Genomic DNA, 56,622 nt, shown 5'->3' with positions numbered 1-56,622 from the left:
CAGATCGGCCGCCATGGCCGGCGCCGCCGCCAGCAGGGCCGCAGCCGCGATGCCTGAGAAAAGAATGTTCTTCATCGTGATGGTCTCCGACAAACTGCAAGAACTGTCACACGCAGTTGAGGGTGAGATAGAAGGCACTCCGGGCACGTCTAGGGCCGGATTACGGCAGAACTTGAGAATTGGCGCTGGAATGCGCACTCACGAACCGGTGAAGACTGTCCACAAACGCTTGTGACGCCTGCCGTTGCAGCGGGCCGTGAGGCGAGAATTTCCTAACGGCACGCGCAACAATTTTGCCATTTTCTCCGCACGGTTTTTCGTGCGTGTTGCCTTTTTGGCACAAATCCGGTGCGGTCAGCCCGGTGGCTGCGATGGCAGCGGCGGGCAGGCCGCAGCGCCGGGGTCAGAAGCGGTAGTTCACGCCGGCGCGGAGCAGGTTTTCGTTCACGCCCACGTCGCGCAGGCCGTTCACGGTGAGGTAGTTTTCCTTGCCGAGGTCGAGATAGAGATACTCGGCCTTGGCGCTCCAGTTCGGCGTGAAGGCGTATTCGAGGCCCGCACCCAGCGCCCAGCCGATATGGGTCTGGTCGTCGGAAAGGCCGCTCTCGGTGTAGCTGCCGCCGCCATAGGCAAGACCGCCGGTGCCGTAGACCAGCATCTGGTTGATGGCATAGCCGGCCCGCAGCCGGGCGGTGCCGAAATAGTCGAGGCTGAAATTGCCCCCTTCCATGCCGGAGTACTGAATGTCGGTCTCGAAGCCGAGCACGATGGGGCTGTTGCCCTGCCAGTTGAAGCCGGCCTGGGCACCGATCAGGCCGCCATCGACGCTGGAGCCGGCGAAGTCCGCATCGCCCCAGCCATAGCCGGCATTGGCGCCGAGGTAGAAGCCGGACCAGGTGAAGGGGGCGTAGGCGGCGGGCGCGTAGCCGCCCTGCGGGGGGTAGGAAAGGTCCGCCGCTCCGGCGGGAGCGGCGGCGGCCAGCACGAAGGCCAGCCCGGCGATGAGTCGGCGGTTCATGGTCATCTCCTGAATGGGCGCGTGGCACTGCGCCGTCGCAGCCGGGAATGACGGATGAATGTGCCGAGGCTCCGGTAAGATACGGTCAACCACGACGAAACCGCGCGACATGCTTAAGGAAGGATTGACAGCGGTGGCCTGATCCCGCCGGGAGGTGGCAACGTACATCGCAGCACCCTGCCGGACGGCTCCCCGCCGCATCCTCATCGTTCCGAGGCCTTGATGACCACACCGTCCTACGCGCCGTCTCCCGCTGATTCCCGTCCTGTGGCGCTGGTGACCGGCGGGGCCGTGCGGATCGGCCGGGCGATCAGCCTCGCCCTCGCCGCGGGCGGCTATGACGTGGTGGTCCATGTCCGTAGGGAGGGCCGTGACGGCGACGCCATCCGCAACGAACTCGCCGCCACGGGCGCCCGCGCGGCGCTGGTCTGTGCCGATCTGGCGGACCGGGACGCGGTCGCCGGCCTCCTGCCGGCCGCCGAGGCCCTGCTCGGCACGGTCCACCTGCTCGTCAACAACGCTTCGGAATTCCATCGCGACGAGGTCGGCGCGCTGCCGCCCGCGCTGTGGGACCGGCATTTCGACGTCAATCTCAGAGCCCCCGTCATGCTGGCGGAAGCGATGGCGACGCGGTTGCCCGCCGGCAGGACCGGCGCCGTCGTCAACATACTCGACCAACGCGTCTTGAAGCCGACCCCACGCTTCTTCTCCTACAGCCTGGCCAAGGCCGGGCTCTGGCAGGCGACACGGATGCTGGCGCAGGCGCTGGCGCCACGGGTGCGCGTCAATGCGGTGGCGCCGGGCCCCACCCTGCGCAACAGCCGGCAGGATGCCGGCGCCTTCGCCCGTCAGAGCGGCGCGGTGCCGCTCGGCCGCGGCCCGACGCCGGAGGAGATCGCCGCGGCCGTGCTGTTCCTCGCCGGAGCGCCCAGCGTCACCGGCCAGACTCTGGCGGTGGATGGCGGCCAGCACCTCGCCTGGGAGACGCCGGACGCCACCGGGCCGGAATAGTCAGCGGCGCCGGTCGGCCAGAGTGAACCAGCCGATGCTGCCGATCACCAGCACGGCGCCCGCCAGCTCGGCCGGCGTCACCGTCTCGCCGAGCACCAGCATGGCGAGCGCCATGGTGGCCACCGGGCTGATCGTGCCGATGGTGGCGTTGGCCTGCGCCGAGATGCGCTGGAGCGCCGCGTTCATCAGGAAGGACGGCAGCACCGTCGCCCCGATCGCCAGCATGACGCCGATTAGAAAGACCTTCGGCTCCACGAGGAGCGACGCCACCGGGCGCAGCACCACGAACTGCGCCAGCGCGACGGCCGCCGCGCCGGTCATGGCGATGCAGGTGAACAGGCCCGAGCCCATCCGCGCGATGATGTCCCGGGCGCAGAGCTGGTAGAGCGCGAAGCTGATCGCCGCGAGGAACACGAAGCCCGCGCCCCGGGCCGTATCCGGGCCGGACATGGTGAGATTCTGCAGGAAGATCACCGCCAGCCCGGCATAGGACGCGGCAAAGGCCACCAATGCCCGCGGCCGGATCGGCTGGCGGAACAGCAGCGCCCCGAACAGCGCGACGAACATCGGGTAGGTGAACAGGATCAGCCGCTCGAACGAGGCCGAGATGTCGCGCAGACCGAGGAAATCCACATAGCTGGAGAACCAGTAGCCCAGCACGCCGACGCCCAGCGCCTTTGCCACCAGCCCCGGCGAGGGCAGCGCCACGCCGCGCGTGCGCGCCCCGGCCACGGCCATTGCCCCGATCACGAGGTAGAACGGCAGCGACAGCCCCATGCGGAGCGCCAGCAGAGTCTCCGCATCGATACCCCAGCCATAGGCGATCTTGATGATGACGCCCTTGGCGGCAAACAGGATCGCCCCCGCCGCGCCGAGGGCATAGCCCGCCAGCGGTCGCCGGGCCGCCGCCGGTCGTTCGTCGGTCGTCGTCGTCATGTCGGTCACCTCGATGTCGAGGCAGGCGGGACCGCGTGCGGGGAAAAGGAACCGGCAGCGCGCACCCCGCGTGCCGGTGGAAAGCGTGATCGCGCGATCAGCCGCCCGCCCGGACGCACGAGGCGCCGGTAAGCCAAAGGGCGAGGCCGAGGGAATAAGCGCTGTCGATCATGATGACTGCCCTCTAGCATGGCGGCCAGCGCCACGGCAATTCGTGCCGCAGGGTGAGACGGCAGCGCCGTGAGGCGGCCGGTCTCGGTGAGCCCTCGCGGCGACACCGGTGAGGTCGCCTCCCTGCCCCCTGTTGCGCCGGGCCGCGAATCCCTATCTTCGCGCGACATGAGCGCCCGCCCCAGTCCAGACCGCCCCGACATCGACCTCGACGCCGACGATCCCGAGCCCGTCGAGATCGAGGAATCCCTGCTGCCGCCAGAGGAAGACGGCGACGCCGACGTCTCCGCCGGCTCCCTCGCCAGCGGGCGCGAGGCGATCCTGCGCGCGGTGAAGCATGCGCCGAACGGCGCCGGCGTCTATCGCATGCTGGGAGCCGATGGCGCGGTGCTCTATGTCGGCAAGGCCAAGAGCATCAAGAAGCGCATCATCGCCTACACCCGCCCCACCGGGCTCACCAACCGCATCGCCCGGATGGTGGCGGCGACCTGCGCGATGGAATTCGTCTCCACCGGCACCGAGCGCGAGGCGCTGCTGCTGGAAGCCAACCTCATCAAGCAGCTCAAGCCGCGCTTCAACGTGCTGCTGCGCGACGACAAGTCGTTTCCCTACATCCTCATCACCCGCGATCACGCCGCCCCGCAAATCACCAAGCATCGCGGCGCGCGGTCGCGGCCCGGCGACTATTACGGTCCCTTCGCCTCGGTGTGGGCGGTGAACCGCACCATCAACGCCTTGCAGAAGGCGTTTCTGGTGCGCTCCTGCACGGACAGTTTCTATGAAGGCCGCACCCGGCCCTGCCTGCTGTTCCAGATCAAGCGCTGCGCCGGCCCGTGCACCGGCGAGGTAAACCACACCGACTATGCCGAACTGGTGCAGGAGGCGCGGGGCTTCCTGTCCGGAAAGAGCCGGGCGGTGAAGGAGCAGCTCGCCCGCGAGATGGAGCAGGCCTCCGAGGCGCTGGAGTTCGAGCGCGCCGCCGCCCTGCGGGACCGCCTTGCCGCGCTCTCCGCCGTGCAAGGCACCCAGGGCATCAATCCGCGCTCGGTGGAAGAGGCGGACGTCTTCGCCCTGCACCAGGAAGGCGGGGCAACCTGTGTGCAGGTGTTTTTCTTCCGCACGGGGCAGAACTGGGGCAACCACCCCTACTACCCCCGCGCCGACCGCTCGCTTGAGCCGGGCGAGGTGCTCGGCGCCTTCCTCGCCCAGTTCTACGAGGACAAGCCCTGCCCCCGGCTCATCCTGCTCAGCCACCCGGTCGACGATGCGGAACTGCTGGCGGAGGCTCTGTCGGAGCGCTCCGGCTACAGGGTCGAGATCGCCGCGCCGCAGCGCGGGGAAAAGCGCGAGCTGGTCGAGCACGCCCTGCAGAACGCCCGCGAGGCGCTCGGCCGCAAGCTGGCGGAGAGCGCGAGCCAGGCCCGCCTGCTCGACGAACTCGCCCGCAGCTTCGGCCTCGCCGGGCCGCCGCGGCGCATCGAGGTCTACGACAACAGCCACATCATGGGCACCAACGCCGTCGGCGGCATGATCGTCGCGGGGCCGGAAGGCTTCGCCAAGAGCCAATACCGCAAATTCAACATCCGCTCGGACGACCTGACACCCGGGGACGATTACGGGATGATGCGGGAAGTGCTGCGACGCCGCTTCGCCCGGCTTCTCAAGGAGGCTCCCCGCGCGGGCGTGCCTCCCGCCGGCACGGGCCCCTCCCCCACGCCGGACAACGTCCCGCCGGGCGATGACGGGGCGAACACGCCCGCCGCCGGCGCCGCTCCCGTGGCCCATCCCGGCCGCGACCCGGACGACCTGGCGGGCTGGCCGGACCTCGTCCTGATCGACGGCGGGCAGGGTCAGCTCAAGGCGGCGAGCGACATTCTCGACGAACTCGGCATCACCGACGTCCCGCTGGTCGGCGTCGCCAAGGGACCGGACCGCGACGCCGGCCGCGAGACCTTCTTCATGCCGGGCCGCGCGCCGTTCCGGCTGGAGCCGCGCGATCCCGTGCTGTATTTCGTGCAGCGCCTGCGCGACGAGGCGCACCGCTTCGCCATCGGCTCGCACCGGGCGCGGCGCAAGAAGGACATCACCCAGGCCGGCCTCAGCGAAATTCCCGGCGTCGGCCCGACCCGGAAGCGCGCGCTGCTGCATCACTTCGGGACGCTGAAGGCGATCGAGCGGGCTTCGCTGACCGATCTCGCCGCCGTGCCGGGCGTCAACGAGACGACAGCACGGGCGGTCTACGACTATTTCCACGGCAAGGGCGCCTGAATCGCATCCGCTGCCGCCACATACCACCAGGTCGGATGCCGGGGCCGTTTGCCGGCAAGAAGCGACTTGGCAAGAAGCGAGTTGGCATTGACGGGCGGGCCACGGGTGGTTACGTCCCTTTCACCGGAGCCGGACGATCCATGGTCGATGTCACCTCGCGCCAATCTGTGACGCCCGAAGCCCAGCCGATCAAGCGGGGCCACGCCTTCGCCCTGCCCAATCTCCTGACCTATGGCCGCTGCGTGGCGGTGCCGCTGCTGGCGGCCTGTCTGTTCTGGGCCGACATACTCGCGGGCGGCATCTGGCTGCGCTGGGTCGCCCTCGGCATCTATATCGCCGCCGCGATCACCGATTTCTTCGACGGCTATCTTGCGCGCGCCTGGGAACAGCAATCGGCCATAGGCCGCATGCTCGACCCCATTGCCGACAAGCTGCTGGTCTCCACCTCGCTGCTGATGATGGCCTCCGACGGCACCATCCGCGGCTGGTCGCTCTGGGCGGGGCTCGTCATCCTGTGCCGGGAGATTCTGGTCTCCGGCCTGCGGGAGTTCCTCGCGGAGGTGCGGGTGAGCGTGCCCGTCACCCGCCTCGCCAAGTGGAAGACCGCGGCCCAGCTCGTGGCGGTGGGTGTTCTGCTGGCGGGCCCGGCCGGCGACCTGGTGCTGCCGGGCATCACCCTCGCCGGCATCGTGCTGCTGTGGATCGCCGCCATCCTGACGCTCTACACCGGCTGGGACTATTTCCGGGCCGGCGCCCACCACCTCATCGACGAGTGAGGGCGCGGTGAAGATCCGCTATTTCGCCTGGGTGCGCGAGCGCATCGGACAGGAGGCCGAAGAGGTCGAGCCCCCGCTCGACGTCGCCACCGTCGCCGATCTCGCGGCGTGGCTGGCGCAGCGCGGCGAGGGCTATGCGCATGCCTTCGAAAATCCCCGCGTCGTGCGCGCCGCGATCGACCGGACCCATGCCCGGCCGGACGCGCCCATCGCCGGCGCTCGGGAGATCGCCTTCTTCCCGCCCATGACCGGCGGCTGACCCCCGGAGGGGCCATGTTCACCGTCCGCATCCAGCGTGAGGATTTCGACGCCGGCGCCGAGGCGGCGGCCCTGGCGCGGGGCCGCACCGATGTCGGGGCGGTCGTCAGCTTCGCCGGGCTATGCCGCGCCGATCCGGCAGAGGAAGGCGGACGGCTGCTGGCCCTCACCCTCGAACATTACCCCGGCATGGCCGAGGAAGAGATCGAGCGGCATCTCGCGCAGGCCCGCGCCCGCTGGCCGCTGGCCGGCGCCACCATCATCCATCGCCACGGGCGGATCACGCCGGGTGAGAACATCGTGCTGGTGGTCACCGCCTCGGCCCATCGCGCCGCCGCCTTCGCCGCTGCCGAATTCCTGATGGACTGGCTGAAGACCAGCGCCCCGTTCTGGAAGCGCGAGGAGCGCGAGGCCGGCCCGCACCGCTGGATCGAGGCCAAGGCCGCCGACGACGACGCAGCGGAGCGCTGGCAGTCCACCGGTTCGGACACCCCCTGACGCACCGGACCGGCCGCCCTCGCAGCGCAGCGCCCTAACGGAAACTACGCCCGAGACGGCTGGCCAAACGAAAAAGGCCGCCCGCAGGCGGCCTTTCCGTATCGTCTGGCGGTTCGGCGCCGAAGGCTCAGGCCGCCTTCTTCTTCGGCTGAACCTCGGCCATGTAGTCTTCCATCAAGGTCGCGGTGACCGGGCCGGGCTGGAAATGCAGCCCCGCGATCTCCGAAACCGGCGTCACCTCCGCCGCGGTGCCGGTGATGAAGCACTCGTCGAAGCTCGACAGCTCCTCCGGCTGGATCTGCCGCTCCAGCACCTGGTAGCCCCGGCGCTTGGCGAGGTCGATCACGGTCTGCCGGGTGATGCCGTTCAGGAAAGCGTCCGCCAGCGGAGTGTGGACCACGCCATCCTTCACGAAGAAGATGTTGGCGCCGGTACACTCCGCCACCAGACCGCGCCAGTCCAGCATCAGCGCGTCGGCATAGCCGTTGCGCTCGGCGGCGTGCTTGGAGATGGTGCAGATCATATAGAGACCCGCCGCCTTCGAGGTGGAGGGGGCGGTCTGCGGATCGGGGCGGCGGTACTTCGCCCGGTCGATGCGGATGCCCTTGAGGCGCTGCGCCGGATCGAAATAGCTCGGCCACTCCCAGGCGGCGATGGCGAGGTGAATCTTGTTGTTCTGGGCCGAAACACCCATCATGTCCGAACCACGCCAGGCGACGGGGCGGATATAGGCATCCGTCAGCTTCTGCCGCGCCAGAATTTCACGGCAGGCTGCGTTGATCTCGGCCTCGCTGTAGGGAATCTCGAAATCGAGCAGGCGGGCGCTTTCCTTCAGACGGGCGGTGTGTTCGTCGAGCTTGAAGATCTCGCCGCCATAGGCGCGCTCACCCTCGAACACGCAGCTCCCATAGTGAAGCCCGTGGGTGAGCACATGGACCTTGGCCTCGTTCCACGGCACGATCTCGCCATCGTACCACATCCAGCCGTCACGTTTGTCGAAGGGCTCCGCCGACATATCGGTCTCTCCAATCACGGCCGCCGGCCTTCAGCAGAGGTCGCGGCCCGCCCGTCTCCCGGGCGCTCACAGTTTCTTGGGCCCTGCCGGCTGCACGCGCAAGCGCGGATGTTTTGCCTCGCAGCCGAAGTCCCGTTATCGTTCGCCCCCCGGTTGGACGAAGGGCCGATCCGTCGACGACGAAAGCCGAGGGGCGGAAGGCCGAACGATCCTTTCGTCGAGCAGGACATCTGGGTAACGATCATAACGAAAAAAGTCAACATGACTGACGTAAATGTCTCGCCTCCCTCCCGCCTCGCCGAGGGGGATTCCGGCCAGCCGGCACGGTCGGCGGGGGCTGCGGCCTCGCCGCCGCTCGTCGACATCATCGAACTCTTCTTCTTCGCCTACCGGAATTTCGTCAGCGATCCCGACGAGATTCTGGCGCGGTTCGGTTTTGGGCGGGCGCATCACCGGGTGCTGCATTTCGTGAACCGTCATCCAGGGATGCGCGTCACCGACCTGCTCGACATCCTGCGCATCACCAAGCAGAGCCTCGGGCGGGTGCTGCGCGAGCTGGTGGATCAGGGCTTCATCGACAGCCGGGCCGGCTCGTCCGACCGCCGCCAGCGCCTGCTCTACGTCACGCCGAAGGGCGAGGCGCTCGCCCGCGACTTCGTCGCGCTGCAGTCCGCCCGCATCGAGCGGGCACTGGCGGAGTGCGGCGGGCCGGAAGCGCTGGGCAATGCCCGCCGCTTCCTCGTCTCGATGATCGACCCGGAAGATCGGGGGCCGATCGAGAAGTTCATCACCCGGGCCGACCGCGCCGCCGAGGAGCTTCGCCGCCTCGCGCCCGGCCCCCGCAGCGGAGGCTGAGGCCACATTCATGCTGAACCCCTCCCCCATGGGCCGACCGACGCCGGGCACGGCGCGCCTTCCCGACGACGCGCCGCACCTGCTGATCGTGGACGACGACACCCGCATCCGCGACCTCATCTCGCGCTTCCTCACCGACAAGGGCTACCGCGTCACCACGGCGGCCTCGGCAGCGGACGCCCGCGGCCGGCTCAGCGGCCTGTCCTTCGACCTGCTCATCCTCGACGTGATGATGCCGGGCGAATCCGGGCTCGACCTCGCCCGCTTCGTGCGGGAGGGCTCGGGCGTGCCGATCCTGATGCTCACCGCCCGCTCGGAACCGGCCGACCGCATCGCCGGCCTCGAGATCGGGGCGGACGATTATCTCGCCAAGCCGTTCGAGCCGCGCGAACTGCTGCTGCGCATTGGCAACATCCTCAAGCGTTCGGCGGCACCCCAGCCGCAGGCGATCGAGAGCGTGCGGTTCGGGGCCTTCCTGTTCCACATCGCCCGGGGCGAACTCTCCCGCGACGGCGAGCCGGTGCGCCTCACCGACCGTGAGCGCGACATGCTGCGGGTGCTGGCGGAAAAGCCCGGCGATACCGTGCCGCGGCAGGCGCTGGCCGCTCCCGGCGCGGGTGCGGGCGACCGCGCGGTGGACGTGCAGGTGAACCGGCTTCGCCGCAAGATCGAGCGCGACCCGGCCAATCCTGCCTTCGTGCAGACGGTGCGCGGCATCGGCTACCGGCTGGTCGTCGCCCCTTGAGCCTCATCGACGGCCATAGGCTCGACGGCGCCCGGGCCTGGCTGAAGCGGATCGCGGAGCGGCTGCGGCCGGACGCGGCGACGCAGGCGCGGGTGGACCGCGCCAACGAGACCGGCCGACGGCTGGCCGCGCGCATGCGCCAGCAGAACGACCGTTTCGGCTCCTGGTTCAACCGGGTGATGCCGAAGGGCCTCTATGCCCGCTCGCTCATCATCATCGTGACGCCGATGGTGCTGCTGCAGTCGGTGCTGGCCTTCGTGTTCATGGAGCGCCACTACAACGCGGTAACGCGGCGGCTCTCCGCCGCGGTGTCGCAGGACATCACCGCGATCACCGATCTCGCCTCGGCCTTCACCACGGACGATGACCTCGACCGCATCCGCCAGATCGCGCAGGAGCGCATGGGCCTGTCGATCGAGTTCCTGCCCGGCGAAAGACTGCCACCGCCGGGGCCCAAGCCGTTCTTCTCCATCCTCGATTCCAGCTTCACCGGCGAGTTGGGCAAGCGGATGCGCCGGCCGTTCTGGACCGACACGGTGGGCAACTCGAACCTGATCGAGGTGCGGGTCCAGCTCGACAATTCGGTGCTGCGCATCTTCGCCCGGCGCAGCCAGGCCTATCTCTCGAACTCCCATATCTTCCTGGTGTGGATGGTCGGCACCTCGCTGGTGCTGCTGGCGGTCGCCATCCTGTTCCTGCGCAACCAGATCAAGCCGATCGAGGCGCTGGCGGATGCGGCGGAAGCCTTCGGCAAGGGGCGCGACGTGGTCGGCTTCCGTCCCCGTGGCGCGCGGGAGGTCCGTGGCGCGGCCCGCGCCTTCATCGAGATGCGCCGACGCATCGAGCGCCAGATCGAGCAGCGGACCATCATGCTCGCCGGCGTCAGCCACGACATGCGCACCATTCTCACCCGCTTCAAGCTCGAACTCGCCTTCCTCGGCGACGGAGCCGAGGTGGAAATGCTGCGCAAGGATGTCGACGAGTTGCAGAGCATGCTCGAGGCCTATCTTGCCTTCGCCCGCGACGACACCGGCGAGCCGCCGGTGCAGGTCGACATCGCCCGCATGCTGGACGACATCCGCCTGAATGCCGAGCGCCAGGGCGCGGCTGCCACGGCGACATTCCGTGGCAATCCGGTGGTGACCATCCGGGCCGACGCCTACCGGCGCTGCATCACCAATCTGGTCGCCAACGCGCTGCGCCACGGCAAACGGGTGGAGATCACCGGCGCGCGGGACGCGCGTTGGCTGCTGGTGACGGTGGACGACGACGGTCCCGGCATTCCGCTCGACCGCCGGGACGACGTGTTCCGGCCGTTCCTGCGGCTCGACGCGGCCCGCAACCAGGACGCCGGCGGCTCCGGCCTCGGCCTCACCATCGCCCGGGATGCCGCGCGGGCCCATGGCGGGGACATCTCGCTCGGCGACAGCCCGCTCGGGGGGCTGCGGGCCAGCGTGCGGATCCCGGTCTGACCGGCCTTCGGCTCAGAACAGCCGGGCGCCGTTCGGCACCGGGCGCTCGGGTGCGACCAGCACCACCTCCCCCTCGGCGTCGGGGAAACCGAGCGTCAGCACTTCGGACATGAAATTGCCGATCTGGCGCGGCGGGAAATTCACCACCGCCGCGACCTGCCGGCCGACCAGATCCTCCGGCGCATAATGCGCCGTGATCTGGGCCGAGGACTTCTTCACCCCGACGCTGCTGCCGAAATCGATCAGCAGCTTGATCGCCGGCTTGCGCGCCTCCGGGAACGGGTCAGCCCGGATGATGGTGCCGACACGGACATCCACCTTCAGGAAATCGCCGAACTGAATGGTTTCCAGGGGAGCCAGGCTCACGTCGCATCCTCGTCACTTATGGAAAGGGCGCCCCGGCACGACGTCCCGCCGTCGCCGGGCGGCGGTTCAGATGGCTGCGGCAGGCGCCTCGTCCTCGCTGCGGCGCCGGCGCATTGAGGCGCCGCGACCGCCACAGCGGGCGAGGCGGCACACCCCGTCGAGAAGACCGAGCATCCGTTCGCCGCTGGCGAGTTCGCGGTCCAGCGCGGCCATAGTGCGGGCGAGGCTCGGATCGGTGTCATCCAGGAAGGTACGCAGGACCCGGGCGAAGGCCACCGCAAGCCCCTGCGCCCGTACCCCGCCCTTGAGGCCGGAGGTGCCGATGCCGGCGGCGGCCAGCATCCATTGCTGCGAGCGTACCGACAGCCGGTTGAGCGCCAGCGCGAACATCGGGTTCCGCGCGGCCGAGCGGGCCAGCGAGCGGATCGCCTCGCGGTGCGGCGCCAGCACATCGAGCCGGCGCATCAGCACCTCGAACAGCCGGTCGCGGTGGGTGGCAGCGAGGGAGAGTTCGCCCTCCTCCGCCGCGTCGGCGGCGGTCGCGTCCAGCACCCGCCGATCGACATCCTTCACGAAGCCGGACAGCATGTCGAAGGTCGAACCGAACGAGGCGCGCAGTTCGGCCAGCGAGACGCCGGCGCGCCCGGCCACGTCCGAAAGGCCGATAGCCTCGAACGGACGCTCCGCAAGCAGGGCAAGGAACGCGTCGAGAATGGCGGAACGCCCGGCTGGGGCAGACGAGGCGGCACTGGCGTCAGTCATCATAACCTCCCGAGTGGCTGCGATCTCTACGCTACACGTGGGGATGCGGATCGGAAGGTGAAGGCACGCCCGACATTTTCCACGTCAGCCGGCGAGTTCGCGCGAGCGGCGCGCGGCGGCGGCGACCGCCCCGGTCAGCAGCGGACCGAACCCGCTGACCTCGTCCATCAGCACCGCCAGCGCCGCCGCGGTGGTGCCGTTGGGTGAGGTGACGTTGCGGCGCAGCGTGGCGGGATCGATGCCGGAGCGGGCGATGAGCTCGCCGGCGCCCGCCACGGTCTGGCGCGCCAGCCGATCAGCGAGGTCGGGCGGCAGGCCGACAGCCGCTCCCGCCTGCGCCAGCGCCTCGGCGAGCAGGAACACATAGGCGGGGCCCGAGCCGGAGACAGCGGTGGCGAGGTCGATCAACGCCTCGTCCGCCACCCATTCCACCCCGCCGGTCGCCCGCAGCAGAGCGTCGGCCGTGTCGAGCTGGGCCGGTGTCACCGCGCCATTGGCCACCGCCACGCTCACGCCACGCCCGATCGCGGCCGGCGTGTTGGGGATCGAGCGCACCACGGCCGTTCCGGGGGCGAAAAAGGACTCCATGAAGGCCAGCGTCCGCCCGGCCATCACCGAGACGACCAGCGTCTCAGGCCCCGCCAGAGCGGCGACGCGGGGCAGGACCTCGGGAGCGACCTGCGGCTTCACCGCCAGCACCATGACGGCGGGCACGCCGCCGTTCAGCGGGTTGAACGCGACGTTCCGGCTCTCCAGCAGCGCTGCCACTTCCGGCGGCGGAGCGGGATCGATGACCGCCGCCTTGGCTGGCTCCAGACCGAGGCCGAGCCAGCCTTCCAGCATCGCACCGCCCATCTTGCCGGCGCCCACGAGCAGCACCCGGCCGGGAATGTCGGAAAGAACGGCCATGTCCAAATCTCCGAAAGCGCGAGACGCGGGCGGAGCCACCGGCCTCACGCCTCGCCGACGGTCTCGAACAGCACCGCGTCCATCGCTTCGCGGGCGGTCTTGCCCGCCCATACGACGAATTGGAAGGCGGGGAAATAGCGCTCCACCGCGGTGACCGCACATTCCATCAGCGCCTCGCACTGCCGGTCGGTCGCCTCCGCCCCGGCCAGCAGCAGGGCGTGCCGGAACATGATCACCCCCTCTTTCGACCAGAGGTCGAAATGGCCGATCCACATCTGCTCGTTTATGAGCGAGAGCAGGCGGAGCACCTCGGTCCGGCGCTTCTCCGGCACCTTCAGGTCGAAGGCGCAGGCGACATGGAGCGCCTCGATCTCGTCCATCCACTGGAAGGAGACGTGGCAGTCGGTCCAGCGGCCTTCGAGCGAGATGGTGATCTCGTCCTCGGTGGAACGCTCGAACGACCACTCGTTGAGCGCGGCCATGCGCTCGACCAGATCCAGCGGATTGAGGCGGGTCTCAGTCTCGAAGTCAGTATAGGTCATGCTCGACCTCGCGAGGTTTGGCGCGGGGAGGGTCGAACGCACGCAACGCGACGATCAGTCCAGCGAACCGCCTGAATCGGCAATCGAATCGCTTCGCCAACCACTATACCGCGCAGGATCGTTACCTCGCTACGACCGTTGGCCGTGGCCGCCGTGCAGGACGACCACGGATGGAAAGGTCCGGGATTCGGCGGCGGCGGGCAAGCACGACCAGCGCCGGAGCCCGCTGCATCCACAGGGCACCACCCCCGCCCGGCGGCAACCACCCGAGAAAGAGGGCAGACCCGTGAATTCTCAAACAGTCGTGCCCGCGGCCGCGGCCTCGAGCCGGGCCAGCCGGGCCTCCAGCTCGGCCACGCGCGCGGCCAGACGCTCGCTCTCCTCGCGGGCGGCGACGGCAACGTCGCGCACCGTGTCGAACTCCTCGCGGGTCACCACGTCCAGCTCGCGCAGCACGCGCTCGGCCTGAGAGCGCATCACGTTTTCCGCCTCGCGACGCACGCCGGTCGCAACGCCTGCCGCGTCATTCATCAAGCGGGCGAAGTCGTCGAAAATACGGCCGGTGGTCTGGGTCATGGTCATCTCCGGGGCGCCGAACGCACAACGCCTGTGGCGCGACAATGGGCATTCGCCTCGCGCTTCGCAAGGGCAGCAGGCCATCCACCCCGGATTTACGGAGGCGCAGGCACGCATCTGTCTTGATCCGGCCACGCGACGCAGGCATGAGCACACGGCCATGCCGCGTGCCCCGCGGCCCGTGCCCGCGCCGTGCGATCGAGAACGAAGGATGCCATGCCGCTGCTCGCGCTCCCCTTCCCGAACATCGATCCGGTGCTGATCGAGCTGGGGCCTTTCGCCATCCGCTGGTATGCGCTCGCCTATGTCGCCGGCCTCATGCTGGGCTGGTGGCTGGCGAAGCGGCTGTGCGAGCGCGAGGCGCTGTGGGGGGGACGCCCCGCCATCCCGCCGGAAGCGTTCGACGATGCGGTGGTGTGGGTGGCGTTCGGCGTCATCCTGGGCGGGCGCATCGGCTACGTACTGTTCTACAACTTCAGCTATTACGCCGCCCATCCCCTCGACGCGCTCACGGTCTGGCATGGCGGCATGTCGTTCCATGGCGGGTTCCTCGGCTCCATTCTCGCCATGGCGCTGTTCTGCCGGCGGCGCGGACTGCCGCTGCTCTCCATGCTGGACATCGCCGCAGCGGTGGTGCCGATCGGCCTGTTCCTCGGCCGCCTCGCCAATTTCATCAATGGCGAGCTGTGGGGCCGGATAACCGACGTGCCGTGGGCCTTCGTCTTTCCCCATGGCGGGCCGTTTCCCCGCCATCCCAGCCAGCTCTATGAAGCCGGGCTGGAGGGGCTGCTGATCTTCACCATGCTGATGCTGGCGGTGCGCCGCGGCGCGCTCGGCCGGCCCGGCACGGTCGCCGGCCTGTTCGTGTTCCTCTACGGCTGCGCCCGCATCACCGTGGAATTCGTGCGCGAGCCCGATCCGCAGCTCGGCTATCTCTATGGCGGCTGGCTCACCATGGGCATGCTGCTGTCCCTGCCCATGCTGGCGGTCGGGGCGACGCTCATCCTGAGGGCACGGCGCCGGCCTGTGCCCGACGCCCGGCCGACGCCCTGATGCCGACCCCGCTCGCCCGCCGCATCGCCACGCTCATTGAGGCCGGCGGCGCCCCGCTCAGCGTCGAGGACTACATGCGGACCTGCCTGCTCGACCCCGAGCATGGCTACTATACCAATGCCGAGCCCTTCGGCCGCGCGGGCGACTTCGTCACCGCACCGGAGATCAGCCAGATGTTCGGCGAACTGCTCGGGCTGTGGGCGGCGGATGGCTGGCTGCGGCTCGGGCAGCCCACGGCCTTCGTGCTGGCCGAGCTCGGCCCCGGCCGCGGCACCATGATGAGCGACATGCTGCGGGCCACGCGTCGGGTCCCCGGCTTGCGGGAAGCGGCGCGCATCGTGCTGGTGGAGGCCTCGCCGCGGCTGCGCGCGCGGCAGGCGGCCACGCTGGCCGAGGAGATCGCGCGCGGCGGCATCTCCTGGGCCGACCGGCTGGAAGACCTGCCGCCCGGGCCGCTCTTGCTGCTGGCCAACGAGTTCTTCGACGCCCTGCCGATCCGGCAGTACCAGCGCACCGCGACGGGTTTCGCCGAACGCCGTGTCGGCACGGATGGGGCGGGCAACCTGCGCTGGGGATTGTCGCCGGTCGTGCCGCCGCCGGCGGTTGCCCGTCGGCTCGGCCCGGCCGGACCGGGCACCCTGCTGGAGACCTGCCCGCCCGGCGAGGCCATCGCCGCGGCTCTCGGTGCGCGGCTGGCCGCAAGCGGCGGGGCCGCGCTGCTGGTTGACTATGGCCATGCCGGCGGTTTCGGCGACACGCTGCAGGCGATCTGGCGGCAGGGCTTCGACGACCCCCTCGCCCATCCCGGCGAGGCGGACCTCACCGCCCATGTGGATTTCGCCGCCCTCGCCCGTAGCGCCCGCTTGGCCGGCGCCTCCAGCTTCGGCCCGATCGGCCAGGGCGAGCTGCTGCGCCGGCTCGGGCTGGAGGCGCGCGCCGAACGGTTGAAGCGCGGCGCCGAGCCCGCCGCCGCCGCGGGGATCGACGCCGCCGTGGCCCGGCTGGCCGGCCCCGGGCCGGAGGGCATGGGCGCGCTCTTCAAGGCCCTCGCCCTGGCGCACCCTGCGCTCGGCGAGGTGGCGGGCTTTTCCGCCGACGACACGACCGAGGGAGAGGCCGGATGAAGAGCGAGTCACCTGCACGAATCGAGTCGCCCGCGCTGGCGAAGCTGCCGGGCATCCGCCACGGCTTCTTCACCCGACAGGGCGGCGTCTCCGGCGGCATCTACGGCGCCCTGAACGGCGGCACCGGATCGCGCGACGACCCCGCCCATGTCGCCGAGAACCGCGCCCGCATGGCGGCAGCGCTTGGGGTGGAGCCGGCCCGCTTCCTCACCTGCTACCAGGTTCATTCGCCGGACTGCGTCGCCGTCGACGCGCCGTGGGAGGCCCGCCCCCATGCCGATGCGGTGGCGACCGCGACGCCTGGCATCGCGGTGAGCGTGTCGATCGCCGATTGCGGGCCGGTGCTGTTCGCCGATTCCGAGGCGGGGGTGGTCGGTGCTGCCCACGCCGGCTGGAAAGGTGCCGTCGGCGGCGTGCTGGAGAGCACGCTGGCCCGCATGGAGGAGCTCGGCGCCCGCCGCACCCGCATCGTCGCCGCCATCGGCCCGCTGATCCGCCAGCCCAGCTACGAGGTCGGGCCGGAATTCGTCGACAGGCTCACGGCGCTGGACGTCGGCAACGCCCGTTTCTTCATACCCTCCACCACGGCCGGGCACGCCCTGTTCGATCTGCCCGGCTACATCGCGGCGCGGCTGGAGCGGGCCGGCGTCGGCACCATCGACGATCTGGGCCTCGACACCTATGCCGATGCCGGACGATTCTTCAGCTACCGTCGTGCCACGCATCAGGGTGAGCCGGACTATGGCCGGCTGATCGCCGCGATCGTGCTCGACTGACCCCCGCCACCACAGAGCGCTGGCCCATGACCCTGCATTTCACCGAAGCCGAATTCGAACGCCGCCGCCAGCGCCTGCTCGCCGAGATCGCCGGACGCCGCCTCGACGGCCTGCTGATGTTCCAGCAGGAATCGATGTACTGGCTCACCGGCTACGACACGTTCGGCTTCTGCTTCTTCCAGGCCCTGTGGTGCGGGGCCGACGGCCGGCTGGCGCTGCTGACCCGCTCGGCCGACCTGCGGCAGGCGCAGCACACCTCGATCATCGAGGACATCCGGGTCTGGCGAGACGCCAAGGACTCCACCCCGCAGCAGCAGCTTCGCGCGATGCTGGCGGATCTCGGGGTAACCTCCGGCGCCCGCATCGGCGTCGAATATGACAGCTACGGCCTCACCGCCGCCAATGGCCGCCGGCTCGACGCCGCCTTCGACGGCTTTGCCGTGCTGGAGGATGCCTCCGGGCTGGTGGACAGGCTGCGCGCGGTGAAGTCCGCCGCCGAGATCATCTATGTGCGGCAGGCTGCCCGGCTGGCTCTCGACGCCCGCCGCGCCGGAGTCGAGATGGTCGGCCCCGGCATGGACGAGGGCGACGTGCTCGCCGCGATGCAGGGGGCGGTGTTCAAGGGCGGCGGCGACTACCCCGCCAACGAGTTCATCATCGGTTCCGGCCGCGACGCGCTGCTCTGCCGCTACAAGTCCGGCCGGCGGCGGCTGGAGAGCGAGGACCAGATCACGCTGGAATGGGCCGGCGCCTATCGCCGCTACCACGCCGCGATGATGGAGACCGTGGTCGTCGGCCCGCCGCGCGACCGCCATCTGGAACTGTTCGCCGCCGCCCGGCAGGCGATGGAGGCCTGCGCCGCCGCGCTGGTGCCCGGACGCACGGCGGGGGAGGTGTTCGCCGCCCATGCCCATGTCATGGACGGCCACGGCCTCGCCGAACATCGGCTCGCCGCCTGCGGCTACTCGCTTGGCGCCAAGTTCACGCCGTCCTGGATGGACCCGCCGATGTTCTACGCGGACAATGACGGGTTGTTGGAGCCCGGCATGGTGATGTTCGCCCATATGATCCTGATGGACAGCGCCACGGGCACGGCGATGTGCCTTGGCCGAACGTTTCTCGTAACGGTTGAAGGGAACGAGTGCCTCACCCCCGCCCCGCTGGACCTGCTGGTTAAATAGCCTTAACCATTCCTTAACCAAGGGCTGTGGCCACGCGGCATCCGCGCGGCCACAGCGCCGGAAGTGGGGAATGGTGGATGAACGACGCGTCGCGCGGCCTAGGCTTTCCGGTCCTTCCCATGCTCGCGGCGCTTGCCGCGCTGGCGATGGCCGGATGCCAGACGACCCGCGGACCCGTCGCTACCGGCCCTTCGGCCAGCGCCACCTCCGGTGCCCCGGTGACGGCGATGGCGCCGGTTTCCACAGGCAAAACCGTCGCCTTCGAGTCGATCGACGGCCCGCCCCAGCCGGTTTTCGCCAAGCTGGTTAACAGCCTCGGCACGGGCGCGACCAGACGGCAGATCGATGTCGTCTCGCGCGAGAGCGCGGCCACCTACCGCGTGCGGGGATACCTTGCCGCCAGCGTCGAGGATGGCAAGGGCACCGTGGACTGGGCCTGGGACGTGTTCGACGATACCGACCGGGTGCGCGTGATGCGGGTCGCCGGCACCGAGCAGGTCGGGAGCGGCGACGACGTGTGGGACCAGCTCGACCAGGCCGAACTCGACCGGATCGCGGCCAAGGGCCTCGACGGCATCGTGGCCCAGCTCGCCGATGCCTCCGACGGCAATGCGGCCCCTGCTCAGACCTCGGCGGCACCTGCTGCCCACGAGCCGGCCGCCGTCGACGGCGCGGTCGAGATTGCGCCGACCGAGGACGGGTCGGACTCGGTCGGGGCGGCGGCCTCTGCCGCTGCGGCAGACGCTACGGCAATCGCCGACGCCCCGGCGGCCCTTGCGCTGGCGCCGCGCTCCTGAGGCAGCCGGACGCAGGGAGCACGGGCTTCTGCCCTCACGCGCCGGGCACGACGAGAGCGGGCATTCCCCGGCTTTACACCGTCGCCCGGCCCGCCTATCAGGGCTTCGCGACGGCCAAGCGACGGCCCTCGCGCCGATAGGACGGCTTGGAGCGCGCCGGAATGTCCACCAATAACGGATCCATCAAAATCGTTGCCGGCAACGCCAACCGACCCCTGGCGGAGGCGGTGGGCGCCTATCTCTCGACATCGCTGACGCAGGCCGTGGTGCGGCGTTTCGCCGACATGGAGATCTTCGTCGAGATCCAGGAGAATGTGCGCGGCAAGGATGTCTTCATCCTGCAGTCGACCTCGTTCCCGACCAACGACAATCTCATGGAGCTGCTCATCATCACCGATGCGCTGCGCCGCTCCTCCGCCCGTCGCATCACGGCCGTGCTGCCCTATTTCGGCTATGCCCGGCAGGACCGCCGTTCCTCCGGCCGCACCCCCATTTCGGCCAAGCTGGTGGCCAACCTCATCACCCACGCCGGCGCCGACCGCGTGCTGACGGTGGACCTGCATGCCGGCCAGATCCAGGGCTTCTTCGACATCCCGACCGACAATCTGTTTGCGGCTCCGGTGATGGTGCAGGACATCAAGTCGCGCTTCGACCTCTCCAACATCACCGTGGTGTCGCCGGATGTCGGCGGCGTGGTGCGTGCCCGGGCGCTGGCCAAGCGCATCGACGCCCGCCTCGCCATCGTCGACAAGCGCCGCGAGCGTCCCGGCGAGAGCGAGGTGATGAACGTGATCGGCGACGTCGAGGGCACGCGCTGCATCCTCGTCGACGACATCGTCGATTCCGGCGGCACGCTGGTGAACGCGGCCGATGCCCTGCTGGCCCGCGGCGCTCTCGAAGTCTACGCCTACATCACCCATGGCGTGCTGTCGGGAGGCGCGGTGGCCCGCGTCACCGCGTCGAACCTCAAGGAACTGGTGATCACCGACTCGATCCAGCCGACCGAGGCCGTGCGCGTCGCCCGCAACATCCGCGTCGTCTCCATCGCGACGCTGATCGGCGAGGCCATCAGCCGTACGGCGCATGAAGAAAGCGTCTCCGGCCTGTTCGACTAAGTCGCCAGCGAGCCCTGCGCGAGGCGCATGGCGGCGACAAAAGCCGAGTCATCTCAGTCGGCTGGTCTTCCGGCTTCTCCATGGAACGGCCGGGGAATTGCCCTTCCCGGCGAGTGTTCCAGGCGGCTGCCTTTTTCGGTCCATTTTTCGTGGCGAATCTGCCGTGAGGCTTGAACGACACGAAGGAGGTCGGATGCAGCGCCCCCTGCTTGCCGCCCTGCTGGCGCTTTCCGTGACAGCGCCCGCCCATGCTGACCAGCCTGCCGTCGACCCCTGGGCGGGCATCGCCATACTCGACCCGGCCGAGGCGCCGGCTCCTGTCGAGAGCGCGAGCCCCTATGAGGACGCCGTCGCCAATGCGGAGGCCCCCGCCGAGGATCACGATGCCAGTGACGGCACGCCGATGACCATCACCGTCTCGCCCCCGCCCCAGCAGGGCGCGCCGGCGGACAGCGCTTCTCCCGCCGCGGGTGAAGCGGGCACATCGCCCGATCCCGGCTATGTCTGGTCGACCCTCGGCGGCTTCGTGCCGCCCACCCCCGCCACAGAGGGGCCGACGCCGGCCGAGCAGGTGATAAAGAACGCAGCCGGCCGTTCTGCCACCACGTCGGCCAAGCGCACACTGCCGACCAGCCTCGATCTCTCCCACGGCCCGGCCAGCGTGAATGTCAGCACCAGCGTTTCCGCCAACGCGCCGGTCTCCTCGGCACTGGCCGCGTCCGCCGGCGGCGCGTCGGGCGAGGTGAAAGGCCGCATCGACTACGCCCTCGACAGCCTCGTGATCTATGGCACGGGCAATGTCGGCGCCGCTGCCGGCCGATCGGCCGTCTCGCTCTCCGACGGCTCGGCAATCGGCAGCACCTACAAGGTGCCGCTCACGCCGGATGGCGAAACGCTGGGCATGTCGGCGGAGCTCGCCAACCAGTCGAGCGTGAACACATCCGTGGAACTGCGCGGCCCGCTCGGACCGTTCGAGCGCTTCTTCTCGGTGGAGCACGCGCGCACCATCGGCACCACCGGCACCGAAACGGTGAAGGCGGGCATCCTCGGCAAGTTCTAGAAGGCCCCTCGAGGCGGGGCCGCCGGCCCCTGCGAAGATTGCCCCGCCGGCGCTTTGCTGCTATGAGCCCGCCGTCGTCCGGCCTATCCGCACCCCTGGAGGCGCGTCGGGCGACGTCGAACCTCGATCGCCTGACGTGACGGGCCGCGAAAGCGGCCTTGTTTCGTTGGGCATGACCCATGAAGGAACATAGCCCATGACCGCCATCAAGGAACTGAAGGCGTCGGCGCGCACGAAGGTCGGCAAGGGGGCCGCTCGTGCAGAACGCCGCGCCGGTCGCGTGCCCGCCGTCATCTATGGCGACGGCAAGGCCCCTCTCGGCATCACGCTCGACTACACCGAGATCACCCGCACCATCTATGCCGGCCACTTCCTCACCACGCTGTTCAACGTGGATGTCGAGGGCGAGAAGCACCGCGTGATCCCGCGCGACTACCAGCTCGACCCGCTGAAGGACCTGCCGCTGCATGTCGACTTCCTGCGCGTCGCCGTCGGCGCCACGCTGACCGTCGACGTCCCGGTCCACTTCAGCAACGCCGAGACCGCTCCGGGCATCAAAGCCGGCGGCACGCTGAACGTCGTCGCCCACACGGTGGAGCTGAACGTGCCGGCCGACGCCATTCCCGAGGCGATCACCGTCGATCTCGGCAAGGCCGGGCTGGGCGATTCGATCCACCTCTCGCAGGTGGCGCTGCCCGCCGGCGTGACCTGGGCCGGCCATGGCGACGACACCCTCGTCACGATCGCGGCTCCCTCGGGCCTCAAGGAAGCCGAGGCTGACGAGGCCGCTGCTGCTGCGGCCGCCGCGGCGACCCCGGGCAAGAAGTGATCTGACACGCGTTTCTGGCCGGGAGCCTGCCTGATGTTCCTCTTCACGGGGCTCGGCAATCCCGGCCCGAAATATGCCGGCAACCGGCACAATATCGGCTTCATGGCGGTGGACGCGATCGTGCGCCGCCACCGGTTCTCGCCGTGGCGCCGCCGCTTCCAGGGCGCCGCCTGCGAGGGCGAGATTGCCGGCGAAAAGGTCCTGGCGCTGCTGCCCGAGACCTACATGAACGAGAGCGGCCGCGCCGTGGCCGAGGCCCAGCGCTTCTACAAGATCGCGCTCGGCGACGTGGTGGTGTTCCATGACGAGCTCGACCTCGCGCCGGCCAAGGTGCGGGTGAAGACCGGCGGCGGCAATGCCGGGCATAACGGCCTGCGCTCCATCACCGCCCATTGCGGCAATGATTACGCCCGCGTCCGGCTCGGCATCGGCCATCCCGGCGACAAGGCGCTGGTCACCCACTTCGTGCTGAACGACTTCGCCAAGGCGGAACAGCCCTGGGTCGAGGCTGTGTGCGACGGCTGCGCCGAGCTGGCCGAGCTGCTGATCCAGCGCAAGGTCGACGAGTTCCAGAGCCGGCTGCATCTGCTTCTCGAGGCGCGCGGCATCGATCCCGCGGCCCCGCACAAGGGCTGAACCCGGCGCCGCGCCGACGCCGGCGATAGGTCGGCCGCGCGAAACCGGGCGCAGCAGGCTCACGGGCCACGCCCTTGCCCGTCTTGCCGGCACGGCGGGGATTGCGGTCGGCGCGCCCGGGCCTTACCACGCTCCCAGCACAGCAACCCTTACCTGACGGTCTTCCCCCATGGGCTTCAAATGCGGCATCGTCGGCCTGCCGAATGTCGGCAAGTCGACTCTCTTCAACGCCCTCACCCAGACGGCGGCGGCGCAGGCGGCGAATTACCCGTTCTGCACCATCGAGCCCAATGTCGGCGATGTCGCGGTTCCCGATCCGCGCCTTGAGACGCTGGCGAAGATCGCCGGTTCCCAGCAGATCATCCCGACCCGCCTCACCTTCGTCGACATCGCCGGGCTGGTGCGCGGCGCCTCCAAGGGCGAGGGTCTCGGCAACCAGTTCCTCGCCAATATCCGCGAATGCGACGCCATCGCCCATGTGGTGCGCTGCTTCGAGGATTCCGACGTCACCCACGTCGAGGGCAAGCTCGCCCCGCTCTCCGACATCGAGACCATCGAGACCGAGCTGATGCTCGCCGACCTCGAAAGCCTGGAAAAGCGCGCCGCAGCTCTCGAGAAGAAGGCCAAGGGCGGTGACAAGGATGCCCGCGAACTGCTCGACCTCATGAACCGCGCCCTCGTGCTGCTGCGGGAGGGCAAGCCCGCGCGCCTCGTGGAGGTGAAGCCGGAGGAGGAGAAGGCGTTCCGTATGTTGGGCCTGCTCTCCTCGAAGCCGGTGCTCTATGTCTGCAATGTCGAGGAGGCCTCCGCGCGCGAGGGCAACGCGCTGTCCCGCGAGGTCTTCGCCCGTGCCGCCGAGGAGGGCGCCAAGGCGGTGGTGGTCTCGGCCAAGATCGAAAGCGAGATCGCTGTGCTGCCGGCGGCCGAACAGAAGGACTATCTCGAGGCCATCGAGCTGGAGGAGCCCGGCCTCAACCGCATCATCCGCAGCGGCTACGAGCTGCTGAAGCTCGTCACCTACTTCACCGTAGGCCCGAAGGAAGCCCGCGCCTGGACCATCACCGCCGGCACCAAGGCGCCGGGAGCGGCGGGCGTCATCCACTCGGACTTCGAGAAGGGCTTCATCCGGGCCGAGACCATCGCCTTCGACGACTATGTCCGCGGCAATGGCGAGGCCGGGGCCCGCGATGCCGGCCGGCTGCGGCTGGAAGGCAAGGAATATGTCGTGGCGGATGGGGACGTGCTGCATTTCCGCTTCAACACCTGAGGCGGGGCTGCAGCCGCTTGACGCCGGCGCCGGCCTCCCGTGAGATCGGCTGCAGGCGGAGTCGCATCCGCCGCGAGGGCGGCGCCGAACAGCCGCCCACCGTAGCCCGCAGGGAGAGCGCCGCCGTCCATGCTGTTCTGGGAGGATTTCCACGAAGGCCATGTGGCGAGCTGCGGCCGCTATGTGGTGGGGCGCGAGGAAATACTCGCCTTCGCCCGCGACTTCGACCCGACACCGATCCACCTTGATGATGCCGCCGCTGCGGCGACGCCGCTGGCGGGCCTTGCCGCCTCCGGCTGGCATATCTGCGCCATCTTCCAGCGCCTGCTGACCGACGGGCTGCTGCTCAAGGCCGAGTGCCTTGGCTCGCCCGGCATCGAGGAGGCGCGGTTCCTCCAGCCCGTGCATCCCGGCGCGGTGTTGAGCCTGCGCCGCGCGGTGCTGGAGACCCGCGCCTCGAAGAGCCGGCCGGAAATGGGGCTGGTCAAGTTCCGTTTCGAGCTGCTCGACAGTGCCGGCACCGCGGTGTTCGAACTGGTGGGAACCCTGCTGTTCGGGCGGCGCAACCCCGGGGCGCGGCTGGCATGAGGTTCTTCGAGGACATCGCGGTCGGCGATACGGAAAAGCTTGGCAGCCACACCTTCTTCGAGGACGAGATCATCGCGTTTGCCCGCTCGTGGGATCCCCAACCGTTCCACATCGATCCGCTGCTGGCCATGCGCACCCATTTCGGCGGCCTCGCCGCCTCCGGCTGGCACACCGCGGCGGTCTGGGCCCGGCTGCGGGCCGCGGCCCAGGCCCGGCTGCACGAGCAGCTCCGTGCCCGCGGCGAGCGCGCCCCCCGCATTGGCCCCTCCCCCGGCTTCAAGAACCTCAACTGGCTGAAACCGGTGCGACCGGGCGACACCATCTCGTTCGTCAGCGAGGTCACCGCCAAAAAGCCGAGCGCGAGCCGGCCGGAATGGGGCCTCGTCTTCACCCACGAAACCGGCACCAACCAGTACGGCCGCCTCGCCTTCGAATTCACCAACTGCGTGTTCGTGGAACGTGTGGAGGCGTGAGCCCCGCCGCCACGCTGCGCGTTCTGGTCTGGACCGCGGACAGGGCCAGCCTCGGGACGCCGCGGGGCCGCACAATCCGCGACGGGCTGCACCGGGTGGACGCCGACCTGATCTGCCTCACCGAAGCCTCTGCCGACCTGCTGCCGCCCGGCCATGTCGTCACCAGCTCGCCCTTTCCATACGGGCCCGCGAAGACGGCGGTAAGAAAGGTCGTGCTCTGGAGCCGCTCGCCCTGGACGGAGGCGGACGATGTCGGCCATCCCGACCTGCCGCCGGGCCGTTTCGTCCACGCGCGGACACAAACCTGCCTTGGCCCCGTGTCGATCGCCGGCCTGTGCATCCCCTACAGCGGCGCCGGCATGCGGGAGCGCGGCAGAGCCAGATGGAAGGAGCACGAGGACTATCTCGATGCGCTCGGCCGGTTTCTTCCGGAAGCGGGCGGCGGCCCCGAGCTGCTGGTGGGGGATTTCAACCAGCACCTGCCCCGCCAGACGCAGCCGCTGCGCGTCCACCAGAAGCTGGCGGGCCTGCTGGGACGCGGCTACACGGTCGCGACCGAGGCTCCCCTGCCGCCTGCCCCAGGCGCAGCCGACGACACGCCGGACCGCAGCCTTGAGCACCTCGCCCACGGTCCGCGCTGGCGCTGCGAGGCACGCGCCACACTGTCCCGGAAGACTGCGGCGGGCATGAACATGTCCGACCGCAACGGGCTCGTCCTCACCCTCGCTCGGGCGTGAGGACCCGGGATGCCCGGCCCGGGCGACGCCCGCCGTTCTTCAGCACCACCTCAACGAAAAAGGGCCCCGTGAGGGGCCCTGATCCATACTGCGCCGAAGGCTGGTCTCAGTGGACGCTCTTCCACACCTTCTTCTTGGTGAAGTAGAGCAGGCCGGCAAAGACAATGAGGAAGATCATCACCTGGAAGCCGATGCGCTTGCGCTCCTCGAGGTGAGGCTCGGCGAGCCACATCATGAAGGCGGTGACGTCGCGGGAATACTGGTCCACCGTCTGGGGCGTGCCGTCGGTGTAGGTCACCTGGTCAGCCGAGAGCGGCGGCGGCATCTTGATGGCGTGGCCGGGGAAATACTCGTTGTAATAGGCGCCCTCCGGCACGGTGACGCCCTCGGGAGCGTCCTTGTAGCCGTTCAGCAGGGCATGGATGTAATCCGGTCCCTGCTCCTGATACTGGCGCACGATGTCGATGAGGAAGCCCGGGAAGCCGACCTCATAGGTGCGCGCCTTGGCCAGCACCGAGAAGTCCGGCGGATAGGCGCCGCCATTGGACGCGCGGGCCGCCTGCTCGTTCGGGAAGGGCGAGGGCCAATGGTCCGACAGGCGGCCGGGGCGCTCGAACATGTCGCCGGCGTCGTTGGGGCCGTCCTGAACCTTGTAGGCCTCGGCCACCGTCTTGGCCTGCGCCTCGGAGAATTCCGGGCCGCCCGGCTGGGCCAGGTTGCGGAAGGCGAAGAGGTGCGCCGCATGGCAGGAGGAGCACACCTCGCGGAACACCTGGAAGCCGCGCTGAACCTGGGCGCGGTCGAACTTGCCGAACGGACCGGCGAAGGTCCAGCTCTCGCGGTGCGGCTTGGGCGCCCCGTGGCCTTCCTGGGCGAACGCCGCCGGGGCCGCGGCCAGCATCGCGACCGCGGTCACGACGCCGAAGGAGAGCGAGCGGAGGGAAGCAAAGCGCATGTTCATCGTTCCTGCTCCGCTCACGCCGATTTCGTCTTGCCGAGCACCGCCTCGGTGATCGAGGCCGGCACCTGCCGGGGCTTCTCGAACAGGCCGAGCAGCGGCAGGATGATCAGGAAGTGGGCGAAGTACCAGATGGTCAGGATGCGGCCGGCGATCACATAGCCACCTTCCGCCGGCTTGGAGCCGAGCCAGCCCAGCCCGATGCACACCGCCACCCAGATCCAGAAGAACTGGCGGAACAGCGGGCGGTAGGCCGCCGAGCGTACCTTGGAGGTGTCGAGCCACGGCACGAAGAACAGCACGATGATCGCGCCGAACATGGTGAGCACGCCGCCGAGCTTGTCCGGCACCGAGCGCAGCATCGCGTAGAACGGCAGGTAGTACCATTCCGGCACGATGTGGGCCGGGGTCACCAGCGGGTTGGCGGGGATGTAGTTGTCGGCATGGCCGAGATAGTTCGGGATGTAGAACACGAACCAGGCGAAGAAGAGCAGGAAGCACACCATCGCGAAGCCATCCTTGATGGTCGCGTAGGGGGTGAAGGGCACGGTGTCCTTCGGCGTCTTCGGCTCGACGCCGGTGGGGTTGTTCTGGCCGACCACATGCAGCGCCCAGACGTGCAGGATCACGACGCCCGCGATCATGAAGGGCAGCAGGTAGTGCAGGGAGAAGAACCGGTTCAGCGTCGGGTTGTCGACGGCAAAGCCGCCCCACAGCCACTCGACGATGGTCGGCCCGACCACCGGGAAGGCGGAAAACAGATTGGTGATGACGGTGGCGCCCCAGAAGCTCATCTGCCCCCACGGCAGCACGTAGCCCATGAAGCCGGTCGCCATCATCAGGAGGTAGATGATCACGCCGAGGATCCAGAGCACCTCGCGCGGGGCCTTGTAGGACCCGTAATAGAGGCCGCGGAACATGTGGATGTACACCGCGATGAAGAACATCGAGGCGCCGTTGGCGTGGATGTAGCGGAGCAGCCAGCCATAGCTGACATCGCGCATGATGTGCTCGACCGAGTCGAAGGCGAGCGTGACATGCGGGGTGTAGTGCATCACCAGCACGACGCCGGAGAGGATCTGGCAGACCAGCATCAGCGACAGGATGCCGCCGAAGGTCCACCAGTAGTTCAGGTTCCGCGGCGTCGGATACGCCACAAAGGAGGAATGCAGCAGCCCGACCAGGGGAAGCCGGCTCTCGAACCACTTCAGCGCCGGGTTCTTCGGCTCGAATGTCGCGTGTCCGCTCATGGTGATGTCGTCCCTTGAACCCGGATCAACCGATGGAGATCTTCGTGTCGGACACGAAGCTGTAGGGCGGGATCGCAAGGTTCTCGGGCGCCGGTCCGCGCCGCACGCGGCCTGCGCTGTCATACTCGGAACCGTGGCAGGGGCAGAACCAGCCGTCATACTCGCCGGAATGGCCGATCGGGACGCAGCCGAGATGGGTGCAGATGCCGATCACCACCAGCCACTTCTCGCGATCGGCCGCGGCACGGTTGGCATCGGTCGCCGGCGCATCCGCCGGCAGATTGGCGTTGCGCGCCACCGGGTCGATGAGCTGGGAGAGCTGGACGGACTTTGCCTTGGCGATGTCGTCCGGCGTGCGGTTCCACACGAAGACCGGCTTGCCGCGCCATTTCACCGTGATGATCTGGCCTTCGGCGACCTGGGTCAGGTCGACCTCGGTGGAGGAGAGCGCCAGCACCGAGGCGTCCGGCTGCAGCTGGGAGATGAAGGGCCATACCAGCGCAGCCGCCCCGACCGCGCCGACCGCCCCGGTGGCGATGTACAGGAAGTCGCGGCGAGTGGTTTCCGCCGTCTCGGTTGATGCCACGTTCGGTTCCCTTTCCCTCGACTGCGCCGTTCCACCCCACGACCGGCGCACCCCCAGGGCACCCGGCGGACGGGACGCGGCCCGCGAAACCGGACGCCACCCCCTGAACCGGGGTCCGGCGCCGTCCCGGGAGACGGGAGACGCCGTCAGGGCCCCGCGCGCCGCGAGGCCGGTGACGCAGCGCCGCCAACGCGAAGCCACGTACCTTCGACCGCCTCTAATTGCATCGTCGCTGCCCCTTGTCCAGATCGCGGCAGTGCGTCAGTGAGTCCTGCCTTGCCCGGCGGCAGCACCTTGACTCCCGCACGGCGCTGCCGCCGCGTCATCCCCGCGGTGAATCGCCACAGAACCGCATCCCGGACGTGGCACCCTCCGCCTCTCACCGGGCGCCCTTGAAGGTTCCAGCCATGCCGCCCGCGCTCGCGCTCTACCAGCCTGACATCGCCAAGAACGCGGGCACCCTCGCCCGGGCGGCGGCCTGCCTCGCCGTGCCGCTGCACATCATCGAGCCCGCGGGCTTTCCTGTGGGTGATGCCGGCTTCCGCCGCGCCGGCATGGACTATCTCGACCGCGCGGCGATCCGACGCCACAGCTCCTTCGCCGCCTTCGAGAGCTGGCGCCGGAGCGAAGGCCGCCGGCTGGTGCTGTGCACGACCCGCGGCTCACAACCCTATACCGGCTTCGCCTTCGCCGCCGGCGACCTGCTGCTGCTCGGCCGCGAGAGCGCCGGCGTGCCGGATGCGGTGCACGGCGCGGCGGATGCGCGCATCGTCATCCCGCTGGCGCCGGGCGCGCGCTCGCTGAACGTCGCTCTGGCCGGCGCGATGATTCTCGGCGAGGCACTGCGGCAGGTGGGGGCGTGGCCGGCGGCTCCGGCGGGCTGAGCCCGCTCATTCCGCCGCCTCGGCCTCCTCCCCCTCGGCATCGAGGAAGCCGCCGGACTGGCGCTGCCAGAGCCGGGCGTAAAGCCCGCCGCGCGCCACCAGCTCGGCATGGGTACCGGTCTCCACCACCCGGCCATGCTCCATCACCACCAGCCGGTCCATGCGGGCGATGGTCGAGAGCCGGTGGGCGATGGCGATGACGGTCTTTTCCGCCATCAGCTCGTCGAGATTGGACTGGATCGCCGCCTCCACCTCGGAATCGAGCGCCGAGGTCGCTTCGTCCAGCACCAGGATCGGCGCGTCCTTCAGCAGCACGCGGGCGATGGCGATGCGCTGGCGCTGGCCGCCGGACAGCTTCACCCCGCGCTCGCCGACATGGGCGTCGAGTCCGCGCCGGCCCTGCGGGTCGACCAGGGTCCCGATGAAGGCGTCGGCATGGGCGCGCCGCGCGGCAAGGGCGATCGCCTCCTCGCCGGCCTCGGGGCGGCCATAGCGGATGTTGTCGCGCACCGAGCGGTGCAGCAGCGACGTGTCCTGCGTCACCACCCCGATCTCGGCGCGCAGCGATTCCTGCGAGACCGTGGAAATGTCCTGACCGTCGATGAGGATGCGGCCGCGCTCGGGGTCGTAGAAGCGCAGCAGCAGGCTCACCAGCGTCGACTTGCCGGCACCGGACGGGCCGACCAGACCGACCCGCTCGCCGGGCTTCAGCACGAGGTCCAGCCCCTCTATGACTCCCTCGCCTTTTCCGTAATGGAACGAGACCTGCTCGAAGCGGATCTCGCCCCGCGGCACCTGCAGGGCCGGCGCCTTGACGGTGTCGACGACGGTATGGGGCTGGGCAATGGAGAGAATCGCCTCCTGCACCGTGCCAACATTCTCGAACACGCCGGTCACCACCCACATGATCCAGCCGGACATGTTGGTGATGCGGATGGCGAGCCCGGTGGAGAGTGCGATGGCGCCGAGATTGATCGCCCCGGTCGACCACAGCCACACGCCGAGCGCGCCGACCGCCCCCAGCATGACGCTGTTCAGCACGCTGATGGTGAGCGCCATCCGCGTGATCTGCCGCTGCTGGGCGCGAAAATCGCTATTGTGGGCCTCGAGGGCGTCGCGGACATAGGCGTCCTCGCGGTCGCCATGGGCGAAGAGCTTCACCGTCATCACATTGGTGTAGCTGTCGACGATGCGGCCGGAGAGCATCGAGTTCGCGCCCGAGGTCGCCTTGGAAAGCTGGCGCACCTTCGGCACGAAGCGCGACAGCGCGAAGATGTAGAGCCCGATCCACAGCACCATCGGCACCGCGAGCCGCCAGTCGGCCTCGGCGAACAGGATGACGGCACTCACGGCATAGACGGTGACGTACCAGAGCGCATCGATGACCTCGACCACCGAGCCGCGCAGCGCCGGGCCGGCCTGCATCACCCGGTTGGCGACGCGACCGGCGAAGTCGCCCTGGAAATAGGCGAGGCTCTGGCGGATCACCCAGCGGTAGGACTGCCAGCGAATCAGGCTGCCCACATTGGCGGTGATGGTCTGGCGAACCAGCACGTCGTGCAGCGCATTGGCGCAGGGCCGCGCCACCACCACGACGAACGCCATCCACAGCATCAGCCGGCCATGGTCGGCGAAGATGGTCTGCGGCGAGGAACCCTGCAGGAGGTCCACGATCTGCCCGACATAGCGGAACAGCGACACCTCGATGAGCGCGACAAGGAAGGCGGCGCCGAGCGCGGCGACGAACACCCAGCCGGTCTGCCGCACGAAGTGCCAGTAGAACCGCCCGAGCTGCTCCGGCGGCCGCACGATGGCCGCGGGACGGAACGGATCGACCAGATTCTCGAAGAAGGTGAAGAGCCGCGTGAACATGGCGGGCCTTTTGCGCCGCCGATGCGGCGCCAGTGTGTCGGGTAAGCCCGCCCTGTGGCAAAGGCGCGCGGCGTTGCAGGGAACAGCATGCGGCGGCGGCGCGAGCATCGGGCCGAACGGTATCATCGAACGGACATGAAAGCCTCGTAAGGCTCGGTCAGATCAGGAGAACGACATGCCGCGCGGCCACCAGGAAATCCACTTCGTCGATCGGGCCGGCTGGCTGCGTGCCGCCGTGCTCGGTGCCAATGACGGCATCCTCTCGACGGCGAGCCTCATCGTCGGCGTCGCCGCGGCGGACAGCGACCAGGGCGCGGTGCTGCTGGCCGGCATTGCCGGGCTGGTGGCGGGCGCGATGTCGATGGCGGCGGGTGAATATGTCTCGGTGTCGTCACAGGCCGACACCGAACATGCCGACCTCGCCCGCGAACGGGCGGAACTCGCCGCCGACCCGGTCGGCGAGCATGCCGAACTCGTTGGGCTCTATGTCGCCCGCGGCCTCGATCCGGCGCTGGCGGACGAGGTGGCGCGGCAGCTCGCCGCCCGTGACGCGCTGGAAGCCCACGCCCGCGACGAGCTGGGCATCAACGAGATCACCACGGCGCGCCCGGTGCAGGCGGCGCTCGCCTCGGCGGCGAGCTTCGCGGGCGGGGCGGTGCTGCCGCTCGCCACCGTGCTGGTGGCGCCGCAGGGGGCGCTGCCGGTCACGGTCTCGGCCGCGGCGCTCGGATTCCTCGCGGTGCTGGGGGTGGCAGGCGCCAAGGCCGGCGGCTCGGACCCGTTGAAGGCGGCCATACGCGTCACCTTCTGGGGGGCGCTGGCGATGGCGGCGACCTATGCCATCGGCGCGGTGTCCGGCACGGTGATCTGAGCGGCCCACCGCGGCAACCCCGGCAGGCGGAACGCCGCGGAAGAGGACGGCAGAGCTTGCCCCGGCGGCGCTCCCCGCCTAAGTCGGGGGACGGGTGCCCCCGCGGTGTCGAAAAAGCCGGCCGCCTTGCGTCGGATCAAGGCCCGCGCCTCGAAAGGCGTGAAGTTTCGGGCCGTCGCGAACCGACGTCGAGAGGAAGGCCCGATGCTGAACGTCGCCACCCCAGCTCCGCGAGACCTTATGCCGGAAGCCCGCACGCCCGAGACCCTGAACGAGCGCAAGGCGCTCGCCCGCGCCTGGTTCGAGGAACTGCGCGACCGCATCTGCGCCGCTTTCGAGGCGGTGGAGGCCGATGCCCCGGACCATCTCTACCCCGGCGCGCCCGGCCGCTTCGTGCGCACGCCGTGGCAGCGCACCGACCATTCCGGTGCGCCCGGCGGCGGTGGGGTGATGTCGGTGATGCGCGGGCGGGTGTTCGAGAAGGTCGGCGTGCACTGCTCCACCGTCCATGGCGAGTTCGCCCCGGAATTCCGGAAACAGATTCCCGGCGCCGAGGAAGACCCCCGCTTCCACGCCACCGGCATCTCCCTCATCGCCCACATGACGAACCCCAACGTGCCGGCCGTGCACATGAACACGCGGTTCGTCGTCACCTCGAAGGCGTGGTTCGGCGGCGGCGCCGACCTGACACCGGTGCTGGAGCGCCGGCGCACGCAGGAAGACCCCGACACGATCGCCTTCCACGCCGCCATGCGCGCGGCCTGCCAGCCCCACGACGTCGCCGACTATCCCCGGCTGAAGGAATGGTGCGACGAATATTTCTGGCTCACCCACCGCAAGGAACCGCGCGGCATCGGCGGCATCTTCTACGACTGGCTGGACAGCGGCGACTGGTCGGCGGATTTCGCCTTCACCCGCGACGTCGGCCTCGCCTTCCTCGACATCTACCCCCATCTGGTCCGGCAGAACTACGCCACCCCGTGGACCGAGGCGGACCGCGAGGAACAGCTCATCCGCCGCGGCCGCTACGTCGAGTTCAACCTGCTCTACGACCGCGGCACGGTGTTCGGCCTGAAGACCGGCGGCAATGTCGACTCGATCCTCTCCTCCATGCCCCCGGTGGTGAAGTGGCCGTGAAGGACAGCCGGGCAACCCAAGGTATGGCAGGCTGAGCGCCTGCCATCCAGAGGTGCCGATGTCCGACCTCGCGAGGTAGAAGCCTCGCGATATCTCTTGGCTCAGGCCGGCTCCATCGCGTCGCGGGCGATCGCCACCAGCGACAGCGGGTCCTCCGGGAAGCCGCGCTCGATCCACAGCGCCTCCGCCCGGCGCAGCGTGGCGCCCACCTGCGGGCCCGGGGGGATGCCCCGGGCGAGGAAAGCGCCGGCATTGATGGGGAATTTCGGCGGGCTCCACAGCTCCGGCAGCCGGGCGAGATCGCCCCAGTCGACATCGGGGGGGGACGCGGCGGAACGGGCGAAGTCGATCAGCACCCGGTCGCGATAGGCTTCCGCCCCCATGTGGTACAGCGCGGCGCAGCGCTCGAGATCGGTGGTGTCGGGGTCAAGCGCGAGCCGGGCGTCGGCCAGCGGGGCCAGCCGCTTCGCCTCGGCGTTGGAGAGCCGCAGCCCCTCGCGCGTGCGCTCGAGGTCGTCCGCCTCGTGAATGAGCAGGGCGCCCAGCCGGCGCAGCGGGTCCGCCGGCAGGCCCAGCGCCGCCTCGATGGCCGCCAGCCGCCCCGCCGCCGCGACATCCGGCCGGCCCGCCGCCGGCCCGAGCACCGGCTCCAGCAGGCCGGCGCCGGCCATCTCCTCCAGCGTCTCCGCCGCGCGCGGCGCCGCCAGCAGCTTCAGGAACTCGGTCCGCACCCGCTCGCGGGAGAGCTGGGCGAGCCCCTCGCGGCCCGCGACCGCCGCCGCCCGCGCCGCCGGATCGAGCGGGCCAAGGCCATAGGCGGCGTGGAAGCGGAACAGCCGCAGGATGCGCAGATAATCCTCGCGGATGCGCTGGCCGGGGTCGCCGATGAAGCGCACCCGCCCCGCTTCGGCATCCGCCCGGCCGCCGACGAGATCGACGATATCGCCCGCACGGGTCATGTAGAGCGCGTTCATGGTGAAGTCGCGCCGGGCGGCATCGTGCGACCAGTCGCGGCCGAAGGCGACGCGGGCGCGGCGGCCGTCGGTCTCGACATCCTCGCGCAGCGTCGTCACCTCATAGGGCACGCCCTCCGCCACCACGGTGACGGTGCCGTGCTCGATCCCGGTCGGCACCGGCTTCAGGCCGGCGACGGTGGCCCGGCGCATCACCTCCTCCGGCAATGCGGTGGTGGCGAGGTCGATGTCGGAGCGGGTGCCGCGGCCCAGCAGCCAGTCGCGCACCGCCCCGCCGACGATGCGGACCTCCTCGCCCTCGCCCTCCAGCGCCTCGAACAGGCGGGAGAGCCCGGCATGGCCCTCGATCAACGCGTTCATTCGAAATGTCCCGGCACGAGGATGCCGTTCTCCCAGCTCGGTGGGACGTAGCGGCCCTGGGTCGGACCGCGCAGCTCGGCCTCGAAGAGATAGAGGCTGGCGGCCACCAGCAGCAAGGCGGCAATGGTGCACAGGGCGAACGACCGGGTGGACCAGCCGGCCAGCAGCGAATCAATGCCGCGCCCGAACCGCAGATACAGCGCGAACAGCGCAAAGGGGGCGAGGAACAGCAGGATTTCGGTGAGCGCGACCCGCAGCATCAGCCATACATCCGCTCATACAGATTGCGCAGGATTCCCGCCGTCACGCCCCAGATGAACCGCTTCTCATAGGCCATGGCGTGGAAGGTGCGGCGCAGCCCCTCGGTCTCGCGGGAATGGCGCTGGTGGTTGGCCGGCGTCATCAGGAACTCCAGCGGCACCTCGAACGCCTCGTCCACCTCGCCCGGGTTGAGCGTGAGGCCGAAATCCGGCTCCACCGTCGCCACCACCGGCACGATGCGGAAGCCCGTGCGCGTGAGATAGGCATCGAGATAGCCCAGCGGAGAAACCAGAGCGGGGTCGAGCCCGATCTCTTCCTGCGCCTCGCGCAGCGCCGCGCCGAGCGGACCGTCGTCCTCGGGCTCGATCTTGCCGCCGGGAAAGGCGATCTGCCCGGGGTGGCTCGGCAGGTTCGAGGCGCGCAGCGTCAGCAGCACGGTGGGAACCGGCCGCGCCACCACCGGCACCAGCACCGCCGCCGCCCGCACCGGGCGGGCATCGACCAGTGCGCGAAATTCCGGCGTCAGGTCATGGTCGCCGCGCGCGGCCTCTCCGCTCACCGGCGGGTCGACCGCGAGGCGGGCGCGGGCGCGCTCGACAAAGCCGGCCAGCGAGGCGGGAGCAAGCGCGGGCGGGGGCATGTGGGCGGTCATCGTCTCTCCGGCGTCAGGCGGGCAGGGGAAAGAACGCAGGCCCCGAGGCAATGCCGGCGACCGGCTGCCCATGGACGAGGCGTTCCTCGCAGCGTTCGACCAGTTCCAGCGCCACCGCGCGGCTCAACCGCGCCCACAGATCGCCGCGCACCCTTATATAGGGCTTCAGCCCGCCATTTCCCGCATCCACGACGAAACGAAGGGGATGGTCGGCACCGCAGCGCACCAGTTCGTCCAGATTGGTGCGGAAGACCAGCACCTCGCCGGCCTCGCCCGGCTCGATCGCCATCTCCACCGCCACGAAAGGCACGTCGGCCACCGAGATGCCGAGCTTCTCCACTGGCGTCACCAGCACGTAGCGCGTGCCATCCCGTCGCAGGACGGAGGCGAACAGCCGCACCAGAGCCGGCCGCTGGATCGGCGAACCGAGATAGGACCAGCCGCCTTCGGCGTCGATGCTGATGCCAATCTCGCCACAATCGGGCGGATTCCAGCTCTCAACCGGAGCGGGAACGCGCGCTCCAGCCGTCCCGACCCGCTCCAGAAGTGCCTGGAGTCCTGCATAACTGTCTGTGTTCATACTTCTTTTCAAGAAAGGCCGGTGCGGTCGCGCAGTCGTGATGGCGTGCCCAATGGTCGACGTGAGGGCAAGATAGCGTAAGCTGGACATGCCGCCATCCTGCTGGATGAACCGGCACGGCCGCTGCATAGCGTGTTTGCAAAGCATTTTGTTGCAGCGCAACATAGCCAGCCAAGGATCGGGAGCGCGACATGACGACGGCCACGGGCGAGAACTTCGAGTCCCTCGACGCCATGATCATCCGCAACGCGGAAACCACGGCGGCCAATGTGCGGGCGGCGCGGGCGGGCATCGGCGCGGTCATCTTCGGCCAGGAGGCCGTGGTGGAGCGAGCGCTGATCACCATTCTTTCCGGCGGCCACGGGCTGCTGGTCGGCGTGCCCGGTCTCGCCAAGACCAAGCTGGTGGAAACGCTCGGCACGGTGCTGGGCATGGACGCCCGCCGGGTGCAGTTCACCCCCGACCTCATGCCCTCCGACATCCTCGGCGCCGAGGTGCTGGAAGAGAGCGCGGGCGGGCGGCGCTCCTTCCGCTTCATCCCCGGCCCGGTCTTCGCCCAGCTTCTGATGGCGGACGAGATTAACCGCGCCTCGCCGCGCACCCAGTCCGCCCTGCTGCAGTCGATGCAGGAAGGCCACGTCACCGTCGCCGGCCAGCGCCACGACCTGCCGAAGCCGTTTCACGTTCTCGCCACCCAGAACCCGCTCGAGCAGGAGGGGACCTATCCCCTGCCGGAAGCCCAGCTCGACCGCTTCCTGATGGAGATCGACGTCGATTATCCCGACCGCGACGCCGAACGCCGCATCCTGTTCGACACCACCAGCTCCGAGGAGACGAAGCCTCGCCCGGTCATGACGGCCGAGGATCTCGCCGCAGCCCAGCGCCTGGTCCGCCGCCTGCCGGTCGGCGAATCGGTGGTGGAGGCGATCCTCACCCTGGTGCGTTCGGCACGCCCCGGCCCCGATGCCGGCGCGCTGGCGAAGTTCATCGCCTGGGGCCCCGGGCCGCGCGCCTCGCAGTCGCTCATGCTCGCGGTTCGGGCCCGGGCGCTGCTCGACGGACGTTACGCGCCCTCGCTGGACGACGTCGCCGCCCTCGCCGAGCCCGTGCTCAAGCACCGCATGGCCCTCACCTTCGCCGCGCGCGCCGATGGCGAGACCGTGCCCGGCCTCATCGCCCGTCTTGTCGCCCGCATCGGCTGACGCACACGCAGGAGCTGGCAGAGCTTGGAAGTCGAAGCCGACACCGCCGTCCGGACCGCCGCACAGGATGCGGCCGGCCTCGTTGCAGCCATGCCCCGGCTGGTGCTGGAGGCGCGGCGGATCGCGGCGAGCGTCTATCACGGCCTGCACGGCCGCCGCCGCGCCGGCACCGGCGAAAACTTCTGGCAGTACCGCCGCTTCATGGACGGCGAGCCGTCCAACCGGGTGGACTGGCGCCGCTCGGCCCGCGACGACCATCTCTATGTCCGCGAGCGCGAATGGGAGGCCGCCCACACCGTGTGGATCTGGCCGGACCTGTCCCCCTCCATGGTGTTCGCCTCGCCGCTGGTGTGGGAGACCAAGCGTGACCGCGCCCTCGTCGTCGCCTTCGCGCTGGCCGAGCTGCTGGTGCGCGGCGGCGAGCGCGTCGGCATCCCCGGGGTGATGCGCCCCTCCGCCAACCGCAACATCGTCGAGCGGATGGCGGAGGCGCTGGTTCACGCCACCACCCTGCCCGCCAGCCTGCCGCCGGCCTTCGCACCCTCTCCGCTTGCCGAAGTGGTGCTGCTCGGCGACCTCTGGAGCCCCACCGCCGAGGTCACCGCCAGCATCGGCGCGCTCTCCGCCAGCAGCGCCCATGGCCATGTCGTGCAGGTCTGCGACCCGGCCGAGGAGACCTTCCCGTTCTCCGGCCGGATCGAGCTGCGCGAACCGGAGACCGGCGCGCTGCTGACCATCGGCCGGGCGGAAACAGTGCGTGAGGAGTACATCGCCCGTGTCGATCTCCACCGCAGCCTGATCCGCCGGGAGGCGGAACGGCACAACTGGACCTTCCTCGTCCACCGCACCGACCGGCCGGCGAGCGAGGTCCTGCTCGCGCTCCACGCCCGCATGAGCGGAGGCGCGACTCTCCTCCCGCCGGCGCCCACCGCGCCGGCGACGGAAGGGGATTCCACCTGATGCTCGGATTGCCGCTGGCCTTCACCTCCCCCCTCATCCTCGGCGCGCTGGCCGGGCTCCCGCTGCTGTGGTTCCTGCTGCGGCTGGTGCCGCCGCGGCCGCGCCGCGTCGCCTTCGCGCCGATGCGGCTGCTGCTGGACATCCCGCCGAAGGAAGAGACGCCGGCGCGCATGCCCTGGTGGCTCACCGCGCTGCGGCTGCTGCTGGCCGCCTTCGTCATCTTCGCCGCCGCCGGGCCGATCTGGAACCCGCCGAGCACCGGCCCCGCGGCCACCGGCCCGGTCGTGCTGCTGATCGACAGCGGCTGGCCCGCGGCCGCGACCTGGGAGCACCGTCGCGCCGCCGCCGAAGGGGTGATCGCCGATGCCGACCTGGAGAATCGCGGCATCGTCCTCATCCCCACGGGCGAGCCCCCGGCCGAGCCCCATGTGATGCGCCCCAGCGAGGCGCGGGACCGGCTGCGCACCCTCGCCCCGGTGCCGGAGGTGCCCGATCGGGCTGCTGCTCTGGCGAGCGTGGAGCGGGCGCTGGTCGCGGCGCCGGACGCCTCGGTGGTCTATCTCGCCGACGGCGTGTCGCTCGCCGCCGACGACCCGAGCGCGACGGCCCTCGCCCGCATTGCCGGACAACGCCCGCTGGTGGTGATGAATGGCGGGCTCGCCGAGCCGCTCGCTCTGGCCGGCGCCGACAATGCGGTGGACGCCCTCACCGTGCAGGTGGTGCGCGCCGACCGCGACACCGCCGGGCGCGAGGGCACGGTGCGGGCACTCGACATGCGCGGCCTCGCGCTCGGCGAGGCGGCTTTCAGTTTCGAGCCGGGCGCCCGCGAAACCGCGGCCCGCTTCGACCTACCGGTGGAAATCCGCAACGAGGTGGCCCGGCTGGAGATCGCCGGCGAAGCCTCCGCCGGTGCGGTGCAGCTGCTGGACGAGCGCTGGCGCCGCCGCTCGGTCGGCCTCGTGTCCGGCGCCACCGCCGACCAGCGCCAGCCGCTGCTCGCGCCCTCCTATTATCTCAGCCGCGCGCTGGGGCCCTTCGCCGATGTGCGCCTGTCGGAAGGACGGGCCTCGTCCGAGGCGATCGACAGCTTCATCGACCAGAAGCTGCCGGTCATCATCCTCTCCGACATCGGCACCATTTCGCCCGAAACCGAACAGCGGCTGCAGCGCTGGATGGAGGGCGGCGGCGTGCTGGTGCGCTTCGCCGGTCCGCGCCTCGCCAACAGCGACGACCGGCTGGTGCCGGTCACGCTGCGCCGCGGCGGCCGGGTGCTGGGCGGCTCGCTGTCGTGGGAACAGCCCCAGAAGCTCGGCAGCTTCGCGCCGGAAGGCCCTTTCCGCAACGTGCCGGTGCCCAATGACGTCACCGTGCAGCGCCAGGTGCTGGCCGAGCCGGACGGGCTGCTGGCCTCGCGCACCTGGGCGGCGCTCACCGACGGAACCCCGCTCGTCACCGGGGAGGCGCGCGGGCGCGGCATGCTGGTGCTGTTCCACGTCACCGCCGACACCACCTGGTCGGACCTGCCGCTGTCGGGCGCCTTCGTCGAGATGCTGCGCCGGGTGGTGGCGCTCGCGGGATCGACCGCCACGGAGACCGCCGCCGAGGGCACTGCGGCGCCCTCCGGCGAGACCATCGCCCCCAGCCGGCTGCTGGACGGATTCGGGGCCTTCAAGGGTGTGCCACCCACCGCCAAGGCGATTCCGGCCGGCTTTGTCGGCCGCGCCAGCCGCGACCATCCGCCCGGCTTCTACGGGCCGCCCGACGGACTGGTGGCGGTCAACGCGCTGCTGCCGGCCGACCGCCTCGTTCCGCTCGACCTCACCTCCCTGGGGCGGGTCGAGCCCTATCGCGACGTCGCGCCCCGCGACCTGCGCGCCCCGGTGCTGCTCGCCATGTTCGCCCTTCTGCTGATCGACGCCGTCATCGTGTTCCTGCTGTCCGGCGGCCTCGCCCGGCTGCTGCCGCGCCGGGCCGCGGCGGCCTCGCTCGCGGCACTGCTCGCCCTCGGCGCGCTCGCGCTGCCGGCACCGGAGGCACGGGCGCAGAACGCACCGCCACCCGGCCCGGCGTCCGCTGCCACGCCGGCGCCGGCCACGCCGCCGACACCGGAACAGGATGCCTTCGCGGTGAAGGCGAGCAGCGCCACGCGGCTCGGCTATGTCCTCACCGGCGACGCCGAGACCGACGAAGTGAGCCGTGCCGGCCTCAAGGGCCTCACCGATTTCCTCGGCCAGCGCACCGCGCTGGAGGCCGGCGAGCCGATGGGCGTCGACCCCGCCCGCGACGAGCTCTCATTCTTCCCGCTGCTGTACTGGCCGATCGTGCCCGGCGCGCCGAAGCCCAGCCCGGCGACGCTGGCGCGCATCGACGCCTTCATGAAGCAGGGCGGCACCATCCTGTTCGACACCCGCGACGCGGAATCGGTCCTGCCCGGCAGCAACGGCGCCGGCACCCCGGCCAATGATGCGCTCCGGGCCATCCTCTCCGGCCTCGACGTGCCCGAGCTGGAGCCGGTGCCGCGCGACCACGTGCTGACCAAGGCGTTCTATCTGCTGCGCGACTTCCCCGGCCGCTTCAGCGGCGGGCAGACCTTTGTCGAGGCACTGCCCGCCGCCGAGGAAGGCGAGGACCGTCCGGCACGCGCCGGCGACGGCGTCTCCCCCATCATCATCACCTCGAACGATCTGGCCGGCGCCTGGGCGATGAACGATGACGGCCAGCCCATGCTGCCGCTCTCCGCCTCCGAGCCGCGCCAGCGGGAAATGGCCTACCGCGCCGGAGTGAACCTCGTGATGTATGTGCTCACCGGCAACTACAAGGCCGATCAGGTGCACGTGCCCGCGCTGCTGGAGAGGCTCGGCCAATGAATCTCGGGCTCGGCTTCGACCCCCTCATTCCGCTGCCATGGCTGGCGGGCGCCGCGGCGCTGGCGGTGCTGGTCAGCGTCCTGCTGCTGGTCGGGCGGACGCGCGGCGCGCTGATGCGGGCGCTCGCGCTCGGGCTGGCCGTGCTGGCCCTCGCCAACCCCTCCCTCACCCGCGAAGAACGCGAGCCGCTCTCCACCGTGGTCGCGGTGGTGGTGGACAAGAGCGCGAGCCAGGATTTCGGCGAGCGCACCGCCATGACCGAGGCCGCCCGCGCCGAGCTGAAGGCCCGGCTCGACCGGCTGCCCGGCGCCGAGGTGCGCTGGATCGAGGCGGGCGGCGGTGCCGGCGACGTCGACGGCACCCGGCTTTTCACCGCGCTGAACGCGGCGCTGGCGGACGTGCCGCCGGAGCGGGTGGCGGGCGCCATCTTCCTCACAGACGGGCGCGTGCACGACATCCCCGCCACCGCCGCGGCGCTGGGCTTCAAGGCCCCGGTGCACGCCATCATTTCCGGCCATGCCGGCGAGCGCGACCGCCGCGTCGCCCTCACCTCGACCCCGCGCTTCGGCATCGTCGGCCAGAACCAGACGGTCGGCTACCGCGTGGTCGACGAAGGCGCGCCGGCCGGCGCGCGGGTGGGCGTCACCGTGCGCCGCGACGGCGAGGTGGTGGCCCGGCCCATCGTCACCGCCGGCACCGACGCCCAGGTCGAGATCCCCATCACCCACGCCGGCGGCAACATCGTGGAGATCGAGGCCGCCGGCCTCGAGGGCGAGCTGACCCCGGTGAACAACCGCGCCGCGCTCTCCATCGACGGCGTGCGCGACAAGCTGCGGGTGCTGCTCGTCTCCGGCGAACCCCATGTCGGCGAGCGGACCTGGCGCAACCTTCTGAAGTCCGACGCCAATGTCGACCTCGTCCACTTCACCATCCTGCGCCCGCCGGAGAAGCAGGACGGCACCCCGATCAACGAGCTGTCGCTCATCGCCTTCCCCACGCGCGAGCTGTTCCAGCAGAAGATCAAGGATTTCGACCTCATCATCTTCGACCGCTACGCCCAGCAGGGCGTGCTGCCGATGATCTATTTCGACAACATCGTGCGCTATGTGCGCGAGGGTGGCGCGGTGCTGGTCGCCGCCGGCGCGGACTACATCTCCGAGGGCTCGATCTTCCAGACCCCGCTGGAGGCCATCCTGCCCGCCGAGCCCACCGGCAAGATGACCGAGGTGCCGTTCCGCGCCCATCTCACCGAGGCCGGCCAGCGCCACCCGGTGACGCGCGAACTGCCCGGCTCGCAGTCGGAACCGCCGCGCTGGAGCCGCTTCTTCCGCGTCGTCGACACGGTGAACGCCAAGGGCACCAGCGTGCTGGACGGACCCGACAACCGCCCCGTGCTGCTGCTCGACCGCGTCGGCGAAGGCCGCGTCGCCCTGCTGCTCTCCGACCATATCTGGCTGTGGGCGCGCGGCTTCGAGGGCGGCGGGCCCTATATCGACCTGCTGCGCCGGCTCTCCCACTGGCTGATGAAGGAGCCGGAGCTCGAGGAGGAGCGGCTTTCCATGGTCGCGCGCGGCGGCGACATCGTCATCGCGCGCCAGACCATGGGCGACGCGGTCGGGCCGGTGACCGTCACCAATCCCGCCGGCCAGACCCGCACGGTCACCCTTGCCGAAACCGCCCCGGGCTCGTTCAGCGCCAGCTTCCCGGCCGACATGCTGGGGCTCTGGCGGGCGAACGATGGCCGGCTCTCGGCGCTGGTGAATGTCGGCCCGCTGAACCCGAAGGAATTCGCCGAGGTCACCAGCACGACCCAGACCCTCTCCCCCATCGCCGCCGCCAGCGGCGGCGGGGTGTGGCGGATGGCGGACCTTGCCGGCTCGGTGCCGCGGGTGGTGGCGGTGCGGTCGGGCGAACGCTACGCCGGCGAGGACTGGTTGGGGCTCGCGATGCGCGACGTCTCGGTGGTGCGCGGGCTGGGCCTGTTCCCGCTCTTCGCCGGCCTCTCCGGCCTGCTCATCCTGATGGCCGGCATCGCCGCCGCCTGGGCCCGCGAGGGACGGTAGCCGCGTCGCGGGACGCACGGCCGCCCGACCGGGGGCCGTGCGGCGGGCCGTGCGGCCTCAGGCCACCGCGGCGCGGCGGTCCGGGGCGACCATGCCTTCCACCGAGGCCACGTCCCGCCCATCCAGCGGGCAGATCAGCACCCGGTTGGGATCGACCGGCCCGGGAAGCCGCACCGCGCCGCGCGCGACATGGCGGAAACCCATCCGGCCGTAATAGGGCTCGTCACCCACCAGCAGCACCAGCCCGGCGCCCGCTTCCTTCGCCGCCGCCAGCGAGCGCTCCACCAGCCGGCGGCCGATGCCGTGGGAGCGGAAGGGCGGCTCCACCGTCAGCGGGCCGAGCAGCAGCGCCGGCGCCGGGCCGATGAAGATCGGCGTCAGCCGGACCGAGCCCACCAGCATCGTGCCGATGGAGGCGGTGAAGGAGAGATCGCGCCGGTGCGGATTGCCTTCCCGCAGCCGGAAGGCGGTGCGGGCATAGCGGCCCGGCCCGAAGGTGCGGGCCACCAGCCGCTCGATGGCGGCATCGTCGGCGGGGGTTTCCGGAAGGATGGAGATGGACAGGTCGGTCATGGGGCTCTCGACGGTCAGGCGACAGGCGCCGAGGCCGGGCCCATCCGGGGCCGGCTCAGGCGCAGGGGCGTGCGGAGGCGCGCGCGGCAGCGCGGGCTCGCTCGTCTCGTCGTCGCAGCAGGGGCCGGAACGTCATGATGGTCCTTCCAAGGGTCGGGCCGGATAGCACGACCGGCGCGCTGCGTCGAGAGCAAGGAAGAGCATCCTGCAGCCGGAGGTTACCCGCCAAAAATCTCGCCGGAGGCTGGTAACTCGTTGCCTTAGCCGGAAATCTTCGCTTGTTGGCGTAGAAACAGCCCGTAATCTGCCCCGCCAACGGTTTCGGCGCGGCGGGATCGTGCAGCCGGTGGGTCCGCGTGCACGAGGATAGAGTGCGATGCAGTTCACGCGCAGCGGCAAGTTCAGCCGGACCAGCACCACAACCAACACCACCACGGGCGAGGTGCTCTCGACCTATGGTTATTACGGCAGCTCGGTGATCTATGCCGCCACCGACAGCGACACCACGCTGACCGGCAGCGCCGAGAACGAGGCGTTCATCTACGACCTCACCTTGTCGGGCACCAATGCGCTGCGCTTTTCCGGCTTCACCGTGTTCGACGCCGGGGCCGGCGACGACATCATGGACTTCACCGTCCGGCCCGCCCATGCCGGTAGCGAATACGCCACCGACGCCACGCTCTATGGCGGGCTCGGCAATGACGTGATCTGGACCGCCGGCGCCCATCTCGCCACCGCCTATGGCGACGTCGCGACCCTCGCCGGCACCTCGGGCAGCCTCGCGCTCGGCGGCAACGACCGGATCGACGCCACCGCCGCGACCATCGCGACCACGATCTATGGCGACGGCTACGACCTCTCCTGGGCGCGGGGCGGCGACGACATCCTCACCGGCACCGCCTATCGCGACAACCTCTATGGCGACGCCTACAATCTCGGCCTCGCCGACGGCTCCACCACCTATGGCGGCAACGACACCATCTATGGCGGCGGTCTGGGCGACACCATCTATGGCGACGGCAACCGGCTCGGAGTCGGCGTCGGCTCGACCGTCACGGGCGGCGACGACGTTATTTATACCGGAGCCGGTGCGGACACGCCGATCAACCAGCGCGACCGCGTGTACGGCGACGGCCAGTATCTTGGCGTTGGCGTGAACTCGACAGCACGTGGCGGCAACGACGCCATCTATGGCGGGGATAACATCGACACGCTCTATGGTGACGGCTCCTTCATGGCCCAGGGAGTTGGATCGATCGCCTATGGTGGTAACGACACGATCTACGCTGCCGGGGGTGGCGATGCCGTTTATGGAGACGGATATACCGTCGGCTATGGCGATAACAGCCAGGTCTTTGGCAGGAACGACGAGCTTCACGGCGGCGATGGCGATGACTCTCTCTATGGCGACGGTTTTTACATCGCCTACAACGCAACATCGGTGGTGACGGCCGGAGATGACCTGCTTTACGGCGATGCCGGCAACGACCTGATTGCAGGAGACGGATATAGCGCGGTCGGCACGCTTTACTGCGGAAACGACACCCTCGTCGGGGGAGTTGGAGACGACAAGCTTTACGGCGACCTTGTCGCTGTCTCGGCGTCCGGCGCCGTCGTGACCGGCGGCAACGACACCTTCGTGTTCCAGCCCGGCAGCGGCGCGGATACCATCTACGACTTCGGCCAGGTGGCGGGTTCCGCCTATGGCGACGACCTGATCGACGTCTCCGCCTATGGCTATACCGGCTTTGCCGGTCTCACCCTCACCGGCAACGGCACCGCCACGGTGACGGTCGATTTCGGCGGCGGCAACAACGTCCAGGTCAAGAACAAGACCAACACCGCCCTCACCCTCGACGCCTCGGACTTCGTCTTCGCGACGTGAGGTCGCGCAACAGCCCGCGTGACGGCGGGCGCTGTGGCGGGGCGGCAACAGCCTTGGCTTTCGCTGCGGAAACAGGGCCAAATTTCCGGTATCTTGCAACCATCCCCTGTGCGCGGTGCCGATGAGAAGGTATCAAGATGAGGAGAGAGCCTAGCGCGTCGGCCGCCGGGGGCAGGCGGGCGAACGCACAGGGGATGGGCAATGAATTTCACCCGCAGCGGCAAATTCAGCCGGACCAGCACCACCACCAACACCACCACCAACGAGACGCTGTCGACCTATGGCTATTATGGCAGCTCGGTCATCTACACCGCGTCCGGCGACACCTCGCTGACCGGCGGCGCCGAGAACGAAGCCTTCATCTACGACCTGACGCTGAACGGCACCAACGCGCTGCGCTTCTCCGGCTTCACCAGCTTCAACGCCGGCGCCGGCAACGACATCATCGACTTCACCGTGCGCCCCGCCAATGCCGGGCATGAATACGCCACCAACGCGCTTATCTATGGTGGCATCGGCGATGATGTGATCTGGACCGCGGGCTCGCACCTCACCACGGTTTATGGGGATGTATCGTCTTACTCGGGCAGCTCGAGCAGTCCTCTCCAGGGCGGCAACGACACCATCGACCTCTCCGCCGCCACCGCGGCGACCACCGTCTATGGCGACAGCGAGTTCTCGTCATGGGTAACCGGCGGCAACGACGCCATCACCGGCAGCGCCCTCGGCGACACCATCTATGGTGATATGAACCAACTTGGAAGTTCGACGTCGGACCGGACAAATGGCGGCGCCGACACCATCCACGGCCAGGGCGGCAATGACACGATTTATGGCGATGGCCGCACCATGGGCAGCCCCAATTCGAGCGTAACGCTCGGCGGCGCCGACACGCTCTATGGCGACGCCGGCCAGGACACGATCTATGGCGATGCCCTCCGCTTTGGCGGCTTCTCGAACAACACGACGAATGCCTCGGTGACGGCGGGCAATGACACGCTCTATGGCGGTGCCGACAATGACGGTCTGGTCGGCGACGGCGGCGATGTCTATAAAGGCGTGACCCTGACCTGCGGCAACGACCGGCTGGACGGCGGCGCCGGCGACGACAAGCTCTATGGCGACATCTCCAACAGCATAAATTCCGGCGCCAGCGTCACCGGCGGCAACGACACCTTCGTGTTCCAGCCCGGCAGCGGCGCCGACACCATCTACGACTTCGGACAGGTGGCCGGCAGCGGCACCGGCGACGACCTGATCGACGTCTCCGCCTATGGCTATTCCTCCTTCGGCGAGCTCAACGTCTCCGGCAACGGCACCGCCACGGTGACGGTCGATTTCGGCGGCGGCAACAGCGTGACCGTGCAGAACAAGGCCAACACCGCCCTCACCCTCGACGCCTCGGACTTCATATTCGGGGCGTGAGGCAACATAGGGGATCTTGGCGGCCGCGGCAAAAAGCAACCAAAAATAGTCACCCCCCACCCTGCCCGGATTTCTTGAGATTATCGGATTTTGCGGGCAAACAGAAGGTAATTTTCCAGAAAAAGTGAGCGGCGCTCACGGGTGGAGGTTATCATGCAGTTTACGCGGTCCGGGAAATTCGACAAGAGCAGCACGATTACCAATGCGTCGACCAACGTTACTATTTCCACCTATGGTTGGTATGGCAGCTCGGTCATTTATGCCGCGACATCGTCGGACAAGACTCTGACCGGCAGCGCCGAGAACGAGGCCTTCATCTACGACCTCACGCTCAAGGGCACGAATGCCCTGCGCTTCTCCGGCTTCACCGCCTTCGATGCCGGGGCGGGCGACGACATCATCGACTTCACGGTGCGCTCCGCCAATGCCGGCAAGGAATACGGCACCACCGCCACCATCTCCGGCGGCCTCGGCAATGACGTGATCTGGACCGCCGGCAGCAAGCTCACCAAGGTCTACGGGGAAGCCAGCATTGTCGGCGGCTCGTCGGGCAACGTGACGCAGTGCGGCAGCGACACCATCGACCTCTCCGCCGCCACTGTCGCGACCACCGTCTATGGCGAGGGGGCGCAGCTTGCCTGGGCCAAGGGCGGCAATGACGACATCACCGGCAGCGCCTTCGGCGATACGATCTATGGTGATGCCGACCTGTTAGCCTACCAGGATTCGTCGACCGCCTGGGGCGGGGACGACATCCTTCGTGGCAAGGCGCTCAAGGACATCCTGTATGGCGACGGCTACTATGTCGGCAATGGCGCATCGGCAACCGCCTATTGCGGCAACGACACCTTCTACGCCGGAGCGGGCGACGACGCCGTTTATGGCGATGGCTACCAGTTCACCAACAGCGACGGTTCGAAGGCCTATGGCGGCAACGATACCCTCTATGGCGACGCCGGCGCCGACTCGCTTTACGGCGACGCCTTCACCCTTGGAAGTGCACGCGGAGCGGGCGACGTCGCCGTCTGCGGCAACGACACGCTCTATGGCGGCGACGGCGCCGACACGCTCTATGGCGATGCCGCGAACTGCTACATGAACGCGACGAGCGGCAATGACCGTCTGGATGGCGGCGCCGGCAACGACAAGCTCTATGGCGACGTGCTGGCCAGTAACGTGATCGGCGGCAACGACACCTTCGTGTTCCAGCCCGGCAGCGGCGCCGACACCATCTATGATTTCGGCCAGACCGCCGGAGCCGGCTCTGGCGACGACCTGATTGACGTCTCGGCCTATGGCTATACCTCCTTCGCCGGCCTCACCCTCTCCGGCAACGGCACCGCGACGGTGACGATCACCTTCAGCGGCAGCGGCAACAGCGTGCAGGTGAAGAACAGGTCCAGCACCGCCCTCACCCTCACCGCCTCGGACTTCGTCTTCGCGGCGTGAGACCGGGCGGGGCGGGCAGCGCCCCGCCCTTCCCCAGGGGTAGCGATCCTACAGCCATACGCCTGAATTTCTTCGGAAATTTCGAACCAGAAAGCCGACAATCCCGGCTTCCGCGCTTGGCTGCATCTCCCCCGTAACGGTACAATAGCGCCTCAAGGCCGGACTCGCGCGGGCGAGCGGCCGATGAGGGGCACATCATGCAGTTCACACGCTCCGGCAAATTCAGCCGGACCAGCACCACCACCAACACCACGACCGGTCAGGTGCTTTCGACCTCCGGCGTCTATGGAAGCTCGGTGATCTACACCGCGTCGGGTGGCGATACGACACTGACCGGCAGCGACGCCAACGAGGCCTTCATCTACGACCTCACCCTCAGCGGCACCAACGCCCTGCGCTTCTCCGGCTTCACCAGCTTCGACGCCGGTGCCGGCGACGACATCATCGACTTCACCGTCCGCACGGCCAATGCCGGCAGCGAGTACGCCACCGACGCCGCCGTCTATGGCGGGCTCGGCAATGACGTGATCTGGACCGCGGGTTCACATCTCAAGACCGTCTATGGCGACACCACCATCATTGCGGGCACCTCGGCCAGCGACATGGTGCAGGCCGGCAACGACACCATCGACCTCTCAGCCGCCAGTGTCGGAACCGCGGTCCTCGGTGACGGGTCGCTGCGCTGGGCCAAGGGCGGCAACGACACCATAACCGGCAGCACGTCCAACGACACCCTCTCGGGCGATGGAAACGTCGGTGGCCTGGCCAACACCAAAGGCACCGGCGGCAACGACATCATCTATGGCGGCGCCGGCAGGGACACGATTTTCGGCGAAGGCCAGTTTATGGGCGGGCAGACCGGCTCCACCTGCATCGGCGGCGACGATGTCATCTACGCCTATAACGCCACCACCGCGGGCACCGAGACGGACAACATCTATGGTGAATCCCAGGATTTTGGCGCCGGAGCGTCCGTCACCGTCATCGGCGGCAATGATACGATCTATGGCAGCAACGGCGACAACGCCCTGTTCGGCGATGGCAATTCCGACGGCGGCGGCGCCAGCGCCAATGTCACCGCGGGCAACGACACGATCTACGGACGGGACGGTACCGATACGATCTTGGGTGACGGCAGGAACGCCGCCTTCGGAAACGGCTCCACCGTCACCGGCGGCGCCGATACGCTGTATGGCGATGATGGCGGCGATACGCTGTATGGCGATTTCTCGCTGGTCGGCAACGGCAACAACTCAACCGGGGGCCATGCCTTCGGCGGGGCTGACCTTCTCTATGGCGGAGCCGGCGACGACACGCTGATCGGCGACGCCACGACCGTCAACCAGGGCGGGACGCTGACCTGCGGCAACGACATCCTCGATGGCGGCACCGGCGACGACAAGCTCTATGGCGACGTCTCCGGCACCATTAACGCCAGCACCACGGCGACCCGCGGCGACGACACCTTCGTGTTCGCGCCCGGCAGCGGCGCCGACACCATCTATGACTTCGACCAGAGCACCGGCTCCCTTGACCACCATGACCTGATCGACGTCTCCGCCTATGGCTACTCCTCCGGGAGCCAGCTCGACATCATCGGCAACGGCACGGCGTCGGTGGTGATCGATTTCGGCGGCGGCAACAGTGTCACGGTGCAGAACAAGGCCGGCACCGCCCTCGTCCTCGACAGCCCGGACTTCCTCTTCTCGACCTGAGGCAACGCGCGGCGGCGGGGCGGCAGCGCCCCGCCTGCCCGAGCGGCCGCGGCCCGGCTGCCGTAGCCCTGACGGTCTTCCGCAAGCTGGAACCGGAAAGGCGACCATCCTCGAGGCCGGTCGCTGGCGCGTCATACCCACAACGGTACGATAGCGCCTCACGCCGGGCGCGCGGGGCGAGCGGCCGATGAGGGGCGCATCATGCAGTTCACACGCTCCGGCAGGTTCAGCCGGACCAGCACCACCACCAACACCACCACCAACCAGACGCTGTCGACCTACGGCTTCTACGGCAGCTCGGTGATCTACACCGCGACCGACAGCGACACGACACTGACCGGCAGCGACGCCAACGAGGCCTTCATCTACGACCTCACCCTCTCCGGCAGCAACGCGCTGCGCTTCTCCGGCTTCACAGCCTTCGATGCCGGGGCCGGCGACGACATCATCGACTTCACCGTCCGCCCCGCCAATGCCGGCCATGAATACGCCACCGACGCCACGATCTATGGCGGGCTCGGCAATGACGTGATCTGGACCGCGGGTTCGCATCTCGCCCCAGTCTATGGCGACAATGTAACCATGGCCGGCACCTCGGCCAGCGACCTGGTGCAGGGCGGCAACGACATCATCGACGCGTCCGCGGCGACGGTCGGCACGGCTGTCATTGGCGATGGCTTTTACCTGAGCTGGGCCAAGGGCGGCAACGACACCCTCACCGGCAGCGCCAGCGACGACACGCTCTACGGCGATGGCGGGAGACTGGCCTATACCGCCAGCTCCAGTGCGTTCGGCGGCGACGACGTTCTGCGGGGCGGAGCGGGCAAGGACACGCTCTATGGCGACGGCAACCTGCTCGGCTATGGCGCGTCGAGCACGGCCGTCGGCGGCAATGACACGCTCTACGCCGGCACCGGCACCGAGGCCGACATGCTCTACGGCGACGGCAGCTATCTCTGCAATGGCACGGGCAGCACCGCCACCGGCGGCAATGACACGCTCTATGGCAATGACGGCGGCAACCCCCTTTACGGCGATGGGGGCACACTCGGCTTTGGCAGGAATGCGACCGCAACCGGTGGCAACGACACGGTGTATGCCGGTGGCGGCGCGGACACCCTGTTTGGTGACGCCAATGCCTTCGGCTTTAGCGCCGGCTCGACCGTGAAAGGCGGAGCCGACACGCTCTATGGAGAAGACGGCGACGACACGATCTATGGCGACGGCAAAGCGTGCGGCAACCTCGCCAACGTCGTCACCGCCACGGGCGGCGGCGACACGCTCCATGGCGGTGCCGGTGCCGACATCCTGGTCGGTGATGCCGACAGCGTGACGGCGAAGGCGAGCCTGACCTGCGGCAACGATCGGCTCGACGGCGGCACCGGCAACGACAAGCTCTATGGCGACGTCTCCGGCACCATAACGGCCGGCGGCGTCGTCACCGGCGGCAACGACACCTTCGTGTTCCAGCCCGGCAGCGGCGCCGACACGATCTACGACTTCGGGCAGGTGGCGGGCAGCAGCACCGGCGACGACCTGATCGACGTCTCCGCCTATGGCTATACGAGCTTCGCCGGGCTGAGCATCACCGGCAACGGCACTGCCGCGGTGGTGGTCGACTTCGGCGGCGGCAACAGCGTGACCGTGCAGAACAGGGCCAACACCGCCCTCACCCTCGACGCCTCGGACTTCGTCTTCGCGGCGTGAGGCGGCCCGAAAGGCCACCGTCTGACGCGGAATCGCACCAAAAATCGTCACCCCAGCGGGCGGCGCGGCTCTTGCCCTCTTTAGCCATCGGCGCGAAAACATCGCAAAATGAAGTGGAAAGGCCGATGGCAACATCGGCCGAAGGGGAGTGCGATGGAATTCACACGTTCCGGCAAGTTCAACCGGACCAGCACCACCACCAACACCACCACCAACGAGACGCTGTCGACCTATGGCTTCTATGGCAGCGCGCTCATCTACACCGCCACCTCAACCGACAAGACGCTGAACGGCAGCGACGAGAACGAGGCCTTCATCTACGATCTCACGCTGAACGGCACCAACGCGCTGCGCTTCTCCGGCTTTACCGACTTCAACGCCGGCGGCGGCGACGACATCATGGACTTCACCGTCCGCCCCGCCAATGTCGGCAAGGAATACGCCACCACCGCGAAGGTCTCGGGCGGCCTTGGCAATGACGTGATCTGGACCGCCGGCGCCAAGCTCACCATCGTCTATGGCGACTACCAGACCATGTCCGGCTCCTCGTCCACCGATATGGTGCAGGGCGGCAACGACATCATCGACCTCTCGGCCGCCACGGCGGCGACCACCACCTATGGCGACGGTGCGACCCTGAACTGGGCGAAGGGCGGCAACGACACCATCACCGGCACGAAAGCCGGCGAATACCTCTACGGCGATGGGGGAATGGCCACGCTCGCCAACGCGACGGCCACCGGCGGCGACGATATCATCTATGGCAAGGCCGGCGCCGACAACATTTATGGTGAGGGCGTCGGCCTTGCCAACATTAGCGGCGCCACCGGCGCCACCGCTATCGGCGGCAACGACATTCTTTACGCCTATGATGCGACCACCATCGGCACCGACGCCGACAACATCTACGGTGATGCAGCCAATATGGCCGTCCAGTCATCGACCACCGTCATTGGCGGGAATGACGGGATCTATGGCAGCAACGGCGGCAACATGCTCTACGGCGACGGGACCACGGTCGCGAGCGGCACCGATTCCACCTTCACCGGCGGTGCCGACACCATCTATGGCCGGGGCGGCGGCGACTCCATCTATGGTGATGGGTTCTCGGGCGCCACCGCCTCCGGCTCGAAGGCCACGGGTGGCAACGACATCCTGTATGGCGATGACGGCGACGACGCCATCTATGGCGATTTCAGCAATGTCGGCCATTTGACCCTGAGTTCCACGGCCTCCGGCGGCAATGACAGCCTGTATGGTGGCGCCGGTGCCGATAGCCTCGTCGGCGACGCCGGCGGTACGCGCGCGGGGCTCACCATGACCTGCGGCAACGACCGGCTGGATGGCGGCGCCGGCAATGACCAGCTCTATGGCGACATCTCGACCACCGCCAGCGGCACCATCACCGGCGGCAACGACACCTTCGTGTTCCAGCCCGGCAGCGGCGCCGACACCATCTTCGATTTCGGGCAGAGCGCCGGCTCTGCCACCGGCGACGACCTGATCGACGTCTCGGCCTATGGCTATACCTCGTTTGCCGACCTCACCATCAGCAACAACGGCACCGCGACGGTGACGGTCACCTTCAGCGGCAGCAACAGCGTGAAGGTGCAGAACAAGGCCAACACCGCCCTCACCCTCGACGCCTCGGACTTCATCTTCGCGGCGTGAGCCCGGCGGCGGCGGGCGCTGTGGCGGGGCGGCAACGGCCCCGCTTTCTCCTGCGACATCAGCGCCGAATCTCCCGCATCTTTCCCCCACCCCCTGTTACCGATGCCGATGTGAGGGTACCACGATAGGTAGGACATCGCGCGCCGACGGTCAGGGACGGGCGGGCGCCAACGCACAGGGGATCGGCCGTGAACTTCACCCGCTCCGGCAAATTCAGCCGGACCAGCACCACCACCAACACCACCACCAACGAGACGCTGTCGACCTATGGCTATTACGGCAGCTCGGTGATCTACACGGCGTCCGGCGGGGACACCACGCTGACCGGCAGCGCCGCCAACGAGGCCTTCATCTACGACCTCACCCTCAGCGGCACCAACGCGCTGCGTTTCTCCGGCTTCGACACCTTCGACGCCGGCGGCGGCGACGACATCATGGACTTCACCGTCCGGCCCGCCAATGCCGGCCATGAATATGGCACCGACGCCACCGTCTATGGCGGGCTCGGCAACGACGTGATCTGGACCGCGGGCTCCCACCTCGCCAATGTCTATGGCGACAATGGCGACATCGCGGGAACCAGCGGCAGTCCCGTGATCGGCGGCAACGACCGGATCGATGCCTCCGCCGCCAGCGCCACGAGCTTCATCTATGGCGACGCCAACAAGGTCTCCAATTATGTCGGCGGCAACGACACCATCGTCGGCAGCGCCTACACCGACCAGCTCTCCGGCGATGTTATGGTCGCCGGCAACGGGTTCGTCGGCGGCAACGATGTGATCTTCGCCGGCGGTGGCGGCTGGGACGCCCTCGACGGTGACGCCATCTATATCGGCGACGGCAGCGACACCGTCACTGCCGTGTGCGGCAACGATACCCTGCACGGTAGTTCGGACAGTGATTCTCTCGTCGGTGATGCCAGTGCCATCCAAAGCGCGGGGCAGGTGCAGTTCGGCAACGACATCATCGATGGAGCGGGCGGCGACGATTATCTCTTCGGCGACACGGCGGACCTGGGTAATAAAGGCACCACCGTCATCGGCGGCAACGACACCTTCGTGTTCCAGCCGAACAGCGGCGCCGACACCATCTTCGATTTCGGCCAGAGCGCCGGCTCCACCTATGGCGACGACCTGATCGACGTCTCGGCCTATGGCTATACCAGCTTCGCCAGCCTCAACATCTCCGGCAACGGCACCGACTCGGTGGTGGTCAATTTCGGCGGCGGCAACCAGGTGACCGTGCAGAACCTCACCAACACCCCCCTCACCCTCTCCGCCTCGGACTTCATCTTCGCGAGCTGAGGCGGTCCGGCCCGGAGGCGGGCCGTGCCCGCCTCCGGGGTCGCAGCCCGTCTGCCATGTCCGGCGCACGATTTTGCTCGTGCGCCCGGCTGTTCCCAAACGGCACTTTCCGGTAAAAAAGTAGCGGCGCGCGGCGCTCCACTTGCAGCGGTTGCCGGCATGCCATTTGGGGGGAAAGCAGATGGTTCAATTCACACGTTCCGGCAAGTTCAACCGGACCAGCACCACCACCAACACCACGACCAACGAGACGCTCTCGACCTATGGCTATTACGGCAGTTCCGGCATCTACACCGCCGGCGCGGACACCACGCTGACCGGCAGCAGTTTTAACGAAGCCTTCATCTACGACCTCACCCTCAGCGGCACCAACGCGCTGCGCTTCTCCGGCTTCACCAGCTTCGATGCCGGCGCCGGCGACGACATCATGGACTTCACCGTCCGCCCGGCCAATGCCGGGCATGAATACGGCACCGACGCCACCCTCTATGGCGGGCTGGGCAATGACGTGATCTGGACCGCCGGCTCCCACCTCACCCAGCTCTATGGCGATGATCACGACGTTGCGGGAACGAACGGCAGCCCCGTCGTCGGCGGCAACGACCGGATCGACGCCTCTGCCGCCACCGCCGCAAGCATCATCTATGGCGACGCCTACACCGCCTCCTACTTTATCGGCGGCAACGACACCATCACGGGCAGCAGCCTCTCCGGCGACTCGCTGTGTGGGGATGTCCAGATCGCCGGCAATGGCTTCGTCGGCGGCAACGACACCCTCTTCACCGGCGGCAGCAGCGGCGGCGCTGGCGGCAGTGGCCAGGTCCTCGTCGGCGATGCCGCCCTCATCGGCAACGGAACCGACACCACCGATGTCGTGTGCGGAAACGATGCGCTTCACGACGACGCCACTGGCAGCCTGCTGATCGGCGATGCCATGTATCTCCAGAGCCCCGGCACGATCCAGGGCGGGAACGACGTGCTCGATGGCGGCGGCGGCGACGATATGCTGGTCGGCGACTACGGCGGATGGAGCGGCACCGTCATCACCGCCATCTTCGGCGGCAACGACACCTTCGTGTTCCAGCCGGGCAGCGGCAACGACACCATCGAGGATTTCGGCCAGGCCACCAATAGCAGCAACGGCCAGGACCAGATCGACGTCTCGGCCTATGGCATCACCTCCTTCGCCCAGCTCAATATCAGCGACAACGGCAGCAAGGCAGCGACGATCACCTTCGGCGGCGGCAACAGCGTCACGGTGAAGAACACGATCTGGGACCAGGACATCACCCTCACCGACCTGAGCTTCATCTTCGCGACCTGAGAAGGGCGGCCGCGGCGGGGCGGGCAGCGCCCCGCCCGTGCCGGATCGGCGCGCGGCTTCCGGTGAGTCATGGATCCCGCTCAAAAATAGACAGGGTGTTCAGCCGCACTTCGCTTGCGACTGGCACGGCCGGAGGTATCTTGGCCCGCACCGGAGTCCGCCGCGGGGGCAGTGCCGGCACCGAGGGCGTGAGATGCTTTTCACTCGTTCCGGCAAGTTCAGCGTAAGCGTCGTCCTCAGGCCACGTTACTGAGGGTGGGCTTGGTGGGATAGGCCCA

General features: G+C 68.9%; 53 protein-coding genes and 1 pseudogene (1 of these 54 only partly in view). 36 read left to right on the top strand and 18 right to left on the bottom strand.

What is annotated here, in order from left to right; translation table 11 throughout:
• Positions 1-75 carry the beginning of an outer membrane protein gene (locus tag KHC27_RS16975; RefSeq protein ID WP_213340583.1) on the bottom strand. The gene continues 570 nt to the left of window position 1, outside the view, so only the first 75 of its 645 coding nucleotides appear in the window; it begins with the start codon at positions 73-75; its stop codon lies beyond the left edge, outside the window.
• Positions 76-403: 328 nt separating this feature from the next.
• Positions 404-1,018 carry an outer membrane protein gene (locus KHC27_RS16970; protein ID WP_213340582.1) on the bottom strand — a complete coding sequence of 205 codons (615 nt, stop codon included), beginning with the start codon at positions 1,016-1,018 and terminating at the stop codon, positions 404-406.
• A 222-nt stretch (positions 1,019-1,240) separates the two neighbouring features.
• Between KHC27_RS16970 and KHC27_RS16965 the strand changes: the two genes are divergently transcribed.
• A complete protein-coding gene (locus KHC27_RS16965; RefSeq protein ID WP_213340581.1) occupies positions 1,241-2,029 on the top strand; it encodes an SDR family oxidoreductase in 789 nt (262 codons plus the stop codon).
• On the opposite strand, the gene KHC27_RS16960 is transcribed toward KHC27_RS16965, so the two are convergent.
• Positions 2,030-2,965 carry a DMT family transporter gene (locus tag KHC27_RS16960; protein ID WP_213340580.1) on the bottom strand — a complete coding sequence of 312 codons (936 nt, stop codon included), beginning with the start codon at positions 2,963-2,965 and terminating at the stop codon, positions 2,030-2,032.
• A gap of 339 nt (positions 2,966-3,304) precedes the next feature.
• On the opposite strand from KHC27_RS16960, the gene uvrC reads away from it, so the two are divergent.
• From uvrC to KHC27_RS16940, 4 genes are all read left to right on the top strand, one after another.
• Entirely contained in the window at positions 3,305-5,404 is a 2,100-nt protein-coding gene (uvrC, locus tag KHC27_RS16955; RefSeq protein ID WP_213340579.1) for an excinuclease ABC subunit UvrC, read from the top strand.
• Between the two features lie 140 nt (positions 5,405-5,544).
• Positions 5,545-6,180, top strand: coding sequence for a CDP-diacylglycerol--glycerol-3-phosphate 3-phosphatidyltransferase (pgsA, locus tag KHC27_RS16950; protein WP_213340578.1), 636 nt, complete (start codon positions 5,545-5,547; stop codon positions 6,178-6,180).
• A 7-nt stretch (positions 6,181-6,187) separates the two neighbouring features.
• The gene (gene moaD / locus KHC27_RS16945) at positions 6,188-6,439 is read left to right on the top strand and encodes a molybdopterin converting factor subunit 1 (RefSeq protein WP_213340577.1); all 252 of its coding nucleotides are present in this window, start codon (positions 6,188-6,190) and stop codon (positions 6,437-6,439) included.
• Positions 6,440-6,453: 14 nt separating this feature from the next.
• Positions 6,454-6,936 (top strand): molybdenum cofactor biosynthesis protein MoaE, encoded by a 483-nt coding sequence (locus tag KHC27_RS16940; protein ID WP_213340576.1) that lies wholly within the window; start codon positions 6,454-6,456, stop codon positions 6,934-6,936.
• 127 nt (positions 6,937-7,063) lie between these two features.
• Here KHC27_RS16940 and KHC27_RS16935 read toward each other — a convergent pair whose 3' ends face one another.
• On the bottom strand, positions 7,064-7,951 hold the full coding sequence (locus tag KHC27_RS16935; protein ID WP_213340575.1) for a branched-chain amino acid aminotransferase: 888 nt from the start codon (positions 7,949-7,951) through the stop codon (positions 7,064-7,066).
• A 261-nt stretch (positions 7,952-8,212) separates the two neighbouring features.
• Here KHC27_RS16935 and KHC27_RS16930 point away from each other — a divergent pair, with 261 nt between their 5' ends.
• From KHC27_RS16930 to KHC27_RS16920, 3 genes are all read left to right on the top strand, one after another.
• Positions 8,213-8,806, top strand: a complete 594-nt coding sequence (locus tag KHC27_RS16930) for a MarR family winged helix-turn-helix transcriptional regulator (RefSeq protein WP_213340574.1) — start codon at positions 8,213-8,215, stop codon at positions 8,804-8,806.
• 10 nt (positions 8,807-8,816) lie between these two features.
• The gene (locus KHC27_RS16925; RefSeq protein WP_246520029.1) at positions 8,817-9,551 is read left to right on the top strand and encodes a response regulator; all 735 of its coding nucleotides are present in this window, start codon (positions 8,817-8,819) and stop codon (positions 9,549-9,551) included.
• Between the two features lie 134 nt (positions 9,552-9,685).
• On the top strand, positions 9,686-11,023 hold the full coding sequence (locus KHC27_RS16920) for an ATP-binding protein (protein WP_213340591.1): 1,338 nt from the start codon (positions 9,686-9,688) through the stop codon (positions 11,021-11,023).
• Positions 11,024-11,035: 12 nt separating this feature from the next.
• Here the strand turns inward: KHC27_RS16920 and KHC27_RS16915 are convergent, their stop codons facing one another.
• The 5 genes from KHC27_RS16915 to KHC27_RS16895 form a co-directional block, all read right to left on the bottom strand.
• Positions 11,036-11,389 carry a tRNA-binding protein gene (locus KHC27_RS16915; protein ID WP_213340573.1) on the bottom strand — a complete coding sequence of 118 codons (354 nt, stop codon included), beginning with the start codon at positions 11,387-11,389 and terminating at the stop codon, positions 11,036-11,038.
• Positions 11,390-11,455: 66 nt separating this feature from the next.
• A complete protein-coding gene (locus KHC27_RS16910) occupies positions 11,456-12,151 on the bottom strand; it encodes a TetR/AcrR family transcriptional regulator (protein WP_213340572.1) in 696 nt (231 codons plus the stop codon).
• Between the two features lie 84 nt (positions 12,152-12,235).
• Positions 12,236-13,060 carry a pyrroline-5-carboxylate reductase gene (gene proC / locus KHC27_RS16905; RefSeq protein WP_213340571.1) on the bottom strand — a complete coding sequence of 275 codons (825 nt, stop codon included), beginning with the start codon at positions 13,058-13,060 and terminating at the stop codon, positions 12,236-12,238.
• 44 nt (positions 13,061-13,104) lie between these two features.
• Positions 13,105-13,602 carry a type III secretion system chaperone family protein gene (locus KHC27_RS16900; RefSeq protein ID WP_213340570.1) on the bottom strand — a complete coding sequence of 166 codons (498 nt, stop codon included), beginning with the start codon at positions 13,600-13,602 and terminating at the stop codon, positions 13,105-13,107.
• Between the two features lie 294 nt (positions 13,603-13,896).
• Positions 13,897-14,178 carry an accessory factor UbiK family protein gene (locus KHC27_RS16895; protein WP_213340569.1) on the bottom strand — a complete coding sequence of 94 codons (282 nt, stop codon included), beginning with the start codon at positions 14,176-14,178 and terminating at the stop codon, positions 13,897-13,899.
• Positions 14,179-14,394: 216 nt separating this feature from the next.
• Here KHC27_RS16895 and lgt point away from each other — a divergent pair, with 216 nt between their 5' ends.
• The 13 genes from lgt to KHC27_RS16830 all read left to right on the top strand — a co-directional run bounded on the left by lgt (position 14,395) and on the right by KHC27_RS16830 (position 25,814).
• Positions 14,395-15,231, top strand: coding sequence for a prolipoprotein diacylglyceryl transferase (lgt, locus tag KHC27_RS16890; RefSeq protein ID WP_213340568.1), 837 nt, complete (start codon positions 14,395-14,397; stop codon positions 15,229-15,231).
• Positions 15,231-16,355, top strand: coding sequence for a class I SAM-dependent methyltransferase (locus KHC27_RS16885; protein ID WP_213340567.1), 1,125 nt, complete (start codon positions 15,231-15,233; stop codon positions 16,353-16,355). The genes lgt and KHC27_RS16885 overlap by 1 nt, the downstream gene beginning before the upstream one ends.
• Positions 16,352-17,131, top strand: a complete 780-nt coding sequence (gene pgeF, locus KHC27_RS16880; RefSeq protein WP_213340566.1) for a peptidoglycan editing factor PgeF — start codon at positions 16,352-16,354, stop codon at positions 17,129-17,131. Before KHC27_RS16885 ends, pgeF begins: the two co-directional genes overlap by 4 nt.
• Before the next feature lie 26 nt (positions 17,132-17,157).
• On the top strand, positions 17,158-18,312 hold the full coding sequence (locus KHC27_RS16875; RefSeq protein WP_213340565.1) for a M24 family metallopeptidase: 1,155 nt from the start codon (positions 17,158-17,160) through the stop codon (positions 18,310-18,312).
• Between the two features lie 77 nt (positions 18,313-18,389).
• Positions 18,390-19,109: a hypothetical protein gene (locus KHC27_RS16870; protein ID WP_213340564.1), complete on the top strand. Its 720-nt coding sequence runs from the start codon at positions 18,390-18,392 to the stop codon at positions 19,107-19,109.
• 161 nt (positions 19,110-19,270) lie between these two features.
• On the top strand, positions 19,271-20,224 hold the full coding sequence (locus KHC27_RS16865; RefSeq protein WP_213340563.1) for a ribose-phosphate pyrophosphokinase: 954 nt from the start codon (positions 19,271-19,273) through the stop codon (positions 20,222-20,224).
• 193 nt (positions 20,225-20,417) lie between these two features.
• Positions 20,418-21,284 (top strand): hypothetical protein, encoded by an 867-nt coding sequence (locus KHC27_RS16860; RefSeq protein WP_213340562.1) that lies wholly within the window; start codon positions 20,418-20,420, stop codon positions 21,282-21,284.
• 196 nt (positions 21,285-21,480) lie between these two features.
• A complete protein-coding gene (locus tag KHC27_RS16855; protein WP_213340561.1) occupies positions 21,481-22,113 on the top strand; it encodes a 50S ribosomal protein L25/general stress protein Ctc in 633 nt (210 codons plus the stop codon).
• A 33-nt stretch (positions 22,114-22,146) separates the two neighbouring features.
• Entirely contained in the window at positions 22,147-22,749 is a 603-nt protein-coding gene (gene pth, locus KHC27_RS16850) for an aminoacyl-tRNA hydrolase (RefSeq protein ID WP_213340560.1), read from the top strand.
• A gap of 169 nt (positions 22,750-22,918) precedes the next feature.
• Positions 22,919-24,016: a redox-regulated ATPase YchF gene (gene ychF / locus KHC27_RS16845; protein WP_213340559.1), complete on the top strand. Its 1,098-nt coding sequence runs from the start codon at positions 22,919-22,921 to the stop codon at positions 24,014-24,016.
• 129 nt (positions 24,017-24,145) lie between these two features.
• Positions 24,146-24,604 (top strand): MaoC/PaaZ C-terminal domain-containing protein, encoded by a 459-nt coding sequence (locus tag KHC27_RS16840; RefSeq protein ID WP_213340558.1) that lies wholly within the window; start codon positions 24,146-24,148, stop codon positions 24,602-24,604.
• On the top strand, positions 24,601-25,077 hold the full coding sequence (locus tag KHC27_RS16835; protein ID WP_213340557.1) for a MaoC family dehydratase: 477 nt from the start codon (positions 24,601-24,603) through the stop codon (positions 25,075-25,077). Before KHC27_RS16840 ends, KHC27_RS16835 begins: the two co-directional genes overlap by 4 nt.
• Complete coding sequence (locus tag KHC27_RS16830; RefSeq protein WP_213340556.1) at positions 25,074-25,814, top strand: endonuclease/exonuclease/phosphatase family protein; 741 nt, start codon at positions 25,074-25,076, stop codon at positions 25,812-25,814. The genes KHC27_RS16835 and KHC27_RS16830 overlap by 4 nt, the downstream gene beginning before the upstream one ends.
• A 106-nt stretch (positions 25,815-25,920) precedes the next feature.
• On the opposite strand, the pseudogene KHC27_RS16825 reads toward KHC27_RS16830, so the two are convergent.
• The 3 genes and pseudogenes from KHC27_RS16825 to petA all read right to left on the bottom strand — a co-directional run.
• Positions 25,921-26,646: pseudogene (locus KHC27_RS16825) on the bottom strand (cytochrome c1); the annotation flags it as partial.
• A gap of 143 nt (positions 26,647-26,789) precedes the next feature.
• On the bottom strand, positions 26,790-28,022 hold the full coding sequence (locus tag KHC27_RS16820; RefSeq protein WP_213340554.1) for a cytochrome b: 1,233 nt from the start codon (positions 28,020-28,022) through the stop codon (positions 26,790-26,792).
• A gap of 25 nt (positions 28,023-28,047) precedes the next feature.
• Positions 28,048-28,608, bottom strand: coding sequence for a ubiquinol-cytochrome c reductase iron-sulfur subunit (gene petA, locus KHC27_RS16815; RefSeq protein WP_213340553.1), 561 nt, complete (start codon positions 28,606-28,608; stop codon positions 28,048-28,050).
• A 407-nt stretch (positions 28,609-29,015) separates the two neighbouring features.
• Between petA and KHC27_RS16810 the strand changes: the two genes are divergently transcribed.
• Positions 29,016-29,492 carry a tRNA (cytidine(34)-2'-O)-methyltransferase gene (locus KHC27_RS16810; protein WP_213340552.1) on the top strand — a complete coding sequence of 159 codons (477 nt, stop codon included), beginning with the start codon at positions 29,016-29,018 and terminating at the stop codon, positions 29,490-29,492.
• 6 nt (positions 29,493-29,498) lie between these two features.
• On the opposite strand, the gene KHC27_RS16805 is transcribed toward KHC27_RS16810, so the two are convergent.
• On the bottom strand, positions 29,499-31,364 hold the full coding sequence (locus KHC27_RS16805) for an ABC transporter ATP-binding protein (RefSeq protein WP_213340551.1): 1,866 nt from the start codon (positions 31,362-31,364) through the stop codon (positions 29,499-29,501).
• 175 nt (positions 31,365-31,539) lie between these two features.
• Between KHC27_RS16805 and KHC27_RS16800 the strand changes: the two genes are divergently transcribed.
• Together KHC27_RS16800 and hemF are read left to right on the top strand one after the other, a co-directional pair.
• A complete protein-coding gene (locus KHC27_RS16800) occupies positions 31,540-32,235 on the top strand; it encodes a VIT1/CCC1 transporter family protein (RefSeq protein ID WP_213340550.1) in 696 nt (231 codons plus the stop codon).
• A 240-nt stretch (positions 32,236-32,475) separates the two neighbouring features.
• Positions 32,476-33,372 (top strand): oxygen-dependent coproporphyrinogen oxidase, encoded by an 897-nt coding sequence (gene hemF, locus KHC27_RS16795; protein ID WP_213340590.1) that lies wholly within the window; start codon positions 32,476-32,478, stop codon positions 33,370-33,372.
• A 101-nt stretch (positions 33,373-33,473) separates the two neighbouring features.
• Here the strand turns inward: hemF and KHC27_RS16790 are convergent, their stop codons facing one another.
• Genes KHC27_RS16790 through KHC27_RS16775 form a run of 4 tightly spaced genes read right to left on the bottom strand, consistent with a single transcriptional unit; the run spans position 33,474 to position 36,199 of the window.
• Positions 33,474-34,706, bottom strand: coding sequence for a CCA tRNA nucleotidyltransferase (locus tag KHC27_RS16790; protein WP_213340549.1), 1,233 nt, complete (start codon positions 34,704-34,706; stop codon positions 33,474-33,476).
• Positions 34,703-34,966 carry a DUF6111 family protein gene (locus KHC27_RS16785; protein WP_213340548.1) on the bottom strand — a complete coding sequence of 88 codons (264 nt, stop codon included), beginning with the start codon at positions 34,964-34,966 and terminating at the stop codon, positions 34,703-34,705. The genes KHC27_RS16790 and KHC27_RS16785 overlap by 4 nt, the downstream gene beginning before the upstream one ends.
• On the bottom strand, positions 34,966-35,619 hold the full coding sequence (locus KHC27_RS16780; protein WP_213340547.1) for a CoA pyrophosphatase: 654 nt from the start codon (positions 35,617-35,619) through the stop codon (positions 34,966-34,968). The genes KHC27_RS16785 and KHC27_RS16780 overlap by 1 nt, the downstream gene beginning before the upstream one ends.
• 13 nt (positions 35,620-35,632) lie before the next feature.
• Positions 35,633-36,199, bottom strand: coding sequence for a DUF1285 domain-containing protein (locus KHC27_RS16775; protein ID WP_213340546.1), 567 nt, complete (start codon positions 36,197-36,199; stop codon positions 35,633-35,635).
• 191 nt (positions 36,200-36,390) lie between these two features.
• On the opposite strand from KHC27_RS16775, the gene KHC27_RS16770 reads away from it, so the two are divergent.
• Genes KHC27_RS16770 through KHC27_RS16755 form a run of 4 tightly spaced genes read left to right on the top strand, consistent with a single transcriptional unit; the run spans position 36,391 to position 43,291 of the window.
• Positions 36,391-37,401, top strand: a complete 1,011-nt coding sequence (locus tag KHC27_RS16770; RefSeq protein ID WP_213340545.1) for an AAA family ATPase — start codon at positions 36,391-36,393, stop codon at positions 37,399-37,401.
• Positions 37,402-37,425: 24 nt separating this feature from the next.
• Entirely contained in the window at positions 37,426-38,361 is a 936-nt protein-coding gene (locus KHC27_RS16765) for a DUF58 domain-containing protein (RefSeq protein WP_213340544.1), read from the top strand.
• Positions 38,361-41,228, top strand: coding sequence for a DUF4159 domain-containing protein (locus tag KHC27_RS16760; protein WP_213340543.1), 2,868 nt, complete (start codon positions 38,361-38,363; stop codon positions 41,226-41,228). The genes KHC27_RS16765 and KHC27_RS16760 overlap by 1 nt, the downstream gene beginning before the upstream one ends.
• On the top strand, positions 41,225-43,291 hold the full coding sequence (locus KHC27_RS16755) for a hypothetical protein (RefSeq protein WP_213340542.1): 2,067 nt from the start codon (positions 41,225-41,227) through the stop codon (positions 43,289-43,291). The genes KHC27_RS16760 and KHC27_RS16755 overlap by 4 nt, the downstream gene beginning before the upstream one ends.
• A 57-nt stretch (positions 43,292-43,348) precedes the next feature.
• Here KHC27_RS16755 and KHC27_RS16750 read toward each other — a convergent pair whose 3' ends face one another.
• Positions 43,349-43,864, bottom strand: a complete 516-nt coding sequence (locus tag KHC27_RS16750) for a GNAT family N-acetyltransferase (RefSeq protein ID WP_213340541.1) — start codon at positions 43,862-43,864, stop codon at positions 43,349-43,351.
• Between the two features lie 376 nt (positions 43,865-44,240).
• Between KHC27_RS16750 and KHC27_RS16745 the strand changes: the two genes are divergently transcribed.
• The 8 genes from KHC27_RS16745 (at position 44,241) to KHC27_RS16710 (ending at position 56,344) form a co-directional block, all read left to right on the top strand.
• Positions 44,241-45,749, top strand: a complete 1,509-nt coding sequence (locus tag KHC27_RS16745; protein WP_213340540.1) for a calcium-binding protein — start codon at positions 44,241-44,243, stop codon at positions 45,747-45,749.
• 201 nt (positions 45,750-45,950) lie between these two features.
• Complete coding sequence (locus KHC27_RS21915) at positions 45,951-47,174, top strand: calcium-binding protein (protein WP_281417095.1); 1,224 nt, start codon at positions 45,951-45,953, stop codon at positions 47,172-47,174.
• A 153-nt stretch (positions 47,175-47,327) separates the two neighbouring features.
• Positions 47,328-48,623 (top strand): calcium-binding protein, encoded by a 1,296-nt coding sequence (locus KHC27_RS16735; protein ID WP_213340539.1) that lies wholly within the window; start codon positions 47,328-47,330, stop codon positions 48,621-48,623.
• A 197-nt stretch (positions 48,624-48,820) separates the two neighbouring features.
• A complete protein-coding gene (locus KHC27_RS16730) occupies positions 48,821-50,338 on the top strand; it encodes a calcium-binding protein (RefSeq protein WP_213340538.1) in 1,518 nt (505 codons plus the stop codon).
• Positions 50,339-50,539: 201 nt separating this feature from the next.
• Entirely contained in the window at positions 50,540-52,045 is a 1,506-nt protein-coding gene (locus KHC27_RS16725; protein WP_213340537.1) for a calcium-binding protein, read from the top strand.
• Between the two features lie 153 nt (positions 52,046-52,198).
• Positions 52,199-53,716 (top strand): calcium-binding protein, encoded by a 1,518-nt coding sequence (locus tag KHC27_RS21910; RefSeq protein ID WP_213340536.1) that lies wholly within the window; start codon positions 52,199-52,201, stop codon positions 53,714-53,716.
• A 188-nt stretch (positions 53,717-53,904) separates the two neighbouring features.
• Entirely contained in the window at positions 53,905-55,020 is a 1,116-nt protein-coding gene (locus KHC27_RS16715; RefSeq protein WP_213340535.1) for a calcium-binding protein, read from the top strand.
• A gap of 181 nt (positions 55,021-55,201) precedes the next feature.
• On the top strand, positions 55,202-56,344 hold the full coding sequence (locus KHC27_RS16710) for a hypothetical protein (protein ID WP_213340534.1): 1,143 nt from the start codon (positions 55,202-55,204) through the stop codon (positions 56,342-56,344).
• The last annotated feature ends 278 nt before the right edge of the window (positions 56,345-56,622 follow it).

Origin of the sequence: Ancylobacter lacus, from assembly GCF_018390635.1 — a bacterium.
In the GTDB taxonomy this organism is placed as follows: Bacteria; Pseudomonadota; Alphaproteobacteria; order Rhizobiales; family Xanthobacteraceae; genus Ancylobacter; species Ancylobacter lacus.
The sequence above is the reverse complement of the archived record's forward strand: the minus strand, read 5'-3'. Positions and strand labels throughout refer to the sequence as shown.

Bases quoted from the DNA above. Each gene is read 5' to 3' on its own strand.
- proC (WP_213340571.1), bottom strand. From the start codon at position 13,060: ATGGCCGTTCTTTCCGACATTCCCGGCCGGGTGCTGCTCGTGGGCGCC.
- KHC27_RS16870 (WP_213340564.1), top strand. From the start codon at position 18,390: ATGAACGACGCGTCGCGCGGCCTAGGCTTTCCGGTCCTTCCCATGCTC.
- KHC27_RS16790 (WP_213340549.1), bottom strand. From the start codon at position 34,706: ATGAACGCGTTGATCGAGGGCCATGCCGGGCTCTCCCGCCTGTTCGAG.
- KHC27_RS16885 (WP_213340567.1), top strand. From the start codon at position 15,231: ATGCCGACCCCGCTCGCCCGCCGCATCGCCACGCTCATTGAGGCCGGC.
- KHC27_RS16920 (WP_213340591.1), top strand. From the start codon at position 9,686: ATGCGCCAGCAGAACGACCGTTTCGGCTCCTGGTTCAACCGGGTGATG.
- lgt (WP_213340568.1), top strand. From the start codon at position 14,395: ATGCCGCTGCTCGCGCTCCCCTTCCCGAACATCGATCCGGTGCTGATC.
- KHC27_RS16900 (WP_213340570.1), bottom strand. From the start codon at position 13,602: ATGACCTATACTGACTTCGAGACTGAGACCCGCCTCAATCCGCTGGAT.
- KHC27_RS16935 (WP_213340575.1), bottom strand. From the start codon at position 7,951: ATGTCGGCGGAGCCCTTCGACAAACGTGACGGCTGGATGTGGTACGAT.
- KHC27_RS16860 (WP_213340562.1), top strand. From the start codon at position 20,418: ATGCAGCGCCCCCTGCTTGCCGCCCTGCTGGCGCTTTCCGTGACAGCG.
- KHC27_RS16800 (WP_213340550.1), top strand. From the start codon at position 31,540: ATGCCGCGCGGCCACCAGGAAATCCACTTCGTCGATCGGGCCGGCTGG.
- KHC27_RS16820 (WP_213340554.1), bottom strand. From the start codon at position 28,022: ATGAGCGGACACGCGACATTCGAGCCGAAGAACCCGGCGCTGAAGTGG.
- KHC27_RS16760 (WP_213340543.1), top strand. From the start codon at position 38,361: ATGCTCGGATTGCCGCTGGCCTTCACCTCCCCCCTCATCCTCGGCGCG.
- KHC27_RS16730 (WP_213340538.1), top strand. From the start codon at position 48,821: ATGCAGTTCACACGCTCCGGCAAATTCAGCCGGACCAGCACCACCACC.
- KHC27_RS16755 (WP_213340542.1), top strand. From the start codon at position 41,225: ATGAATCTCGGGCTCGGCTTCGACCCCCTCATTCCGCTGCCATGGCTG.
- pgeF (WP_213340566.1), top strand. From the start codon at position 16,352: ATGAAGAGCGAGTCACCTGCACGAATCGAGTCGCCCGCGCTGGCGAAG.
- KHC27_RS16965 (WP_213340581.1), top strand. From the start codon at position 1,241: ATGACCACACCGTCCTACGCGCCGTCTCCCGCTGATTCCCGTCCTGTG.
- KHC27_RS16780 (WP_213340547.1), bottom strand. From the start codon at position 35,619: ATGACCGCCCACATGCCCCCGCCCGCGCTTGCTCCCGCCTCGCTGGCC.
- KHC27_RS16970 (WP_213340582.1), bottom strand. From the start codon at position 1,018: ATGAACCGCCGACTCATCGCCGGGCTGGCCTTCGTGCTGGCCGCCGCC.
- KHC27_RS16745 (WP_213340540.1), top strand. From the start codon at position 44,241: ATGCAGTTCACGCGCAGCGGCAAGTTCAGCCGGACCAGCACCACAACC.
- KHC27_RS16805 (WP_213340551.1), bottom strand. From the start codon at position 31,364: ATGTTCACGCGGCTCTTCACCTTCTTCGAGAATCTGGTCGATCCGTTC.
- KHC27_RS16785 (WP_213340548.1), bottom strand. From the start codon at position 34,966: ATGCTGCGGGTCGCGCTCACCGAAATCCTGCTGTTCCTCGCCCCCTTT.
- KHC27_RS16910 (WP_213340572.1), bottom strand. From the start codon at position 12,151: ATGACTGACGCCAGTGCCGCCTCGTCTGCCCCAGCCGGGCGTTCCGCC.
- KHC27_RS16770 (WP_213340545.1), top strand. From the start codon at position 36,391: ATGACGACGGCCACGGGCGAGAACTTCGAGTCCCTCGACGCCATGATC.
- KHC27_RS16810 (WP_213340552.1), top strand. From the start codon at position 29,016: ATGCCGCCCGCGCTCGCGCTCTACCAGCCTGACATCGCCAAGAACGCG.
- KHC27_RS16865 (WP_213340563.1), top strand. From the start codon at position 19,271: ATGTCCACCAATAACGGATCCATCAAAATCGTTGCCGGCAACGCCAAC.
- uvrC (WP_213340579.1), top strand. From the start codon at position 3,305: ATGAGCGCCCGCCCCAGTCCAGACCGCCCCGACATCGACCTCGACGCC.
- KHC27_RS21910 (WP_213340536.1), top strand. From the start codon at position 52,199: ATGGAATTCACACGTTCCGGCAAGTTCAACCGGACCAGCACCACCACC.
- ychF (WP_213340559.1), top strand. From the start codon at position 22,919: ATGGGCTTCAAATGCGGCATCGTCGGCCTGCCGAATGTCGGCAAGTCG.
- KHC27_RS21915 (WP_281417095.1), top strand. From the start codon at position 45,951: ATGAATTTCACCCGCAGCGGCAAATTCAGCCGGACCAGCACCACCACC.
- KHC27_RS16855 (WP_213340561.1), top strand. From the start codon at position 21,481: ATGACCGCCATCAAGGAACTGAAGGCGTCGGCGCGCACGAAGGTCGGC.
- KHC27_RS16925 (WP_246520029.1), top strand. From the start codon at position 8,817: ATGCTGAACCCCTCCCCCATGGGCCGACCGACGCCGGGCACGGCGCGC.
- KHC27_RS16940 (WP_213340576.1), top strand. From the start codon at position 6,454: ATGTTCACCGTCCGCATCCAGCGTGAGGATTTCGACGCCGGCGCCGAG.
- KHC27_RS16710 (WP_213340534.1), top strand. From the start codon at position 55,202: ATGGTTCAATTCACACGTTCCGGCAAGTTCAACCGGACCAGCACCACC.
- KHC27_RS16750 (WP_213340541.1), bottom strand. From the start codon at position 43,864: ATGACCGACCTGTCCATCTCCATCCTTCCGGAAACCCCCGCCGACGAT.
- hemF (WP_213340590.1), top strand. From the start codon at position 32,476: ATGCCGGAAGCCCGCACGCCCGAGACCCTGAACGAGCGCAAGGCGCTC.
- pgsA (WP_213340578.1), top strand. From the start codon at position 5,545: ATGGTCGATGTCACCTCGCGCCAATCTGTGACGCCCGAAGCCCAGCCG.
- KHC27_RS16725 (WP_213340537.1), top strand. From the start codon at position 50,540: ATGCAGTTCACACGCTCCGGCAGGTTCAGCCGGACCAGCACCACCACC.
- pth (WP_213340560.1), top strand. From the start codon at position 22,147: ATGTTCCTCTTCACGGGGCTCGGCAATCCCGGCCCGAAATATGCCGGC.
- KHC27_RS16835 (WP_213340557.1), top strand. From the start codon at position 24,601: ATGAGGTTCTTCGAGGACATCGCGGTCGGCGATACGGAAAAGCTTGGC.
- KHC27_RS16775 (WP_213340546.1), bottom strand. From the start codon at position 36,199: ATGAACACAGACAGTTATGCAGGACTCCAGGCACTTCTGGAGCGGGTC.
- KHC27_RS16875 (WP_213340565.1), top strand. From the start codon at position 17,158: ATGACCCTGCATTTCACCGAAGCCGAATTCGAACGCCGCCGCCAGCGC.
- KHC27_RS16895 (WP_213340569.1), bottom strand. From the start codon at position 14,178: ATGACCCAGACCACCGGCCGTATTTTCGACGACTTCGCCCGCTTGATG.
- KHC27_RS16840 (WP_213340558.1), top strand. From the start codon at position 24,146: ATGCTGTTCTGGGAGGATTTCCACGAAGGCCATGTGGCGAGCTGCGGC.
- KHC27_RS16735 (WP_213340539.1), top strand. From the start codon at position 47,328: ATGCAGTTTACGCGGTCCGGGAAATTCGACAAGAGCAGCACGATTACC.
- KHC27_RS16930 (WP_213340574.1), top strand. From the start codon at position 8,213: ATGACTGACGTAAATGTCTCGCCTCCCTCCCGCCTCGCCGAGGGGGAT.
- KHC27_RS16960 (WP_213340580.1), bottom strand. From the start codon at position 2,965: ATGACGACGACGACCGACGAACGACCGGCGGCGGCCCGGCGACCGCTG.